This window comes from Mycobacterium sp. UM_WGJ (assembly GCF_000455125.1).
GTDB lineage: Bacteria > Actinomycetota > Actinomycetes > Mycobacteriales > Mycobacteriaceae > Mycobacterium.
Map to the genome: position 1 here is coordinate 1 of NZ_AUWR01000044.1, position 43,171 is coordinate 43,171.

Annotated in this window: 37 protein-coding genes and 2 riboswitches; of the genes, 23 read left to right on the forward strand and 14 right to left on the reverse strand. The window is 67.7% G+C overall.

Annotated elements, in window-relative coordinates; translation table 11 throughout:
• Window positions 1-171 precede the first annotated feature (171 nt).
• A riboswitch (M-box (ykoK) riboswitch) is annotated at window positions 172-357 on the forward strand.
• A gap of 435 nt (window positions 358-792) precedes the next feature.
• From N416_RS0114095 to N416_RS0114125, 7 genes are all read left to right on the forward strand, one after another.
• Window positions 793-1,977, forward strand: a complete 1,185-nt coding sequence (locus N416_RS0114095; RefSeq protein WP_024442750.1) for a PPE family protein — start codon at window positions 793-795, stop codon at window positions 1,975-1,977.
• Window positions 1,978-1,998: 21 nt separating this feature from the next.
• Window positions 1,999-2,709: an MgtC/SapB family protein gene (locus N416_RS0114100; RefSeq protein ID WP_024442751.1), complete on the forward strand. Its 711-nt coding sequence runs from the start codon at window positions 1,999-2,001 to the stop codon at window positions 2,707-2,709.
• Between the two features lie 40 nt (window positions 2,710-2,749).
• The gene (locus tag N416_RS0114105) at window positions 2,750-3,673 is read left to right on the forward strand and encodes a sterol desaturase family protein (protein WP_024442752.1); all 924 of its coding nucleotides are present in this window, start codon (window positions 2,750-2,752) and stop codon (window positions 3,671-3,673) included.
• A gap of 120 nt (window positions 3,674-3,793) precedes the next feature.
• Complete coding sequence (locus tag N416_RS0114110) at window positions 3,794-4,345, forward strand: LysM peptidoglycan-binding domain-containing protein (protein WP_024442753.1); 552 nt, start codon at window positions 3,794-3,796, stop codon at window positions 4,343-4,345.
• A 116-nt stretch (window positions 4,346-4,461) separates the two neighbouring features.
• A complete protein-coding gene (locus N416_RS0114115) occupies window positions 4,462-5,136 on the forward strand; it encodes a hypothetical protein (RefSeq protein ID WP_036458090.1) in 675 nt (224 codons plus the stop codon).
• Complete coding sequence (locus N416_RS0114120) at window positions 5,133-5,633, forward strand: VOC family protein (protein ID WP_024442755.1); 501 nt, start codon at window positions 5,133-5,135, stop codon at window positions 5,631-5,633. Before N416_RS0114115 ends, N416_RS0114120 begins: the two co-directional genes overlap by 4 nt.
• Before the next feature lie 52 nt (window positions 5,634-5,685).
• Window positions 5,686-7,137, forward strand: a complete 1,452-nt coding sequence (locus N416_RS0114125; RefSeq protein WP_024442756.1) for an FAD-binding protein — start codon at window positions 5,686-5,688, stop codon at window positions 7,135-7,137.
• Here the strand turns inward: N416_RS0114125 and N416_RS0114130 are convergent.
• Window positions 7,134-9,068 (reverse strand): ABC transporter ATP-binding protein/permease, encoded by a 1,935-nt coding sequence (locus N416_RS0114130; RefSeq protein WP_024442757.1) that lies wholly within the window; start codon window positions 9,066-9,068, stop codon window positions 7,134-7,136. The genes N416_RS0114125 and N416_RS0114130 overlap by 4 nt on opposite strands.
• 183 nt (window positions 9,069-9,251) lie before the next feature.
• Here N416_RS0114130 and secA2 point away from each other — a divergent pair, with 183 nt between their 5' ends.
• From secA2 to N416_RS0114180, 10 genes are all read left to right on the forward strand, one after another.
• Window positions 9,252-11,612: an accessory Sec system translocase SecA2 gene (gene secA2, locus N416_RS0114135; RefSeq protein WP_024442758.1), complete on the forward strand. Its 2,361-nt coding sequence runs from the start codon at window positions 9,252-9,254 to the stop codon at window positions 11,610-11,612.
• A gap of 9 nt (window positions 11,613-11,621) precedes the next feature.
• Entirely contained in the window at window positions 11,622-12,224 is a 603-nt protein-coding gene (locus N416_RS0114140) for a CDP-alcohol phosphatidyltransferase family protein (RefSeq protein WP_024442759.1), read from the forward strand.
• Window positions 12,217-13,146: a DUF881 domain-containing protein gene (locus tag N416_RS0114145; protein WP_024442760.1), complete on the forward strand. Its 930-nt coding sequence runs from the start codon at window positions 12,217-12,219 to the stop codon at window positions 13,144-13,146. The genes N416_RS0114140 and N416_RS0114145 overlap by 8 nt, the downstream gene beginning before the upstream one ends.
• A gap of 88 nt (window positions 13,147-13,234) precedes the next feature.
• A complete protein-coding gene (locus N416_RS0114150) occupies window positions 13,235-13,567 on the forward strand; it encodes a small basic family protein (protein ID WP_024442761.1) in 333 nt (110 codons plus the stop codon).
• Window positions 13,568-13,572: 5 nt separating this feature from the next.
• Entirely contained in the window at window positions 13,573-14,346 is a 774-nt protein-coding gene (locus N416_RS0114155) for a DUF881 domain-containing protein (protein ID WP_024442762.1), read from the forward strand.
• Window positions 14,347-14,374: 28 nt separating this feature from the next.
• Window positions 14,375-14,788: a glycine cleavage system protein GcvH gene (gene gcvH, locus N416_RS0114160; RefSeq protein ID WP_024442763.1), complete on the forward strand. Its 414-nt coding sequence runs from the start codon at window positions 14,375-14,377 to the stop codon at window positions 14,786-14,788.
• Window positions 14,789-14,963: 175 nt separating this feature from the next.
• Window positions 14,964-15,449, forward strand: coding sequence for a glycogen accumulation regulator GarA (gene garA / locus N416_RS0114165; RefSeq protein ID WP_024442764.1), 486 nt, complete (start codon window positions 14,964-14,966; stop codon window positions 15,447-15,449).
• Complete coding sequence (locus tag N416_RS0114170) at window positions 15,449-16,186, forward strand: MerR family transcriptional regulator (protein ID WP_024442765.1); 738 nt, start codon at window positions 15,449-15,451, stop codon at window positions 16,184-16,186. Before garA ends, N416_RS0114170 begins: the two co-directional genes overlap by 1 nt.
• Window positions 16,187-16,310: 124 nt before the next feature.
• Window positions 16,311-16,805: a bifunctional nuclease family protein gene (locus N416_RS0114175; RefSeq protein ID WP_024442766.1), complete on the forward strand. Its 495-nt coding sequence runs from the start codon at window positions 16,311-16,313 to the stop codon at window positions 16,803-16,805.
• Between the two features lie 233 nt (window positions 16,806-17,038).
• On the forward strand, window positions 17,039-17,674 hold the full coding sequence (locus tag N416_RS0114180; RefSeq protein ID WP_024442767.1) for a MerR family transcriptional regulator: 636 nt from the start codon (window positions 17,039-17,041) through the stop codon (window positions 17,672-17,674).
• 69 nt (window positions 17,675-17,743) lie between these two features.
• Here N416_RS0114180 and N416_RS0114185 read toward each other — a convergent pair whose 3' ends face one another.
• Entirely contained in the window at window positions 17,744-18,367 is a 624-nt protein-coding gene (locus N416_RS0114185; RefSeq protein WP_024442768.1) for a TetR/AcrR family transcriptional regulator, read from the reverse strand.
• Window positions 18,364-19,272 (reverse strand): oxygenase MpaB family protein, encoded by a 909-nt coding sequence (locus N416_RS0114190; RefSeq protein ID WP_036458093.1) that lies wholly within the window; start codon window positions 19,270-19,272, stop codon window positions 18,364-18,366. Before N416_RS0114190 ends, N416_RS0114185 begins: the two co-directional genes overlap by 4 nt.
• Before the next feature lie 116 nt (window positions 19,273-19,388).
• Window positions 19,389-19,486: riboswitch (glycine riboswitch) on the forward strand.
• 163 nt (window positions 19,487-19,649) lie between these two features.
• On the opposite strand from N416_RS0114190, the gene gcvP reads away from it, so the two are divergent.
• Both gcvP and N416_RS0114200 read left to right on the forward strand, forming a co-directional pair.
• Window positions 19,650-22,481 (forward strand): aminomethyl-transferring glycine dehydrogenase, encoded by a 2,832-nt coding sequence (gene gcvP, locus N416_RS0114195; RefSeq protein ID WP_024442770.1) that lies wholly within the window; start codon window positions 19,650-19,652, stop codon window positions 22,479-22,481.
• A gap of 106 nt (window positions 22,482-22,587) precedes the next feature.
• A complete protein-coding gene (locus N416_RS0114200; RefSeq protein WP_024442771.1) occupies window positions 22,588-24,225 on the forward strand; it encodes a hypothetical protein in 1,638 nt (545 codons plus the stop codon).
• A gap of 25 nt (window positions 24,226-24,250) precedes the next feature.
• On the opposite strand, the gene N416_RS0114205 is transcribed toward N416_RS0114200, so the two are convergent.
• From N416_RS0114205 to N416_RS0114230, 6 genes are all read right to left on the reverse strand, one after another.
• Window positions 24,251-26,395: a substrate-binding domain-containing protein gene (locus tag N416_RS0114205; RefSeq protein WP_024442772.1), complete on the reverse strand. Its 2,145-nt coding sequence runs from the start codon at window positions 26,393-26,395 to the stop codon at window positions 24,251-24,253.
• Window positions 26,396-26,461: 66 nt separating this feature from the next.
• Window positions 26,462-28,648, reverse strand: a complete 2,187-nt coding sequence (locus tag N416_RS0114210) for a malate synthase G (protein WP_024442773.1) — start codon at window positions 28,646-28,648, stop codon at window positions 26,462-26,464.
• A gap of 49 nt (window positions 28,649-28,697) precedes the next feature.
• Window positions 28,698-29,579, reverse strand: coding sequence for a hypothetical protein (locus N416_RS0114215; protein WP_024442774.1), 882 nt, complete (start codon window positions 29,577-29,579; stop codon window positions 28,698-28,700).
• Window positions 29,572-30,633, reverse strand: coding sequence for a hemolysin family protein (locus N416_RS0114220; RefSeq protein WP_024442775.1), 1,062 nt, complete (start codon window positions 30,631-30,633; stop codon window positions 29,572-29,574). The genes N416_RS0114215 and N416_RS0114220 overlap by 8 nt, the downstream gene beginning before the upstream one ends.
• On the reverse strand, window positions 30,626-31,972 hold the full coding sequence (locus tag N416_RS0114225) for a hemolysin family protein (RefSeq protein WP_024442776.1): 1,347 nt from the start codon (window positions 31,970-31,972) through the stop codon (window positions 30,626-30,628). The genes N416_RS0114220 and N416_RS0114225 overlap by 8 nt, the downstream gene beginning before the upstream one ends.
• Window positions 31,973-32,027: 55 nt before the next feature.
• The gene (locus N416_RS0114230; protein WP_024442777.1) at window positions 32,028-33,464 is read right to left on the reverse strand and encodes a GuaB1 family IMP dehydrogenase-related protein; all 1,437 of its coding nucleotides are present in this window, start codon (window positions 33,462-33,464) and stop codon (window positions 32,028-32,030) included.
• 738 nt (window positions 33,465-34,202) lie between these two features.
• Here N416_RS0114230 and N416_RS0114235 point away from each other — a divergent pair.
• From N416_RS0114235 to N416_RS0114245, 3 genes are read left to right on the forward strand one after another with little or no spacing between them, the layout of a single operon-like run.
• The gene (locus N416_RS0114235; protein ID WP_231384273.1) at window positions 34,203-35,345 is read left to right on the forward strand and encodes a histidine phosphatase family protein; all 1,143 of its coding nucleotides are present in this window, start codon (window positions 34,203-34,205) and stop codon (window positions 35,343-35,345) included.
• A gap of 12 nt (window positions 35,346-35,357) precedes the next feature.
• Entirely contained in the window at window positions 35,358-36,464 is a 1,107-nt protein-coding gene (locus tag N416_RS0114240) for a histidine phosphatase family protein (RefSeq protein ID WP_024442779.1), read from the forward strand.
• Window positions 36,465-36,477: 13 nt separating this feature from the next.
• Entirely contained in the window at window positions 36,478-37,362 is an 885-nt protein-coding gene (locus N416_RS0114245; protein ID WP_369797604.1) for an alpha/beta fold hydrolase, read from the forward strand.
• Between the two features lie 4 nt (window positions 37,363-37,366).
• Here N416_RS0114245 and gndA read toward each other — a convergent pair whose 3' ends face one another.
• From gndA to N416_RS0114260, 3 genes are read right to left on the reverse strand one after another with little or no spacing between them, the layout of a single operon-like run.
• Entirely contained in the window at window positions 37,367-38,815 is a 1,449-nt protein-coding gene (gndA, locus tag N416_RS0114250) for an NADP-dependent phosphogluconate dehydrogenase (protein WP_024442781.1), read from the reverse strand.
• Between the two features lie 55 nt (window positions 38,816-38,870).
• Window positions 38,871-39,809: a M56 family metallopeptidase gene (locus N416_RS0114255; RefSeq protein WP_024442782.1), complete on the reverse strand. Its 939-nt coding sequence runs from the start codon at window positions 39,807-39,809 to the stop codon at window positions 38,871-38,873.
• A 14-nt stretch (window positions 39,810-39,823) separates the two neighbouring features.
• The gene (locus N416_RS0114260) at window positions 39,824-40,240 is read right to left on the reverse strand and encodes a BlaI/MecI/CopY family transcriptional regulator (RefSeq protein ID WP_024442783.1); all 417 of its coding nucleotides are present in this window, start codon (window positions 40,238-40,240) and stop codon (window positions 39,824-39,826) included.
• 139 nt (window positions 40,241-40,379) lie between these two features.
• Between N416_RS0114260 and N416_RS0114265 the strand changes: the two genes are divergently transcribed.
• Window positions 40,380-40,793 (forward strand): PaaI family thioesterase, encoded by a 414-nt coding sequence (locus N416_RS0114265; protein ID WP_024442784.1) that lies wholly within the window; start codon window positions 40,380-40,382, stop codon window positions 40,791-40,793.
• Between the two features lie 48 nt (window positions 40,794-40,841).
• Here N416_RS0114265 and N416_RS0114270 read toward each other — a convergent pair whose 3' ends face one another.
• Together N416_RS0114270 and N416_RS0114275 are read right to left on the reverse strand one after the other, a co-directional pair.
• Window positions 40,842-42,227, reverse strand: a complete 1,386-nt coding sequence (locus N416_RS0114270) for an NAD(P)/FAD-dependent oxidoreductase (protein ID WP_024442785.1) — start codon at window positions 42,225-42,227, stop codon at window positions 40,842-40,844.
• A 108-nt stretch (window positions 42,228-42,335) separates the two neighbouring features.
• A complete protein-coding gene (locus N416_RS0114275) occupies window positions 42,336-43,007 on the reverse strand; it encodes an SDR family oxidoreductase (protein ID WP_024442786.1) in 672 nt (223 codons plus the stop codon).
• Window positions 43,008-43,171 lie beyond the last annotated feature (164 nt).

Sequence of the window (43,171 nt, forward strand, 5' to 3'; positions counted from 1 at the left end):
GGCAGCACACCCGATCCCTGGGTGTGCTGCCGCGTTTTGCATTCTCGAGAAGGCCTATTTCGGCCGAAGGCAAGCGCTTTCGCCTCCGGTGCGCAATGATCTGGACGATGCCGTCGGCGTCCCGGCGGTTCGGATTGACCCCTGCCACCCCACTGGTGCACTATGGTTAAGCAAGCACCTCGTTAGGTGAGGCGTCTGCACGGATACAGGCCACTGACCCCGAACGTCGAAAGACGCCCCGGGTCAGGACAGCTCCTCCCGGATTAAGGGTTGAGCCCAAGTGGCTTCCGGGTCTGCACATTAGTGCAGGCCAGGACACGCCGTGCAGTGCCGAAGCTCTGACGAGAGGGGTGCGGATCTCGGTTGTCGCCGGGCTACTTCACCTCGTCGTGCATACGTGCAGGCACCCGCGCGTGCCCAGGCCGAGAGGAGGTGAGAGCGACATTGAGTCCGAGTGATAGTTCCTATCCGGGATCGGTGGTCGTCTCCTTCGATCTCGGTACTGCTTTCACCATGTGATTCGCACCGGCGCTGAACTCGTCGACTGGCGTACCTCCCCGTAGCGGAAGGCGCCAGGCTTCGGCATGCCCTGAAATCGATTGGTAACTCGACCTATTCGTCGAGCGGACGATCGGTCTGGCATGAGTTGCTCCGGCATGTCGCCATGACCGCTGTCCCGATTCTCCTGCCGTCCGGATTACGGCTGCAACACATATCGGGCATCGACTCCGCCTGCACATCCCCAAGACCAGCCATTCGTGGCCGAAAAACCACCCAAAAAGGAGCAACGCCATGGACTTCGGAGCATTTCCGCCGGAAATCAACTCAGCACGTATCTACACCGGCCCCGGTTCGGGACCGATGATGGCCGCCGCGGCGGCATGGGACAAGATGGCCGCCGAGCTCAGCTCGGCCGAGGCCGCCTATCAGGCCGTCATCAACGGACTTGTCAGCGAAGGCTGGATGGGGCCGGCTTCGGATGCAATGGCTGCCGCGGCGACCCCCTACGCGGTATGGATGGGCGCCACCGCCGCCCGGGCAGAGCAGGCCGCCATGCAGGCCAAGGCGGCGGCCGCGGCGTTCGACGCCGCATATGCGATGACGGTCGCGCCCCCGTTGATCGTCGCCAACCGGTCTGCGCTCGCAGCGCTCGTGGCGACCAACGTCCTCGGCCAGAACGCTGCCGCGATTGCCGCCACCGAGGCGCAATACGGCCAGATGTGGGCCCAGGACGCCGCCGCGATGTATGGCTACGCGGCGTCATCAGCGGTGGCCACCAAGGTCACGCCGTTCACCGCGCCGCATGAGGTCGTCGACCCGTCGGCGCAGGGTGCCCAGCAAGCCGCGGTCTCCCAGGCCGCCGGCACGGCCGCTACGTCGAACGCGCAATCCGCAGCGTCCCAGGCGCTTACGAATACGCCGCAGGCGCTGCAGGCGCTCGCGACACCGGTGCAGCCGCCGCTGACGGGCGGTGAGGCGATCAGCACCGGCGACCTGGCGAACGGCGTGACCAACCTGATGAGCAGCTCGTTCAGCCCGATGGGCGCGGCGGCGATCTCCAGCTTCGCCGCCGACATGGCAGTGGTGCGTGGCGCTGCCATCGCCGCCGGCGATCCCCTGGGCTTGGGCGCGATCGACCCGTTCACGCCCACCATCGGGGGGCTTGGCGCCGGACTCGGCAACGGAATGCACGGGCTGAGCCCGCTCGGGATAGCCTCGGGTTCCATGGGAAACGCGCCCTCGGTGGGTGCCATGTCTGTCCCGAAGACGTGGGCCGCGTCGGTTCCGGCCACCGGTCCCGTCGGGGGAGCCGCGGCAACCGGGTGGACGGTGTCGGCACCCGCGCCTCAGGCGGGCCCGGCCGGCATGCCCGGGGTGCCGCTGGCGGGCGCCGGGCAGGGCCGAAACTACGGTTTCGCCGCCCCGCGGTACGGCTTCAAGCCCACCGTGATGGCTCGGCCGGTGGTCGCCGGCTAGGCATGTGTCATCGTTGACGTCATGCAGACGCTGAGCGTCGCCGAGTTCACGTTGCGACTGGCTGTCGGGCTGGGCTGCGGTGCACTGATCGGGCTGGAAAGACAGTGGCGTGCCCGAATGGCGGGACTGCGTACCAATGCGCTCGTGGCCGCCGGCGCGACGCTGTTCGTGCTGTATGCCGTCGCCGTGGAACCCAACTCGACCCGCGTCGCGTCGTACGTGGTGTCGGGGGTGGGCTTCCTCGGCGGCGGGGTGATCCTGCGCGAGGGGTTCAACGTCCGCGGTCTCAACACCGCGGCCACCCTGTGGTGTTCGGCCGCAGTGGGCGTGCTGGCGGCAGCCGGCGATCTGGTGTTCGCGCTGATCGGGACCGGCGCGATCGTCGGCACCCATCTGCTGCTGCGGCCGCTGGGGCGGTTCATCGACCGTGATCAGCACGTAGAGGAGGACGAACCGCATTCGCCTTACGAAGTGCAGGTGATCTGCCGGCCGAAGTCCGAGAAGTACCTGCGCGCCCAGATCGTGCAGCACACCGCCAGCAACGACCTGATCCTGCGGGGGATTCACACCGTTCGCGCCGGCGAGGACAACATCGCGCTCACCGCGTCGATGCTGTCGGACAGTCGGGCGCCGGACCGGCTTGAGCGCCTGGTGAGCGAGTTGTCACTGCAGCCGGGCGTCTACGCGGTCCAGTGGCATGCCGAAGATCAGTCGTCGCTGTCACCGGACTGAGCCCGGCGACGTCTAGGCTGTTGTTCCGGAGGTAGCGACGGTGGATGCGTTCGCAGCGGTGTGGTCGGCGTTGCCCGGGCCGATGCGCGACCCGGTTATCTTTGCCGTGCCTTTTTTCCTGCTGCTGCTCTCGCTCGAGTGGTTCGCCGCGCGCAAACTGGAGCAGTCCGAAGCAGAGCTGGTGCCGGTCGGGGCCTATCGCACCCCGGACGCCTGGGCGAGCATCTCGATGGGCCTGGTGTCCATGGCCACCACCGCCGGCTGGAAGTTCGTCGCGCTGCTGGGTTACGCAGCCATCTATACCTACCTCGCGCCGTGGCATCTGTCGCCGCAGCGCTGGTACACCTGGGTGATCGCACTCGTCGGGGTGGATCTGCTCTACTACACCTACCACCGCATCGCGCATCGGATCCGGCTGATCTGGGCGACTCATCAGGCGCACCACTCCAGCCGCTACTTCAACTTCGCCACGGCGCTACGCCAGAAGTGGAACAACAGCGGCGAGATCCTGATGTGGATTCCCCTGCCGCTGTTGGGCATTCCGCCGTGGATGGTGTTCGCCAGCTTTTCGGTGAGCCTGGTCTACCAGTTCTGGGTCCACACCGAGCGGATCGACAAGCTGCCTCGGGCAGTCGAGTTCATCTTCAACACTCCATCGCATCACCGGGTGCACCACGGCATGGACCCGGAGTACCTGGACAAGAACTACGGCGGGATCCTCATCATCTGGGACCGGCTGTTCGGCAGCTTCGCCGCCGAGCGGTTTCGCCCGCATTACGGGCTGACCAAGCCGGTCGACACCTTCAACATCGTGACCCTGCAATTCCACGAGTACGCCTCGATCATCGCCGATGTACGCCGTGCGACGCGGTGGCGCGACCGGCTGGGCTACATCTTCGGACCGCCCGGCTGGCAGCCCGTGGGCCCGGCAGCGGCCGTCTCCCAGCAACCGAGATTGCCGTGACGTAATGCGGGGCACACCGGCGGGTGTTCGCCTAGGCTGACTAACGTCGCATCGCAGCGACAACGCCCGGCGAGTCAGGCCGCGGCGGGCCGATGAAAAGGGGACAACGTGGCACAGAGCTTGGGAGACACGCTCACGGCAGGTAAGAAGCTCGTCAAGGGCGAGTCGCTGACCTCTAACAACGGGGCTTACACCCTGACGCTGCAGGAGGACGGCAACCTGGTGCTGGCGGCGAGGGGCAAAGCGATCTGGGCATCGGGTACCAACGGCAACGACGTGGTCCGTGCCGAGGTGCAGGCGGACGGAAACTTCGTGCTCTACACGGCCGACAAGCCGATTTGGCACACCGACACCAAGGGCAAGAAGGACGTCAAGCTGGTTCTGCAAGACGACCGCAACCTGGTGCTCTACGCTGCCGACGGCGCGGCCTGGTCCACCAAGACCGAGACCGACGCCCCGCCGCCGGAGGAGCCCAAGGCTGAAGAGGCGCCGGCTCCCGTGGAGGAGGCCGCACCCGCGGCACGCACCTACACCGTGGTCGCCGGTGACACCCTGTTCGCCATCGCCGAGCGGTTCTACGGCGACGGCAACAAGTACCCGCAGATCGCGGAGGCCAGCGGCATCGCCAACCCTGACCTGATTCACCCCGGTCAGGAGCTGACGATCCCCTGATCGCCGCACAACGCCGCCGCGGCGGCCCGGATCCCTTGGGGCCGGGCCGCCGCGCTGCGACATGGTGGCTTGATCCGGCCGGACCGAAACCGGCCCTCAACGATAGGAGTCGACGGTTGCGCAGGCGCGTTGCGCGGGTGCTGGCGGTGCTGCTGGGGATCGGTGCGACAGTTGCTGAGCCGACGGTCTTTCCGGCTAGAGCCGATCGGGTGCTGGTGTTCCCCGGGATGGAGATCCGCCAAGACACCCACGTCTGCACTCTCGGCTACGTCGACCCGGTGATGCGGATCGCCTTCACCGCCGGCCATTGCCGGGGAAGCGGAACCGTCACCGACCGCGGCGGGGCGGTCATCGGCAGGTTGGCGACCTTTCGCGACAACACTCCCAATGGTTCGACCGTCAACACCGACCAGGTGATCGCCGACTACGAGTCGATCGTGCTGGCCGACGATGTCGACGTCAACGATGTCCTCCCGGGCGGGCTGCAGCTGCAGGCCGGCCCCGACACCGAGCTGAAACCCGGTGATCCGGTCTGCCACTTCGGCATCGTGACCGGCGAGACCTGCGGCAACATCGAACGGGTCAACAACGGATGGTTCACCATGACGCGCAGCATTCGCAGTCAGCAGGGTGACTCCGGCGGCCCCGTGTATGCGCCGGGCGGCTCCGGCCCGGCCCGGATCGTCGGGCTGTTCAACAGTGTCTGGGGCGAATTCCCCGCCGCGGTGTCATGGTCGGCGATCTCGCAACAGGTCCGTGAAGACGTCGGCGTGCCGTCCCCGCTGTCGTGACCCCGCCGCCTCGACCACCCATCCAGATCGCATGGGTCACAAACGATCTCGACGCCACCGAGTCGACGCTGACCGCGTTGCTCGGCGTGCGCAAATGGATCCGTATGCCCGGGGTGCACTTCGCCCCGGACACCTGCAGCTACCTCGACGAGCCGGCTGATTTCGTCGCCGACATCGCGCTGAGCTACGTTGGCGACATGCAGTTGGAGCTGATCGCGCCGGTGCGCGGACGCAGCCTCTACGACGACTTCCTCCGTGCCCACGGGCCGGGCCTGCACCATGTCTGCATCGAGGCCGAGGATCCCGAAACCTTCGACGTTATGCTGAGCGACACCGCCGAACAGGGCGCCCAGGTGGTAGCCCGGGGCGTGATGCCCGGCGGTATGCAGTTCGCCTACATCTCAGCTCCGGACGCCGGCATCCCTTACCTGGAGATCGCCTACATCCCAGCCGAGATCCGAGCGGTCTTCGACTACATCAAACAGGAGCAGCGGTAACCACCGCATCGGCGCCGATGGCCAGCGCCGGCGACGAAGAGGAGTGGCGGCAATGAGCACCCAGATCCCGGACACCACCAGTGCCGAAACGGTTTCGGAGTGGTCCGACGAGTTCGACGTCGTGGTGATCGGCTTCGGCATCGGTGGCGGCTGCGCGGCCGTCACCGCGGCGGCGGCCGGGGCTCGGGTCCTGGTCCTGGAGCGGGCCGCCGAGGCCGGTGGCACCACCGCCATGGCCGGCGGCCATTTCTACCTCGGCGGTGGCACTGCGGTCCAGGAAGCCACCGGGCATGCCGACACCGCGGACGAGATGTACAAGTACCTCGTCGCGGTGTCGCGCGAACCCGAGCACGACAAGATCCGGGCCTACTGCGACGGCAGCGTCGAGCACTTCAATTGGCTTGAAGACCTCGGAATTGCGTTCGAGCGCAGCTACTACCCGGAGAAGGCGGTGATCCAGCCCAACACCGAGGGGCTGATGTTCACCGGCAACGAGAAGGTGTGGCCGTTTTTGAACGAGGCCGTTCCGGCGCCACGCGGGCACAAGGTTCCGGTGCCCGGTGACACCCAGGGCGCCAAGATGGCAATCGACCTGCTGCTGAAGCGGGCCGACAACCTCGGGGTGACGATCCGCTACGAAACCGGTGCCATCAGGCTGGTCACCGACGCCTCCGGCGCCGTCGTGGGTGTCACGTGGAAGCACTTCACCGAAAGCGGTGTGGTCAAAGCGAAGTCGGTGGTGATTGCCGCCGGTGGCTTCGTGATGAACCCGGAGATGGTCGCCCAGTACACGCCGAAGCTCGCCGAGAAGCCGTTCGTGCTGGGCAACACCTACGACGACGGGCTGGGCATCCGGATGGGGATGTCGGCGGGCGGCGCCACCAAGCACATGGACCAGATCTTCATCACCGCGCCGGTCTACCCGCCGTCGATCCTGCTGACCGGCATCATCGTCAACAAGGAGGGCAAGCGCTTCGTCGCCGAGGACTCCTACCACTCGCGCACCTCGGGATTCGTCATGGACCAGCCCGACAGCGCGGCCTTCCTGATCGTCGACGAGGCCCACATGCGCAAGCCGCAGGTGCCCTTGGTCCCGCTGATCGACGGATGGGAGACCGTTCCGGAAATGGAAGCCGCACTGGGCATTCCGGAAGGAAACCTGGTCGCGACACTGGACCGCTACAACACCTACGCGGCGCAGGGACAGGACCCGGACTTCCACAAGCAGCCGCCGTTCCTGGCTCCGCAGGACAATGGCCCGTGGGGCGCTTTCGACCTATCGCTGGGCAAGGCGATCTACGCCGGCTTCACCATCGGCGGGTTGGCGACGTCGGTGGACGGCGAGGTGCTGCGCAGTGACGGCCGGCCCATTCCGGGGCTCTACGCCGCCGGAGCCTGTGCGGCCAACATCGCCCAGGACGGTAAGGGATACGCCAGCGGGACCCAGTTGGGCGAGGGCTCGTTCTTCGGCCGGCGCGCCGGGGCGCACGCGGCAACTCGTTAGACCGCAGACAGGTCCCAGCGGCCCTGGCCGAGCAGCTCCAGCACGTGCTTGTGGTGCTGGCGCACCGTGTGCCGGTGGCTCACGCTGACCAGGATGGTGTCGGGCAGCTCGGAGCGCAGCAACCGGTACAGCGTCAGTTCCAGGCCTTCGTCGAGCGCCGATGTCGACTCGTCGAGGAAGGCAGCCTTGGGCCGCGTCAACAGGATTCGGGCGAATGCCACCCGCTGCTGCTCACCGGGCGAGAGCACCTTGGCCCAATCCTCGACGTCGTCGAGCCGGTCGACGAGATTCGGCAGCGACACCTTGACCAACGCCTCGGTGATCTCGGCATCGGTGACCTCGCCGGCCGACAGCGGGTAGGACACCACCGCTCGCAGATCACCCAGCGGGATGTAGGGCAGCTGCGAGATGAACATCGTGGCGTTGACCGCATCGGGGCGCCGCAGGGTTCCCGACGCGTACGGCCACAACTGGGCCAGGCTGCGCAGCAGCGTCGTCTTGCCACTGCCCGATGGTCCGGCGATCATCAGCGCATCACCGACGCCCAGCTGCACATCGAGCGCCTCGATCAGCGGGACACCCTCGGGGTTGCGCACCTCGACGCCCTCCAGCGCCACCGTGCCGTCCGGGCTGGGCTTGACCAGCAGCTCGGGAAGATCGCGGGCCTCGCGGTTGGCCTCCACCAGGCCGTGCAGACGAATGATCGACGCCCGGTAACCGGCGAAGTTGTCGTAGGCGTTGCGGAAGAACGACAGGGAGTCAGAGATATTGCCGAACGCCGACGCGGTCTGCGCCACCCCGCCGAACATGATCTGTCCGGAGAACAGTCGCGGCGCCTGGATCACCCAGGGCAGCGGCACGATCGCCTGGCTCACCGACAGGTTCCAGCCGGCGAATCCGATGGTCCGGTTCACGAAGTTCAGATAGTTGGCGATGATCGCCCGGAACCGCGTCCGCAGCTGGACCCGCTCGGCCAGCTCGCCCCGGTAGAACGCCACCGACTCGGCGGCGTCGCGCACCCGCACCAGCGCGTACCGGAAGGCGGCGTTGGTGAGCTCATTGCGGAAGCTCAACCGGATCAGCGGACGGCCGATCCAGAACGCGACAATGGTCGCGATGGCCACATAAGCCAGCACGATCAAAAACATCGCCCGCGGGATGTCGAACCCGAACACGGTCAGCGTGCCCGACAGGTTCCACAGGATGGCGGTGAACGACACCACCGTGACCATGGACTGGACGGCACCGAACAACAGCGTGCTGCCGGTGCCGTTGGACGGTGCGTTGACGTTGGCGCCGTTGCCCGCGGTGAAGATGTCGATGTCCTGCTGAATACGCTGATCCGGGTTGTCGATGGCGCCTTCGATGGCTTCGCCGACGGCCGGGTCAAGCGGTGTCTTGACGAAGTGGGCCCGGTAGTAGGCCCGCCCGTCCAACCAGTCCCCGGTCAGGCGGTCGGTGAGCCAGATGCGCCAGTTCACCATGAAGTGCTGGGTCAGATAGATGTCGAGCATCACCCGCGCCACGTGCAGCACGGCCATCAGGCTGAAGATGCCGATCGACATCCAGAATCCGTGTACGCCGGACTGTTTGATGGCCTCGTCCCCGCCGGCGGCGCCCTGGAAGGCGGTCTGCAGCGACGAGTACATGTCGTTGCCCTGGAAGCTGAACAACACGTTGAGCCGGACCGCGGTGATCACCGACAGCAGCAGCACGCCCAGCATCAGCCAGACACGCAGGCTGTCCCGCCCGGTGAAGTAGGCGCCGCTGATCTCCCAGAACTGGCGTCCCCATCGGGTGCTGACCCGCAGCAGGGCCGCCACTGCCAGCACGCTCACGGCGCTGATGGTCCAGGCCAGTGCGATCCACACCAGCGAATCGGGCAGCGCGTGCCCCCAGTCGATGGACGGATTGAACAGCTTCGAGTCCACTGCCGATGTCTCCTTGCCGTCCGTATCGCCGCAATCGCGTCGCGGCCGGTATCCGAATCGGGAAATCCCGTGCGAAACCTACCGCAGCAGTGCGGCGTCGTGCCGGATAAGCATGGCCCGGCAGCCCGCCGACGCGACGGTGCCCCCGGCTTGCGAGCGACGGCCACCGCGTACCGTTGTGCTGTGGCTAACACCTCCAAGACTGTCTCCGGAACGCGAACCAAGTCGGGTCGGCTCAGCGGGAAATTCTGGAAACTGCTGGGCGCCAGCACCGAGAAGAACCAGAGTCGTTCGATGGCCGAGGTCACCGCGGCCGGCGAGTACGCCAAGAAGGCCGCTGGGCTCGATGACGAGCAGCTGCGCAAAGCCGCGCAACTGCTCAAACTCAAGGAGCTGGCCGACGCCTCCGACATCCCGCAGTTCTTGGCGATCGCCCGGGAAGCCGCCGAGCGCAGTATCGGGCAGCGTCCGTTCGACGTTCAGCTGCAGGGCGCACTGCGGATGCTGGCCGGGGATGTCGTCGAGATGGCCACCGGCGAAGGCAAGACGCTCTCCGGTGCGATCGCTGCCGCCGGATACGCCATCGGTGGCCGGCACGTGCACGTGGTCACCATCAACGACTACCTCGCGCGTCGCGACGCCGAATGGATGGGTCCGCTGCTGGAGGCTCTGGGGGTCACCGTCGGGTGGATCACCGAAGAGTCCACGGCGGCCGAGCGTCGCGCGGCCTACCAGTGCGATGTCACCTACGCATCGATCAATGAGATCGGCTTCGACGTGCTGCGTGACCAGTTGGTCACCGACGTCGACGATCTGGTCTCGCCCAACCCGGATGTGGCGCTGATCGACGAAGCCGACTCGGTGCTGGTCGACGAGGCGCTGGTGCCGCTGGTGCTGGCCGGCACCACCCACCGGGAGACGCCCCGGATGGAGATCGTCGAGCTGGTCGGGCGGCTCAAACCCGGCGTGGACTACGACTCCGACGAGGACCGGCGCAACATCCACCTCACCGAGGTGGGCGCGAACAAAGTCGAGAAGGCGCTCGGTGGCATCGACCTGTACTCCGAGGAGCACGTGGTCTCCACGCTGACCGAGGTCAATGTCGCCCTGCACGCGCATGTGCTGTTGCAGCGCGACGTGCACTACATCGTCCGCGACGGCAAGGTGCAGTTGATCAACGCCTCGCGCGGCCGGATCGCGGCCTTGCAGCGCTGGCCGGACGGCCTGCAGGCCGCGGTGGAGGCCAAAGAAGGCATCGAGACCACCGAGACCGGCGAGGTGCTCGACACCATCACGGTGCAGGCGCTGGTCAATCGGTATCCGACCGTGTGCGGTATGACCGGTACGGCGTTGGCGGCCGGCGAGCAGTTGCGGCAGTTCTATCAGTTGGGGGTCTCGCCGATCCCGCCGAATATGCCCAACATTCGCGAAGACGAGGCGGACCGGGTCTACATCACCGCCGCGGCCAAGAACGACGCCATCGTGGCCCACATCGTCGAGGTGCACGCCACCGGGCAGCCGGTGCTGGTCGGCACCCACGATGTCGCCGAGTCCGAGGAACTGTACGAGCGGCTGCGCAAGCGCGGTGTCCCGGCGGTGGTCCTCAACGCCAAGAACGACGCCGAAGAAGCCACGGTGATCGCCGAGGCCGGCAAGCTCGGGGTGGTCACGGTGTCCACCCAGATGGCCGGCCGCGGCACCGACATCCGCCTGGGCGGCTCCGAAGAGGCTGATCACGACGCGATCGTCGAGCTGGGCGGCCTGCACGTCATCGGCACCGGGCGCCAGCACACGCAACGCCTCGACAACCAGTTGCGGGGCCGGGCCGGTCGTCAGGGCGACCCGGGATCGTCGGTGTTCTTCTCCAGCTGGGAAGACGACGTCGCCGCGACCAACCTGGAAGCCAACAAGCTGCCGACCGAGACCGACGACGACGGTCGGATCCTGAGCCCGAAGGCCTCCGGCCTGCTCGACCACGCGCAGCGCATCGCCGAGGGCAAGCTGCTCGACATCCACGCCAACACCTGGCGGTACAACCAGCTGATCGCCCAGCAGCGCGCGATAATCGTGGAGCGGCGCAACACGCTGCTGTCCACCCCGGCGGCTCGCGAGGAGCTGGCCGAGCTCACCCCGAAGCGCTACGCGGAGTTGAAGGACCAGCTGGGGCAAGACGGGCAGGACGGCGAAGCCAAGCTGGAGAAGATCTGCCGGCTGATCATGCTCTACCACCTGGACCGCGGCTGGGCCGACCACCTCGCCTACCTGGCCGACATCCGCGAGAGCATCCACCTGCGTGCCCTGGGCCGGCAGAACCCGCTCGACGAGTTCCACCGGTTGGCGCTGGATGCGTTCGCCTCACTGGCCGCCGACGCCATCGAGGCGTCCCAGCAGACGCTGGAGACCTCGGACTCGATCGAATCCGAGCCGGGGATCGACCTGTCGAAGCTGGCCCGGCCCACCTCGACGTGGACCTACATGGTTCGCGACAACCCGCTGAGCGACGACAGCATGGATGCGCTGAGCCTGCCCGGGATCTTCCGCTAGGGGGTCGGTATGACTGTCGGCTCCGGCTCCGATCGCGTTGAGGACCGGGTGCTCACCGTGCCCAACGTGATCAGCCTGGCTCGCCTCGGCCTGATCGGCGTTTTTCTTTATCTGCTGCTGATCGCGCGGGCCGACGGACCGGCAGTGGCGACCCTGATGCTCAGCGGTGCCTCCGACTGGGCGGACGGCAAAGTGGCTCGCCTGTTCAACCAGTACTCGACGCTGGGGGCGCTGCTCGACCCGGCGATCGACCGGCTTTACATGCTGGCGATTCCGGTCGCATTCGGCGTGCGGGGTTTGGTGCCCTGGTGGATCATCGGCGTGCTGCTGGCCCGGGATCTGCTGCTTGCCGCCACCCTGCCGGCGCTGCGTAGCCGGGGACTGACCGCGCTGCCGGTGACCTACGTGGGCAAGGCGGGCACCTTCGCGCTGATGTCGGCGTTTCCGCTGATCCTGCTGGGGCAGTGGGATCAGCTGTGGAGCCGCGTGGTGCTCTCGGCCGGCTGGGCCTTCCTGATCTGGGGCCTGGGCATGTACCTGTGGGCGTTCGTGCTGTATCTGGTCCAGGTGAGACTGGTGGTCCGCACCATGCCGAAGGTTGCCGGTGGCTGAGCCGTTTTTCGCGCTGAGTGGCTACGACTCTCAGGGGGCGGGCGCCCACGAGGCCGGCAGGCCCCGGAAATTCGCGGTGCCGTCTTTGCTGCGCTCCCTGTTGTCCGAACATCTCGACCCCGGCTACGCCGCGGCGGCAGCCCGGCGTGCACGCCGCACCGCACCCCCCGCTGCCACCGCCCGGGTCGCGGGGTGGGCATGGGAGGCGGCGGCGGCGTTGCTGGTGGCGGCGGTGTTCGCCGTCGCGGTGGCGCAGGCCCGGTCGGTGGCTCCCGGGGTGCACGACGCCCAACAGGTGCTGGCGACGAATGTCCGCGCGGCCGAAGCCGTCACCGGGAGGCTGGCCGACAAACGGGAGACCTACGCCAACCGAGTCGACGAGTTGCGCCGGCACCGGCTGGCCGACGACGCCCAGGGCCAGCGGGTGTTGGCCGGCCTGGACGCGCTCAGCCTGGAGGCCGCCGGCACGCGGGTGAGCGGCCCCGGGCTCACCGTCACCGTCACCGACCCCGGAGCCGGGCGGAATCTCTCCGATGCCTCCAAACAGAGGGTGTCGGGCAGTCAGCAGATCATCTTGGACCGCGACCTCCAGCTGGTCGTCAACTCGCTGTGGGCCAGCGGGGCCGAGGCGATCGCCGTCGGAGACGTCCGCATCGGGCCCAACGTCACGATCCGGCAGGCCGGCGGAGCCATCCTGGTCGACAACAAACCGATCAGCAGTCCCTATTCGCTGCAAGCCATCGGGCCGCCCCGCGAACTGCGCGACACCTTCGACCGCAGCCCCGGGCTGTACCGGCTAAGGCTGTTGGAGGCGTCCTACGGGGTGGGGGTTCGGGTCGACGGGCGCAGCTCGGCCGACCTCACGCTGCCGGCCGGCTCGGTGCGAGATGTCCGGTTTGCCAAACAGATAGGGGCGTCGTGACGCAAGCTAGCGCTGCGGGTCGTGACTTGGCCGGCTTGGCCGTCGTGGCCCGCACGGATCCGGTTCGGGAGGCTGGAGTGATGTCGCAATGATCGGTATCGCCGCGCTCATCGCCGGCATCGTCTTGGGACTGCTCTTTCACCCCAGCGTGCCGGAGGTGGTTCAGCCCTATCTGCCGATCGCCGTGGTGGCCGCGCTGGACGCCGTGTTCGGCGGCCTGCGTGCCTACCTGGAGCGGATCTTCGATGCGAAGGTGTTCGTCGTGTCGTTCGTCTTCAACGTTCTGGTGGCCGCTCTGCTGGTCTACCTCGGTGACCAGTTGGGGGTCGGCACCCAGCTGTCCACCGCGATCATCGTGGTGCTGGGCATTCGCATCTTCGGCAACGCGGCGGCGCTGCGGCGACGGCTGTTCGGGGCCTGACACACATGAGTAGCGCCGATCCGGCATCGCACGGCCGTCACGAGCTGCCGCAGCCACCTGCTCGGAACGGTGTGCCGCCGCCCCGCGGCCGTTCCGGACCGGTGTTCAGCGTGCTGGGGATGCTGTTGTGTCTGCTGCTGGGCGTGGCGATCGTCACTCAGGTCCGCCAGAACGACTCCGAGGACGCGCTGGAGACGGCCCGCCCCGCTGACCTACTGGTGCTGCTGGATTCGCTGCGCCAACGCGAGGCCACCCTCAACACCGAAGTCGCCGAACTTCAGCAGACGCTCAACGCCCTGCAGGAGTCCGGCAGCAGCGACCAGGCCGCCATCGAAAACGCCCAGGCGCGGTTGGCCGCGCTGGCGATCATGATCGGCACCGTGGGCGCCGCCGGTCCCGGCGTGGTGATCACCGTGGACGATCCGACCCGCGGGGTGGCGCCCGAGACCATGCTCGACGTGATCAACGAACTGCGGGCAGCCGGTGCCGAGGCGATGGAGGTCCGCGACGGCACCAAGGCAGTGCGCATCGGGGTGGATTCGTGGGTTGCGGGCACGCCCGGTGCGCTGGAGTTCGACGGCACGGCTCTGGCGCCCCCGTATTCGGTTCTGGCGATTGGGGATCCCCCCACCCTGGCGGCCGCGATGAACATTCCCGGCGGGGCCGTCGACAGCGTCAAGCGGCTTGGCGGCGCCATGGCGGTGCAGCAGGCCGACCGTGTTCAGGTGACCGTGTTGCGACAACCGAAACCCCGCCAATACGCTCAGCCAGTCAAGTGAGCCCGACAGCGCAAGGAGCACCATCACCGTGAGCTCGGAAAGTTTAGTTCCAGCCGACCTGTACTACACCGCTGAGCACGAGTGGGTTCACCGCACCGGCCCGGACACCGTCCGCGTGGGCATCACCGACTTCGCGCAGGCCGCCCTCGGTGACGTGGTCTTCGTGCAGCTGCCCGCAGCGGGCACCGGGGTCACCGCCGGAGAGGCCTTTGGCGAGGTGGAGTCGACCAAGTCGGTCTCGGACCTCTACGCACCGATCACCGCATCGGTGAGCGCGGTCAACGCCGAACTGGACGCCAACCCGCAGTTGGTGAACTCCGACCCCTACGGCGCCGGCTGGCTGCTGGAACTTCAGGTGGCGAACGCGGATTCGGCGGCGCTGGACCAAAGTCTGGCGGGGCTGCTGACCGCCGACGCCTACCGGGCGACGTTGTCGGAATGACGATTGTTAGCCTGCCTGCCGGGACACGCTGGGCATCCGGCGACACGATCCCGCGGTGCGGGGGACATGACGGACCGCTGCGCGGTACGGTCGACTCAACGATTCAGGGTTGGGCGCAAGACATGTCCGGCGGGCGCGACCAGGTAGCAGAACAGCGGCCAGTGAGGAGTAGCGGGTGACGGAGAAGGACCCGGCAACGGGGCAAGACCAGGCAGGCGATGAGGTCACGGTGGAAACCACATCGGTTTTCCGCGCCGACTTCCTGAACGAACTCGACGCTCCCGCGCAGGCGGGCGGCGAGAGCCTGACCTCGGGTGTTGAAGGACTCCCCGTGGGTTCGGCGCTGCTGGTGGTCAAGCGCGGTCCCAATGCCGGATCGCGGTTCCTGCTCGACCAACCGGTCACCGCGGCCGGTCGGCACCCCGACAGCGACATCTTTCTCGACGACGTCACGGTGAGTCGTCGTCACGCCGAGTTCCGGCTGGAGGGCAACGAGTTTCAGGTTGTCGACGTCGGCAGCCTCAACGGGACCTATGTCAACCGGGAGCCGGTTGATTCGGCGGTCCTGGTCAACGGCGACGAGGTGCAGGTCGGCAAGTTCCGGCTGGTGTTCCTGACCGGCCCGAAGACGGGTGAGACCGAGGCCGGGCCGGGCAGCTGATGACCGCGCCTGACAGCCCTGACCTGGCCGGGATGTCAATCGGAGCGGTGCTGGACCTGCTTCGGCCGGATTTTCCCGACGTCACGGTCTCCAAGATTCGTTTCCTGGAAACCGAGGGGCTGGTCATGCCGCAGCGGGCGGCGTCGGGCTATCGCCGATTCAGTGCGTACGACTGCGCACGGCTGCGCTACGTGCTGACCGCACAACGCGACCAGTACCTGCCGTTGAAGGTGATCAAGGCGCGGCTGGACGCCGAACCCGATGGCGCGCTGCCGTCCCCGGAGTCGCCGTACCCCACCCCACGACTGGTGTCGGCCGGCGGCGAGACCGCCCACGGCGCGACGGCGCTGCCCGCGCCGCCGCGGCAGGTGCGGCTGAGTCGGGAGGATCTGCTGCAGCGTTCCGGCGGCGACGACGCGCTGCTGACGGCATTGGTCAGGGCGGGCGTGATCAGCGCCGGGCCGGGTGGGCTGTTCGACGAGCACGCCGTGGTGATCGTCCAGTGCGCGCGGGGGCTGGCCGACTACGGCGTGGAGCCGCGGCACCTGCGTGCTTTCCGCTCTGCGGCCGACCGGCAGTCCGACCTGATCGCCCAGATTGCGGGCCCGCTGGTCAAGGGGGGCAAGGCGGGGGCACGCGACCGGGCCGACGACCTGGCGCGCGAGGTCGCGGCGCTGGCGATCGCGTTACACACCGCGCTGCTCAAGTCCTCGGTACACGACGTACTGCACGGCTGAGGACTAGACTTCGCCTCGTTGGCTCGTTGCGCGCCATCCGGTTGTCCGACCGGGGGTTTCGCGACGAGTCAGACTGGGACGACAAGGACTTGGGACAGACGCGAACGCGGAGGGCTGACTGGAGATGGGTGAAGTACGCGTGGTCGGCATCCGCGTCGAGCAGCCGCAGAACCAGCCGGTGCTGCTGCTGCGCGAAGCCGATGGTGATCGATATCTCCCGATCTGGATCGGACAGGCCGAAGCCGCCGCCATCGCCCTGGAGCAACAGGGCGTGGAGCCCGCCCGGCCCCTGACGCACGACTTGATCCGTGACCTGATCGGCGCGCTCGGGCATTCGCTCAAGGAGGTCCGGATCGTCGACCTGCAGGAGGGCACGTTCTACGCCGACCTGATCTTCGACCGCGACATCACGGTGTCGGCGCGCCCGTCGGACTCGGTGGCCATCGCGTTGCGGGTGGGTGTTCCGATTTTCGTCGAAGAGGCGGTGCTGGCCGAGGCGGGCCTGCTGATCCCCGATGAGGGCGACGACGAGACCAGCGGCGCGGTGCGCGAAGACGAGGTGGAGAAGTTCAAGGAATTCCTCGATAGCGTGTCGCCCGACGATTTCAAAGCAACCTGACCCGGCGCGGCGGACTCAGCCTCGTCACAGATCCGTTTCATCTCTCTGCCGTCGACGCGACACGCCCGAACGAAAGCAACACGCGCAAAACGCGGCCCCCATACTTGAACCACGGCGGGAACAACTGCACGGCAGCTCGTCGGACGGCGTATGCTCACGACCAACTCGGGCAAGAGCAAACGCGGCCACTGGCCAGTCAGTGGCAACGAGCGCGATCGGCGAGAGGAAGCAGCGTGGGCGACCAACCGGGGCAGGAACAGCTGGACTTCACGGGTCAGTCCGACCAGGGCGACCGTCAGGTCCCGGCGGCCCCTTCCAGCGCCGGCCAACCCGTACAGGGCGGCTTGTTCCCGGACGACTCGGTTCCCGACGAACTCGTCGGTTACCGCGGCCCCAGCGCCTGTCAGATCGCCGGCATCACCTACCGCCAGCTCGACTACTGGGCCCGTACCTCGCTGGTGGTGCCCTCCATCCGGGGCGCGGCCGGCTCCGGTAGCCAGCGGTTGTACTCGTTCAAAGACATTCTGGTGCTCAAGATCGTCAAGCGGCTCCTGGACACCGGCATCTCGCTGCACAACATCCGGATCGCCGTCGACCACCTTCGCGAGCGCGGTGTCCAGGATCTGGCCAACATCACGCTGTTCTCCGACGGCACCACTGTGTACGAATGCACCTCGGCTGAGGAGGTCGTCGACCTGCTGCAGGGCGGTCAGGGCGTGTTCGGCATCGCGGTGTCAGGCGCGATGCGCGAGCTGACCGGCGTGATCTCCGACTTCCCCGGGGAGCGCGCCGACGGCGGCGAGTCGATCGCCGCGCCGGAAGACGAGCTGGCCAGCCGCCGCAAGTTCCGCGACCGCAAAACCGGCTAGAAATCACCGCCGCGACGTCGGCATTGCGGTCGAAACCCGTTGCGGTGCATTGCTTTTATTCGACAGCTTTTATTCGACAGCGCGTTCGGCCATCGGCGTCAGGACCTCTTGAGCGAAGTGTCGCAGCGCCGCATCATCGCGGAAGTCCGGATCGGCGGATGGCAGCGAGATATAGGTCAAGAACAGCCGGGCGAACACGTCGGCGACCCAGCGCACCGGCTGGCCCGGACTGCCGGGCGCGTCGCCGTGCAGGTAGTTGGCGATAAACGCTGATCCCATCGCCAGCAGGTCCCGGGAATCGGCGGCCGGTAGCGGCTCGAACTGCGCGGCGCGGCTCAGCATCGGATGTTCGCGGGCGAAGGTGATGGCGGCGACGAAGGCCTCGGCCACGCCGTGGTGGGGGTCGGGCGTGTTGTCGATGGCGTCGGCCACCGTCGCCAGGAAACGCTGGGTCTCGCGGCGGATCAGGGCCTGGATCAGATCTTCGCGACGGGGAAAGCGGCGGTAGGCGGTCATCCGCGACACGCCCGCACGCCGCACCACCTCTTCGATGGTGACCCGCCGCAGGCCCACCGTCGCCGCTTCGTGAACGGCGGCGTCAAGAATGCGTTGCGCGGTCGGATCGGTGGCATGGTCGGCGGGTGATCCGGCGACCGTTTCGCCGATGACGGTGATGAACTGCCGGTCGATCATGGTGCTCCTGCGGTGGTCACACTGGCGCCGTTGGCGCGTTCTCGCGCCAGCTTGGCGTAGGCGGGAAGGCCGTAGGCCCACCGGAGCCGTCGGGCGTCGAACTGCAGCGCCGGGCCGATCAGTCGCCTGACCAGCATGGGCGGGCGGTCGAATCCGGTGAGTTCTCGGGCCCAGCTCGGTGCGTAACTCATGCCGGCGTACACCGCGAACCGGTGTAGCGCGCGGTCGAGGGGGTCGGGCAGGTCGGGGTAGAAGGGTGCGGTGAGCAGGAAGTCGATGAACTCGCGGGTCTGCGCGTTGACCCCCAGGTGCGGGCGCATCCGGCGCACGTAGTCGTCGAGCTCAGCCATGTTCGACGGCACCCATTCGGCCCCCGCCATCCGGCCGATGGTGGCCTGCTCGGTCAGGTATCGGTCGCGTTCGTGCGGGGTCAACGGCCGATTCGTGCGTTCGAAGGTGCGCATGATCATCCACGGGATGCAGGTGTGCACCCACGCGAGCAGTTCGGGGTCCAGGGCGCGGTACGCCACGCCGTCGGGCCGGTTGCCGGTCACGTGGGAATGGATGGACTTCACCCGGTCGATCAGCTGCGTCGCGGCCTCGGTGTTGCCGAAGGTCGTGGTCAACACGTAACCGAGGGTGGTGCGGGCGCGCCGGAAGGGATCCTGGCGGTAGGTCGAAAGATCCTGCACGCCGGCGATCACCGACGGATGAAGGATCTCCAGCACGATCGCCGGCAATCCGGCCTGCGCGACCGCGGCAACGTCCGCGTTCACCTCCCAGGACACACTGCTCGGACCGATCAAGCCCACGTCGCCCGGCGGGCCACCGTAGACGCCAGGGTCGTCATGGCGGCCGGTGATGTTCTCGAATTCGTTGACGATGCGCTGGCGTAGCCCGTCCATCTCCACCACCCACTGGTATGAATGTTACAAATCTGGTCTTAGGTATACCACGACGGCGGCCCGGTGCCCAGCGGATCCTGCCGGGCCGGGCCCGGCGGGTAGTATTGGCACCGCATCAGCCCCGCGCGGGAGAGTTCCGTGGCAGCCAGCCGCGGACGCCGAAGGAGCAATACCTCTCCGTCAACCTCTCAGGCACCCGGACCGCGCCGGCATTGATGCCTCTGGAAAGCGGTGACGCCCGTTCGGGTTACACCCGCCCATGGGGAAAGGCGCCGCAGGAATCTCGGCGCCGAATCTCTCAGGCGCCCGGGCCGGGCAGACGACAGAGGGGGAGGACACGAATTCGTCTCGCAGTCGTCTAGCGCCCAGGAGTTCCCGTGTCCGAGTACACCGAATCCCGCTTTGTTGACCGGCACATCGGCCCCGACAGCGCCGCGATCGACGCGATGCTCGCCGTCATCGGTGTCGCGTCGCTGGAGGAGCTCGCCGCCAAGGCGGTCCCCGCCGGCATCCTCGACGCGCTGAGCGCCGACGGCATCGCGCCCGGGCTGGACGTCCTGCCGGCCCCGGCCACCGAGGCCCAGGCCCTGGCCGAACTGCGCGAACTGGCCGATGCCAGCACGGTCGCCGTGTCGATGATCGGCCAGGGCTACTACGACACGCTCACCCCCCAGGTGCTGCTGCGCAACATCATGCAGAATCCGGCGTGGTACACCGCCTACACGCCGTACCAGCCGGAGATCAGCCAGGGCCGGCTGGAGGCCCTGCTGAACTTCCAGACCATGGTCGCCGAGCTGACCGGGTGCGAGATCGCCAACGCCTCGATGCTCGACGAGGGCACCGCGGCCGCCGAGGCGATGACGTTGATGCACCGCGCCACCCGAGGCACCTCGCATCGGCTGCTGGTCGACTCCGACGTGTTCACCCAGACCGCGGCCGTGCTGGCGACTCGGGCCGAGCCGCTGCGCATCGAGATCGTCACCGCCGACCTGCGTGCGGGACTGCCCGACGGTGACTTCTTCGGGGTGATCGTGCAGTTGCCGGGTGCCTCGGGCCGGATCACCGATTGGTCGGGGCTGATCGCGGCCGCCCACGAGCGCGGTGCGCTGGTGGCGGTGGGAGCGGACCTGCTGGCCTGCACGCTGCTGACCCCGCCCGGCGAGATCGGCGCGGACGTGGCATTCGGCACCGCCCAGCGGTTCGGGGTGCCGATGGGCTTCGGCGGCCCGCACGCCGGCTACCTCGCCGTGCATTCCGGTCACGCCCGCCAGCTGCCCGGCCGGCTGGTCGGGGTGTCCCTGGACGCCGATGGCTCGGCGGCGTTCCGGCTGGCGCTGCAAACGCGCGAACAGCACATCCGCCGGGACAAGGCCACGTCGAACATCTGTACCGCGCAGGTGCTGCTGGCGGTGATGGCCGCGATGTATGCCAGCTACCACGGCGCCGACGGTCTGACCGCGATCGCCCGGCGAGTGCACGCCCAGGCCGAGAAGATCGGTGCCGCACTCGGTGAGGCGCTGGTGCACGACCGCTATTTCGACACGGTGCTGGCCCGGGTGCCCGGCCGCGCCGACGAGGTGATCGCAGCGGCCAAGGCCGGCGGGATCAACCTGTGGCGCGTCGACGCCGATCACGTCTCGGTGGCCTGCGACGAAACGACCACCGACGCACAGGTGGCCGCGGTACTGGACGCCTTCGGACTGGCCGCGGTCGAGCCGGCCGGCGCGCCCATCGCCACCCGCACGTCGGAGTTCCTGACCCACCCGGCATTCACTCGCTATCGGACCGAAACCGCGATGATGCGTTACCTGCGCTCGCTGTCGGACAAGGACATCGCCTTGGACCGCAGCATGATTCCGCTCGGCTCGTGCACGATGAAGCTCAACGCGGCCGCCGAGATGGAGTCGATCACCTGGCCGGAATTCGCGCGCCAGCATCCGTTCGCTCCGGCCGGCGACGCCGTCGGTCTGCGGACGCTGATCGCGCAGCTGGAAACCTGGCTGGCGGGCATCACCGGATATGACGCGGTTTCACTGCAACCCAATGCCGGCTCGCAGGGGGAGTACGCGGGTCTGCTGGCGATCCACGCCTATCACGCCAGCCGCGGCGAGTCGCATCGCGACATCTGCCTGATCCCGTCCAGCGCCCACGGCACCAACGCCGCGTCGGCGGCGCTGGCCGGAATGCGCGTGGTGGTGGTCGCCTGCCGCGACAACGGCGACGTCGACCTCGACGATCTTCGCGCCAAGGTCGATCAGCACGCTGCGGCGCTGTCGACGCTGATGATCACCTATCCCTCCACGCACGGCGTCTACGAGCACGACATCGCCGAGATCTGCGCCGCCGTGCACGACGCCGGTGGCCAGGTCTACGTGGACGGCGCCAACCTCAATGCGTTGGTCGGGCTGGCTCGGCCCGGACGGTTCGGGGGCGACGTCAGCCACCTGAACCTGCACAAGACCTTCTGCATCCCGCACGGCGGCGGCGGCCCGGGCGTCGGGCCGGTGGCGGTGCGCGCGCACCTGGCCGAGTTCCTGCCCGGCCACCCGCTGGCCGCCGAGTTGCCCGCCGGGCATCCGGTGTCGGCGGCGCCGTACGGGTCCGCGTCGATCCTGCCGATCACCTGGGCCTACATCCGGATGATGGGTGCCGAGGGTCTGCGTGCGGCGTCGTTGACGGCGATCGCGTCGGCCAACTACATCGCCCGACGGTTGGACGAGCACTACCCGGTGCTTTACACCGGCGAGAACGGCATGGTCGCCCACGAGTGCATCCTGGACCTGCGAGCGATCACCAAGAGCACCGGCGTGACCGTCGACGACGTCGCAAAGCGTTTGGCCGACTACGGTTTCCACGCTTCGACCATGAGCTTCCCGGTGGCCGGGACCCTGATGGTGGAGCCCACCGAGAGTGAGAGCCTCGCCGAGGTCGACGCGTTCTGCGAGGCGATGATCGCCATTCGCGGCGAGATCGACCGGGTCGGAACCGGCGAATGGACGGTGGAGGACAACCCGCTGCGCGGGGCGCCGCACACCGCGGAGTGCCTGATGGTCGATAAGTGGGAGCACCCCTACACCCGGGAACAGGCCGCCTACCCGCTGGGCCGCGGGTTCCGGCCGAAGGTGTGGCCCCCGGTGCGCCGGATCGACGGGGCCTTCGGCGACCGTAACCTGGTCTGCTCGTGTCCGCCGGTGGAGGCCTACAGCTGAGGCGCCGGCCTTCGGGAAATAGCCAGCAAAGTCTCAGCGAGAACAAAAAAGAGTCTAGGATCGCCCTTATCCAAATCATGGTTGAGGTTCCGATCTAGGAGGACTCGTGCGGGAGCCACTTTCTCGCTCCTGCGTCAGCACCGGCGTCGCGCTCGTCAGTGCGGGGATCGTCACGGTCGCTCCGGTCGCGGTACCGCCGCCGGCCGCCGCGGTTTCAGCCGGAGTCGCGCTGAACACCTCCTACGGTGACCTGTTCTCCAACACCACGGCCAACATCGATCGGATCAGTACGCACGCGGACTGGTCGGCGATCTCGCAGCTGGTCACCGCGATGTTCGCCAATCCGGTCGGGGTGATCGAAGCGGCCAGCAACTTCACGCTGGCGGTGGACACCGACACCGCATCGCTGCCGGCGACGCTCTCGGTGCAGCTGTCGCCGGGACTGGAATTGCTGATCGCCGGACTGACATCGCACGTGGCGACGCTGGACGCGCTCTTCGGCGTGGTCGACGAGCTGGGTGACCCCAGCACCGCATTCACCGCGCTGTTCAACGCCCCGGCCACGCTGCTCGACGCCTACCTCAACGGCCAGCACAACCTTTCGTTGCTGGACGGCATCGTCAGCATTCCGCTGTTCAGCGGGGTGCTGGCGCCCGAACAGAACTTGGAGATCGGCCTCAACCTGTCCCAGTTGCTGCAGATGCTGGGCCTGGGCACTCCGGATCTGAGCGAGCTGAACCTTGACGGCGTGATCGACCAGATCCGTCTCGGCACCCTGACCTTGGGTGGGCTGCTCAGCGGTCTGGGGTTCAGCGATGAAGGCCTGGGGGATCTGCTGAAGCTGGCCACCGACGTCAGCACCCTGGGCGATCTGCTCGACTTCGTGGGCCTGGGCGACTTGGGGCTGAGCCGCTACAGCCTCACCGCCCTGTTGGGCGAACTGGGCCCCGGCAGTGACTTCTTCCGCGATCTCGACCTGGATCTCGCGCTCGGCAACTTCAGGCTGGTCGACGTGCTAAGCGCATTCGGGATCGACGCCTGGATTCCCCTGGGCCTGGGCCAGGTACTGGTCGGGCTTGGCGACGGCGACCTGGCCGGCGAACACCTCGGCAGCCTACTGTCCGACGTCGGCCTTCTCGCCGAACTCCTGAGCTGGCTCAACGCGACTGCGGCTGACCTCTTCGACCCCATTCCGCTGGTAGGGCCGCTGCTGACCGACTTTTTCAGCGGCCTGTTGGGAGTCGACAGCCTGGAGTCGCTGCTGAACACCTTCACGCTCGGCGACCTGCTGGGAGACCTGCGCATCGACGGCCCCCTCGCTTCGGTGTTGGGGAGTGTGGGCAGCGCATTGCTGTCCGCAGGCAACCTGACCATCGGCGGCATCCTGCAAGATCTCGGCTTCACCGATTCCATCGGCGACCTGACGCTGCGCGACGTGCTCAATGGGCTGGGGGGTGCACTCGGCGGCGTACTGACCGATGGCCCACTCGGGTTGGACCTGACCTGGCTGTTGAACGGCTTTGACGTGGGCGACCTGGTCGGCTTTCTGGGACTCGATGATCTGTCACTCAACGTCGGCGACCTCGTCGGGGACTGGGTGAACCCCTATCTCGCCGACCTACTCGAGGGCTTCGTCCAAGGGCAGGTGAACTTGGCCGGCGCCAGTGTCGGCGCCTTCGGCGGGACGTTCACCGAACTGTTCGTCAGCATGCCGCAGCAGATCCTGGACGCGCTGAGCGGGTAGCGCAGCGGGGCTAGCCGAGGCTGAGTCAGCTCAGCAAGGCGTTGAGCGCGCCGGCCAGCTCGGGGGAGTTGGCGCCGCGCAGATTCTGGTAGGTACCGCCGGACAGTCGGGCCACCGACTGCCAGGTCGCCTGGTCGGCATCCGCGCCGAAGTCGATGACGTTGACGGCTACCGGTCGCTGCGGGTCACTAGTGGTCCGGATGAAGTCTTGGAGCCCGGGGCCATCCAAAGTCCGGTCGGTGTGCGGCCCCGCGGTGATGACGAGCACCGAATTGGCTTGCCCGGGGCGGTAGTTGGCCAAGGCCTGGTTGTATACCAGGCGCAGCGTGGTGAAAGACACCGCGCCCCCTGGCGTCGAGCTCAGTTCGTCGAGCTCCCTGACCAAGGCGTCCGCGCGAGTCCCGCCGTTGAGTGCTTCGTCCAACGGCCCGCCGGTCACCACATCGCGCCCCTCGGTGCCATCGAAGGTCCATAGGCCCACAGACGAATTCGGGGACAGGACTTTGATCCGTTGAACGAGCGCAGCGATCACATGGGCCAGCCGGCTCTTGCCGCCTTCGTCGGTGGTCATCGACTGGTCGAGCATCACCGTGACGGCCGCACTGCCCGGCAAGGTGGTCAGGGCGTTGGCGAGGGCGGCGCGCGTCGCGTCGTCGCCGGCCGACAGGGTGTCCGACACCGCCGGGAAGCCGGTGACCTCACTGCTGGGCGGTTCGACACCCTCGACGCGGAACCCGGCTTTGGCCAGCTCGGCAAGCTGGTCGGGCTTGCGCGCGAAGCGCGCGAATTCGCTGGCGGCACTGACCTGTTCTTGCGACAGCCAGGAGCCGGCGAGCAACACGGTGGGGTAGTCGGCGACCGGCACCGGGCCCGGCGGCCGCCAGGATGCCAGCTCGGTCGCCGGATCCGACAGCGACTGGCCGCGGGTGAACAATTGCTGCTCGGTGGTCACCACCGCATGCACCGGAGCAGCAGCCAGATCTCCCTGGCGCAGAAGCACGTTCATCGCCTCAGCGAGCGAAGCGTCGACGAGCTTGGGTTGTGCGCCCGCGAGCCGGTGCACTCCACCGACCCCATCGATGATGGGTGCGCCGTTGGGAGCGACGCCGGCAGCCACTGCCTCGCCGGCCAGGAAGGCGGCGTCGCCGTTGCCGCCGATCGGCAGCGCCAGCCGCAGCGGCCCCCAGCCGGGCAGCCCGAGCGGACCCAGTCCGTCGGGGTCGGACTGCAGGTCGGGCAGACTCGCCCAGCTCTGCTTCTGGAGCGCGCTTTTGAGTTCGGGGCGGATCGCCAACAACACCGGCGAGGTGACCAGCGAACGACTGTCACTGACCGTCTCGGCCCCGGCGGAGGCCTGCAGCCGGGCGGTGGACACCGAACTGCCCGGAATCCACAGCGCCGGGCGCTGCCCCAGTTGCGCGGGCCAGTCACCGATGAAACCACTGACCAAGGCATCGGAATCGGCCGGCTTGACCCGTACCGACACGCAGCGGTCGCCGATCGGCTTGGCGGTCTTGTTGAACCTGTCGGCGAAGCTCTGTACGTAGTCGGCGATCGACGGGTCCGCGACGACGGCCACCGTCAGATCACCTGCCGGGCAGTTGCCGGCGGCGACGGCGGAACGATGCGACAGCGAGTTGCCGAAGAAGCGCCACCCGATCACCACCCCCACGATGACGATCACCGACACCAGCGCGGCGATCACGCCGACGCTGACGCCGCGCGGCCCCGAGTCGTTGCGATGGCGGCGCCACCGCTCGAGATTGCGGTGACCGCCGCGCGGATCTTCTGGCTCGGGTGCCCCGCCCGGGTGCGACTCGTCGATCACGCCGCCGATGGCGCCGAAAGGACCCGTGCGGTACCGCGATTCCTCATCAGGCTCACCGCCGCGACGCATGTACTGCGCCGGGTCGGCATCGTCGAATCCGGCCTCGGATCGGGCGCGGTCGTAGCCCGCGCCATAGTTCGGCTCGCGGTATCCGGGGTCGCCACCGTCGGAGAACGACTCGCCATAGAACGCGTCGTGGTAGTCGTCGACGTAGTCGTCGTCGTCGGGGTCGCCGAAGCCGAACAGATCGGGGCCGTCGGAGAAGGGGCTGTCGTCGGGCTCGTTGCCGCCCACCGGCTCGTCGTCGGAATCGTCCGGGCCGGGGAAACTGTGCCTACCCACGGTGGGTGCGTCCTCTCCGCCTGGTCAGTCGTCCGGCCACGGTGATGTCCTCGGGTCTGCGCTGGCTCAGATACCGGCCTGGGCTTTGAACTCCCGGCGACGCCGGTGCAGGATCGGCTCCGTGTAGCCGTTGGGCTGGGTGGTCCCCGACAGGATCAGCTCGCGTGCGGCCGCGAACGCGATGCTGGACTCGAAATCGGGCGCCATCGGCCGGTAGCTCGCGTCGCCGGCGTTCTGACGGTCCACCGCCGGGGCCATCCGCTCCAGGCTGGACTGCACGTCGTCGGCGGTGATCACCCCGTGCCGCAACCAGTTCGCCAGCAGCTGTGACGAAATCCGAAGCGTGGCACGGTCTTCCATCAGCGCCACGTCGTGGATGTCGGGGACCTTCGAGCAACCCACGCCCTGGTCGATCCAGCGCACCACGTAGCCCAGGATCGACTGGCAGTTGTTGTCGACCTCTTCGCGGATCTCGTCGGGCGCCCAGGCCAGACCCTCCGACAGCGGGATGGTCAGCAGCTGATCGATTGTGGCGCGCCGCTTTCCGGTCAGTTCCTTCTGCACCTCGAACACGTCCACCTGGTGGTAGTGCATCGCGTGCAGGGTGGCGGCGGTCGGGGACGGCACCCACGCCGTGCTCGCGCCCGAGCGCGGGTGGCCGATCTTCTGGGTGACCATGTCGGCCATCAGGTCGGTCATCGCCCACATGCCCTTGCCGATCTGGGCGTGGCCGGTCAAGCCGGTGGCCAAGCCGGCGTCCACGTTGTTGTCTTCGTAGGCCAGGATCCACGGCTGCGACTTCATGCTCGCCTTGCGGACCATGGGCCCGGCCTCCATCGAGGTGTGGATCTCGTCGCCGGTGCGGTCCAGGAAGCCGGTGTTGATGAACACCACCCGGTCGGCGGCGGCCTTGATGCACGCCCGCAGGTTGACCGTGGTGCGCCGCTCCTCGTCCATGATGCCGATCTTGAGGGTGGTCTGCGGCAGACCCAGGACGTCTTCGACCCGGCTGAACAGCTCGGCGGTGAAGGCGACCTCGTCCGGGCCGTGCATCTTCGGCTTGACGATGTAGATCGACCCGGTGCGGCTGTTGACCAGCGGACCGTTGTCGTCAGAGGCCGTCAGGCCGTGCGATGCGATCAGCCCGGTGAACAGCGCGTCCTGGATGCCCTCGAACACCTCCGCGCCCGCGCTGGTGGTGATGGCGTCGTTGGTCATCAGGTGACCCACGTTGCGGACGAACATCAGGCTACGGCCCGGCAGGGTCAGGGTGCCCCCGTCCGGGGCGGTGAACTCCCGGTCGGCGGCCAGGGTGCGGGTGAAGCTCTTGTCGCCCTTGCTGACCTGCTCAGACAGGTCGCCGCGGTTCAGCCCCAGCCAGTTGCGGTAGCCGAGCACCTTGTCCTCGGCATCCACCGCGGCCACCGAGTCCTCGAAGTCCATGATCGTGGTGACCGCCGATTCGAGCACCACGTCTTTGATGCCGGCGGAGTCGGTGGACCCGATCGGCGATGCCGGGTCGATCAGAATTTCGATGTGCAGCCCGTGGTGGCACAGCAGCACCGACGACGGCGAGGCGGCCTCACCGGTGTAGCCGACGAATTCCGCCGGTGCGGCCACCGCCGTCTCCAGCCCGTCGCCCAGGGTGACCACCAGCGCGCCGTCGTTCACCGCGAAACTCTTGACCTCGGTCCAGGCGCCGTTGGCCAGCGGCACGGAGTCGTCGAGGAACCGGCGGGCATAGGCGATCACCTTGTCGCCGCGCACCGGGTTGTATCCCGTTCCCTTCTCGGCGCCGTCGTCTTCGCTGATCACGTCGGTGCCGTAGAGAGCGTCGTACAGGGAGCCCCAGCGGGCGTTGGCGGCATTGAGCGCGAACCGGGCGTTGAGCACCGGGACCACCAGTTGTGGGCCGGCCTGCACCGCGATCTCGTCGTCGACACCGGCCGTGGTGACGGTGAAGTCCTCGGGTTCGGGAAGCAGGTAGCCGATCTCGGTGAGGAAGGCCCGGTACGCCTCGGTGTCCAGCGGCTCGATGACCCGGTGCCGGTGCCACTTGTCGATCTGCGCCTGCAGCTCGTCGCGACGCGCCAGCAATTCCTGGTTCTTAGGCGTCAGATCGGTGACGACTTTGTCCACGCCGGCCCAGAAGCTGTCCGGGTCGACGCCGGTGCCCGGCAGGGCCTCGTCGGTGATGAAGTCATACAGCACGCGTGCGACCTGCAGGTCGCCCACCGACACCCGGTCCGTCATGATTTCCTCCCTCATAGCCGACCTACCACCTTACCGGCAGGTCGCGAGGCTATTCGCATCCTGCGATTTCTGTCAGTAGGTCGCACCGATCCAACAGTGCGGTCCGCAGCGGTGCGGCGCGGTGTGCGATCTCGCTTTGGCAGCGCACGTATTCGGCACGGCCGGCCGCGTTTTCGATGGTGATCGGCGCATAACCGTAGTGGCTCAGGTCATAGGGGCTGGCGCGCATGTCGATCTCGCGCGCCGACGCAGCCAGCTCCAGGCAGGACAGCAGCAGTTCGGAGTCGATCAGCGGCCCCAGCTTGTAGCACCACTTGTAGATGTCCATGTTGGCGTGCAGGCAACCCGGTTGCTCCCAAGCGATTTGGGTGGCCCGGCTCGGCGTCGCGGCGTTGCGCGGCGCCGCTGCCGGGGTGAAGAAGCGGACCGCGTCGAAGTGCGTGCAGCGCAGCGGAATTGACTCAACCACCTCGTCGGTCTCGGCCGCACTCAGCCGCAGGGGAACATGACCGTGGCGCACCGTGTCGCCGCGATACACCATTGCCCACTCGTGCAGGCCGAAGCAGTTCAGCTGGGCCGGCCGTTCGCCGGTGGCGCGCAACAGTCGTGCGATGAACGCCACGGTGTCGACTCGCTCACGCAGATAATCCGCGTGCACGCCGACCCGGCCGTCGCGCACCGCGTAGCCGCGCCGTGCGCGGTAGTCGCGCACCGCCTGCGGCCCGGCCAGTGCCACACCGAAGCCGGGATTCCAGTTGCGCAACTGCGCCGGCCGCAGGCTGTAGTAGCTGAACAGGAATTTCGGCACCGGGTCGCCTGCCGCGATCCGGCGCAGCAGCGGGGCCAGAAAGTTCTCCAGGCGCTGCCGGTAGTCCTCGGCCCGGGCTTGCCACTGCCGGGCTTGCAGAACTCGTTCCGCCAGGTCAAACACGGTGCGTCCCGTCGCGGACGGTGCCGACGACGTCCTCGACCATGTCTTCGAGGGTCACCATCGCCACCGCCGTCCCGTCGTCGGCGACCGCCAGCGCCAGATGGCTGTTATGGCGACGCAGCCGCGACAACGCATCGGCCAGCGGCAGCGAGGCGGGGATGCGCGGCAGCGGGCGCACAACGGCGACGTCGACGACCGCGTCCCCCGACCCGGTCGAGGTCTCGCCGAGCAACAGCACATCTTTGATGTGCAGGTAGCCGACGAATTCGCCCTGGTCGACGACCGGGAACCGGGAGTAGCCGGTCTGGGCGAAGGCCTTTTCGATCGCCGACACCGTCGGGCCGCGCCCGGTGGCTGCCACCGGTACGGCGCGCATGTCACCGATCGGCAGCGCGACATCGGCGACCACCCGGGTGCGGATCTGCAGGGCGCGGGTCAATCGGGTGTACTCCTCGAGGTCGAGCAGACCCGCCGAGACCGACTCGGCGATCATCTCGCTCAACTCGACGGTGGACACCGTGATCTCCAGCTCATCCTTGGGCTCTACCCGCATGGCGCGCAGGGTGACGTTGGCACACCAGTTGTAGAAGACGATGAACGGCCGGGCCGCGGTCATGTAGACCAGGTAGGGCGGGATCAGCAGCATCGCCGCGGTCTCCGGGCCTGCCAGGGCGATGTTCTTGGGCACCATCTCGCCGAACAGCAGATGCAGCGCCACCACGATCGTCAAGGCAACGACGAACGCCACCGTGTGCAGCAGCGCGTCGGGTATTCCCGCCAGCCGAAACGCGGGCTCGAGCAGGTCGGCGACAGTCGGCTCACCGATGCGGCCGAGCAGGATCGAGCACACCGTGACACCCAACTGTGCCCCGGCCAGCATCCGGGACAGTTGCTCACCGGCCCGGATCACCGTGACCGCGCTTTGCCTGCCCTGTTCTGCCAGCGCCTCGAGCCGGTCGCGTCGCGCCGATATCAGGGCGAACTCGGCGGCGACGAAGAAGGCGTTCGCCGCGATCAGCAGCACGGTGAACGCGACGTTGAACAGATCAGCCATCGCCTGCCCCCAGATGGGTGAGTTCCAGCAGGTCGATGCGCCGACCGTCCATCCGGACCACCCGGGCCAGCCAGCGGGGCGGGTGGGCAGAGAGCTCGTCGGGCTCGAACGCGGTCAACTCGACCGTCTCGCCGGCCTCCGGGATGTGGCCGAGTTCCTGCAATACCAGGCCGCCGATGGTCTCGTAGGAGCCCTCCGGTGCGCGGTAGCCGGTGGCGGCGGCCACCTCGTCGATGCGCAGCAGGCCCGACACCTGCCAACCGCCGGCGGAGGCCACCACGTCGGGGGTGGCGTCGTCGTGTTCGTCGCGGACATCACCGACGATCTCCTCGATGAGGTCCTCGAAGGTGACCATGCCGGCGGTGCCGCCGTATTCGTCGACGACCATGGCCACCTGCTGACCGTTTGCCCGGATCTGATCCATCACGGCGTCGCCGTCGAGGGTCGAGGGCACCACCGCGACCGGTTGGGCCACGGCCGTCACCGGGGTGGCTGCGCGATCGGCGACGGCGACCGCGAAAACCTGCTTGACGTGCACGATGCCGACGGTGGCGTCCAGATCGCCGTCGACCACGGGAAACTTGGAGAAACCGGTGTCGATGGCGACCGCGGCCAGATCGGCGACGGTGTCGCCGGCCTGCAGGCTCACGATCTTGGATCGCGGCGTCATCAGCTCGGCGGCGGTCAGGGCGCCGAATCGCAGTGACGCCTCCACCAAAGCAGCGGTGGTGGGGTCGAGGGCACCGCTGCGCGCCGAATTGCGCACCAGCGACGCCAGCTCGCGCGCTGAGCGGGCAGAGGCCGGCCGGTCGGCCGGCTCGATCCCGACTCGGCGCAGGATGCGGTTCGCCGTCCCGTTGGTCAGCCGGATCGCGATCGCGAACAGCCGGGAGAACAGCAGCTGCGGCCCCGCCACGGCGCGGGCGGTCGGCAGCGGTCGCGCCACCGCCAGGTTCTTGGGCACCAACTCGCCGAACACCATGGACAACGACGTGGCGATCACCAGCGCGAGGACCAGCGCAACCCCGCCGGTCGCCCGCTCGGACAGGCCCACGGCCGCCAGCGGCAGCCGTAGCCAGCGGGCCAGCACCGGTTCGGCCAGATAGCCGGTGGCCAGGGTGGTTATCGAGATGCCCAGCTGGGCGCCGGAAAGCTGAAATGACAGCGTGCGGTGGGCGTCTTTGATGTAGGCGTCCCGACGGCCGCCGCGATGGGCGTTGGCCTCCACGACGCTGCGTTCCAGGGTGGTCAGGGAGAACTCGGCGGCCACGAACACCGCGGTGCCCAGGGTCAGGATCGCGAACGCCAGCAGACTGGCCACCGTGACCGCGACGGTCATGGCGACATCCGGCGAGTTGTCCCGGAGCCGTTACGCCAGCTCGCGCCCATGGGTGTCACCAGCCGAACGGTAGCGGATGACCCTCGGCGAATCCCGCAGCTGACTGCACTCCCAGCACCACCCGGTCATGTAACTCGGCCAGGTCGGCCGCCCCGACGTAGGTGCAGGTGCTGCGCAGGCCCGAGGTGATGTGGTCCAGCAGATCTTCGACGCCGCCGCGTTCGGGGTCCACCGCCATCCGCGACGTCGAGATGCCTTCCTCGAACAATGCCTTGCGGGCGCGGTCGAACGCACTGTCAGCGGCGGTGCGCGCGGCCACCGCGCGTTTGGACGCCATTCCGTAGCTTTCCTTGTACGGCCTGCCGTCGCGGTCGAACATCAGATCCCCGGGAGACTCATACGTCCCGGCGAACCAGGAGCCGATCATCACGTTCGACGCTCCGGCGGCCACCGCCAGCGCGACGTCGCGGGGATGGCGCACCCCGCCGTCGGCCCACACGTGTGCGCCGAGCTCGCGGGCCGCGGCCGCACATTCGACGACTGCGGAGAACTGGGGGCGGCCCACGCCGGTCATCATCCGGGTCGTGCACATGGCGCCGGGCCCGACACCGACTTTGACGATGTCGGCGCCCGCGGCGATCAGGTCCCGGGTGCCCTCGGCCGACACCACGTTGCCGGCCACCAGGGGCACGCCCGGCTTCAGTGCCGCGACCGCGCGGATGGCCTGCACGGCCTTCTCCTGATGCCCGTGGGCGGTGTCGATGACCAGCAGGTCCACGCCGGCCGACAGCAGGGCTGCCGCCCGAGACGTGACGTCGCCGGTGATGCCGACGGCGGCTGCGACTCGTAAGCGCCCGGATCCGTCGGTCGCCGGGGTGTAGATCCCCGCCCGAATCGCGCCGGTGCGGGTCAACACGCCGGCCAGGGTGCCGTCGGGATTGGTCAGCACCGCGACGTCGACGGGCGCGTGCTCCAAAAGTTCGAACACGCCGCGCGCATCGGTGCCCACCGGCGCGCTGATCAGCTCGGCAAGCGCGACATCACGGACCCGGGTGAAGCGATCCACGCCCTCGCAGCACGCCCTGGTGACCAAGCCGGTGGGCCGGCCGTCGACCGCCACCACCGCGACCCCGTGCGCACGTTTGGTGATCAAGGCCATCGCGTCGGAGACCGAGTCGTCGGGGGAGAGCACGACCGGGGTGTCGGCGACCAGGTCGCGACTCTTCACGAAGGCCACGGTGTGGCTCGCGGCGTCGATCGGCAGATCCTGGGGCAGCACCACGATCCCGCCGCGGCGCGCCACCGTCTCGGCCATCCGTCGGCCGGCCACCGCGGTCATGTTGGCAACCACCACGGGGATGGTGGTGCCCGACCCGTCCCGGGTGGACAGGTCGACGTCCAGCCGTGAGTCGACGGCCGAGCGGTTGGGGACGATGAAGACGTCGTTGTAGGTCAGGTCGTGGGTGGGGTCATATCCGCTGACGAATCTCATCGGGCGGCCACCACCGGTCTGTCGGGTTCCGAAGAGCCCATCTATTCGCCTCCACACGTCGTGAGCCGGACTCCGGCATCCGCCGGACAACGCCATTTCGGCCCGGTCAGCCACGGTACCGCCCGCGCGACGGGGGATACCACTTGCCGGGGTCGTTGAGTTACCGAACGAAAAATTGATCTTCCTCACAGCAGGATCGTCGGTTAACATCATGACAACGTTCAGGGGGCCTTGATGATAGTTAGCTGCTCTCGGTGGGAGCCGGCAATAACGGCCCCCGGTGCAGCTTCTTGTGTCCTCTCGATCGTCCCCCGAGTTTGTCCTCCGCAGGCGTTCGATGCCGCCGCGGAAAGACGGGAATGTCGCGTCGAGGGCTATCTGCAACGCAAGCTGCACCGGCAGTGGCGCAACCGGGGATCATAGCCGTCTGTTCGGGCTCGAGATCGTCTACAGGGATTCACGCCCCTGCGTCTTATTTGGGTTACAGCACAAGGAATATCGGGCAAACCTGGCTTCTGCTGACGAGCAGATCCGGCCAGCATCGGCGCTCCGGTGCGCCTTGCCGATTCCGGTGCCACAGCGTCCCCATCCCACGGCGGGAACGGTGAGCGAGATGCACGATCTCGCGCAGCTCTGAACGTGGTCGTGGTCGGCTGAGCTAACGCAATCCAGCGGTGCGGATCGCGTGATCATCGGAGTCCTATTTAGCAGTAGCTCGCGTACCGCTAAATAGCGGTCATGTTCCTGAAATCCAGCCTAGGAATCGTAAATGCCAACCGCCAATATCGCCTAAAAGAGGTGCCCATAATGCAGGCAAGCCACGTTGTGTCCCTCACCGCCGGCGCCGCCCTGCTCGGCGGCATCGCCGTCGCTCCGGTTCCCGCGCCGCCGGCCCCGTCGACCGCGGCCGCATTCGCCATCCAGCTCACAAGCGGTGACGCCCAAGACATCGTCATCGACTTCGTGCGGCACGCAGAAATGATCTCGCCGTACGAAAACATGCTCACCCCCTCCCCGGATCATCCCGGGGCGCCGCTCAGCGAACTCGGACAGCAACAGGCGTCCGACGTCGGGCACCAGCTCTTCAACGAGCTTGGCCAGGTCGCCGGCCTCTTCGCCGGGCAGGGTCTCCGGGTGACGGAAACCGCCGCGCCGTTCGCTGATCTGGTGGGCATGACCCCGCAGTTATTGCCCCAACTCGACGAGGTTGACAGCGGAACCTACGCGCTCGATCCCATTGAAAGCCTCGGCGGCCGCCTGGCCTTTCTGACCGTGGCCGGCTGGACGTTGGGAGCGCCGCTGGGGTTGGCACTACTGCCAGGCCCGGGCTCGCACGACGCGAACGGGATCGTCATGGGTGAAAGATTCGACGACGGTGTTCAAACAATGTATGACCACGCCCTGGCCAACAGCGACGTCATCAGCGACAACGGTCAGGTCACTGATGTCGCGTTCACCAGCACAGCGTCGATCTTCACGTGGGTGATGCAGAACGTCGACAACCCCGACCTGCCGTTCTTCCTGGACCTCATCAAAGAGGCAAACAGTGTCCCGAACGGCCAGACGACCATTTTCCTGCCCAACACCGCCATCGTCGAAGTCGAGGGCAACCCCACCGACGGCTGGACGCTGGTCAGCTGGGACGGGCACGCCATCGCGGAGAATCCGGATCTGCTGAGCGCGCTGTTCGTCGACGTGCGCGACGTGATGCTGCCGGCGCAAGCGGCGCTCTGGCACATCTGGGAAGCCGTCCTCGGCGGTGATCCGGCCACGATCATGACCGCGGTGCAGACCGGCTTCGACGACGTCGGCTCGGCACTGGTCCAGTTCCCGGGTTCGGTATTCACCGACATCATCGATGCCATCGGAAATCTCGGTTAGGAGGTGGCCGCCATGCAGATATCTTCGATCTGTCCGGTTGCCGCCGGCGTCGCCCTCCTCGGAGCCGGTGTCATCGCCGTCGTCCCGCCGGCGCAACCCGGCGGCGCGGTTTCCGGCATTGCGCTGGCCGCCGGCGAGACTCAAGACATCGTGATCGACATCGTTCGGCACGGACAACGGATGCCGCCGTTCAACGATGTCATCACTCCTTCGCCGGACCACCCGGGTCCGCCGCTCAGCGATCTCGGCGTGCAGCAGGCGCAGGACGTGGCCGACAAGCTCTACGACCAGCTCGGCGACCAGGTCGCGGGGATCTTCTCCGGACAGGCCATCAGAGACATGGACACCGCAGCGCCGTTCGCCGCCCTTGAACACAGGACGACACAGATTCTGCCCGGGCTCAACGAGATCGACAGCGGCATCTACGCCGGCCAGCCGATCGCCAGCCTGGCCGGGTTCCTGTACCAGTTCACGCCCATGCTGTGGACGTTGTTCGGACTGGTGCTGGCGCCCATCCCGGGATCGGTCGAGGACCCCAACGGGGTGGTCATGAATCAGAACTTCACGGGCGCCGTCAACGCGATGTACAGCGCTGCGATGGCCAACCCGGTCGTCAGCGACAACGGCGATATCACCGCGGTGGCCTTCAACAACGAAGCCGACATCGCCGCCTGGGTGGCGCTCAACGTCAAGAACCCCGATATCTCGCTGTTGTTGCCGCTGACGTTGCAGACGATGTTCGCCACCGACGATGGATCGCCGCTGTTGCCCAACACCGGCATTGTGCAGATCGAGGGCAACCCCACCGACGGCTGGACGCTGGTCAGCTGGAACGGGATTGCAGTCCCTGAAGACCCGGGACTGCTGACGAAGCTGATCATGGACGTGCGTGACCTGATCACCACACCGCAGGTTGCTGCGTGGAACTTGTATCAGGCGCTGCTGGGCGGCGACGCGACCACCATCGGTGACGTGCTGCAGACCGGACTGCACGACATCAGCACGACGTTCCTCGGATTCCCCGAGGCGGTGCTCAACGACATCTCCGACGCATTGTCGAATCTCGGGTCGGCCGACGCGGCAGGCTCGGCGTTTGCCGATCTGCTGGCGCTGATCTGAGGTGCAGCGCACAATGACCGCGATGACGAATGCGGCGTGGCGAAGCAGTGTGAGCGACTGGCAAGACGGTGGCCGGTGGGTGTCGACCGACGCGGGCCGGCTGTTTGTGCGATCAAGTGCGGGGGACGGGCCGACTGTCTTACTGCTGCACGGCTTTCCGTCCTGCTCCTACGATTTCCGATCGGTCGTGGACCGCTTGGCCGGCCGGTCCTGGCTGACGATGGACTTCCTCGGGTTCGGATTGTCGGACAAGCCGCGCTCACATCGCTACAGCCTGTTCGAACAGGCCGACCTGGTGGAGCAGGTGGTGGCATCGAGCGCATCGGGTCCGGTGGTGTTGGCCGCCCACGACATGGGCACCTCGGTGGCCACTGAACTGTTGGCCCGCGATCTCGAAGGCGCTCTGACCTTCGACCTGCAACGTGCGGTGCTGACCAATGGCAGCGTGATCTTGGAGCGGGCCAGTCTGCGGCCGATCCAGAAGGTGCTGCGTGGCCCGTTCGGCGCTGTCGCCGCCCGGCTGACGAATCGGCGCAGCTTTGTTCGCGGCTTCGGTCGACTGTTCAGCCCCCAGCACCCGCTGACCTCCGATGAGGCCGCCGCGCAGTGGGCCCTGCTGACCCACAACGGCGGAAACCGGATCGCGCACCTGCTCTCGGCCTATCTCGACGAACGGGTGCGGTATGCGCACCGTTGGCACGGTGCAGTGCGCGACTGGCCCAAGCCGCTGGGCTTCGTGTGGGGCCTGGGTGATCCGGTCGCCACCACCAATGTGCTCGAGGGCCTGCGGCAGTTGCGCCCGGCCGCCGATGTCGTGGAACTGCCCGGGCTGGGCCACTATCCGCAGATCGAGGACCCGCAGGCGTTCACCGACGGCGTGCTGGGGCTGTTGGTTTAGGCCGCTAGACCGGAACTTCGCTGCGGTCGGCGCTCCACAGCGTGTGGAACTTGCCGTCCGAGTCCGTCCGCCCGTAGCTGTGCGCGCCGAAATAGTCGCGCTGGGCCTGGGTCAGCGCAGCCGGCAGCCGCTCGGTCCGCAGGCCGTCGTAGTAGGCCAGGGCCGAGGAGAAACCAGGGGCCGGGATACCCAGGCTCACGGCCGTGGTCACCACCCGGCGCCAGGAGTCGATGGCAGCTTCGACCGCGCTGCGGAAATACGGTGCGGCCAGCAGGCTCACCAGGTCGGCGTCGGTGTCGAAGGCCTCTTTGATGCGGTTGAGGAACTTCGCGCGAATGATGCAGCCGCCCCGCCAGATGGTCGCCAGGTCACCCGGGGTGACATTCCAGCCGTACTCGGCGCTGCCGGCCTGAATCTGGTTGAAGCCCTGCGCATACGCGACGATCTTGGAGGCATACAGCGCCTGGCGAACGTCCTCGGTGAACTGTGCCGTGTCCGCGGGGCGTTCGCCGAGGTTTCCGGCGGCCAGGCCTACCGCGGCGCGACGCTGCGGGACCGAGCCCGACAGCGCCCGGGCGAAGACCGCCTCGGCGATGCCGGTAACCGGAACCCCCAGGTCCAGAGCGGACTTGACGGTCCAGCGGCCGGTGCCCTTCTGCTCGGCTTCGTCGACGATGACGTCGACCAGCGGCTGGCCGGTCTTGGCATCGACCTGTCGCAGCACCTCAGCGGTGATCTCGACCAGGTAGCTGTCCAGCTCGCCGGCGTTCCACTCGGTGAACACTTCGGCGATCTGCGGTGCGGTCAGGCCCAGCCCGTCGCGCAGCAGCTGGTAGGCCTCACCGATCAGCTGCATGTCGGAGTACTCGATGCCGTTGTGCACCATCTTCACGAAGTGCCCCGCGCCGTCCGGACCGATGTGGGTGCAGCACGGCACCCCGTCGACGTGGGCGGAGATCTCCTCGAGTAGTGGCCCCAGCGACTCGTAGGACTTCTTGGGGCCGCCCGGCATGATCGAGGGCCCGTTGAGGGCGCCTTCCTCGCCGCCGGAGATCCCGGCCCCGACGAAGTGCAGGCCACGGGCGGCCATCGCCTTCTCCCGGCGGATGGTGTCGGTGTAGAGCGCGTTGCCGCCGTCGATGATGATGTCACCGGGTTCCATCGCGTCGGCGAGTTCGTTGATGACGGCGTCGGTCGGGTCACCGGCCTTGACCATGATCAGCACTCGGCGCGGCTTCTCAAGGGCGGCAAGGAATTCGGGAATCGTCTCGCTGCGCACGAAGTTGCCTTCGGAGCCGTAGGCGTCGAGCAGTGCGTCGGTTTTGGCGACCGACCGGTTGTGCAGCGCCACGGTGTAGCCATGGCTGGCGAAGTTGCGCGCGATGTTGGATCCCATGACTGCCAGTCCGGTCACGCCGATCTGGGCGGTGCCAACAACGTCCGACGCGCTCATGTATTCGCCTCTCGGTGGTAGGTGATTCGATGCCCGGCACGCCGGACGGCGCAGGTTACCCCGCGATCAGTCGGTGCAACTCGGTGAGCCACGGTACCGCCAGCGCCACCGTGGGCACCGTCAGCACCCCTGCTGCGGCCGAATAGGCGGCAGCGGCCAGCGCCGGGCTGTTGCCCTGTCCCGACAACCGTTGCACGCGCAGCACCGTGTTGGTGCCGCCGGCTGCCAGCGCACCGGCGGGCACTTTGGTTGAGGCACAGGTGACCAGGGCGCGGGCCAGGGGTGGAGCACCGGCCACTCGCACGGCCGCGTCGTCGGCGAGCAGTTCGATCAACAGCCGCACGGCGTCCAGGGCGCTGGCGCTCCGCACGAACCAGGGGAACGCGGTGTGCACGGCCGAGAACGCTTCGAGTACCAGGTCGTGCCGCGCACGCAGATGGGCCCGCTCATGACACAGCAGCGCGGCCAACTCGGTGTCACCGAGCGCGTCCAGCGTGCCGGAACTGACCACCACCCGGCTCCGCACCCCCGGCAAGCAGTAGGCCAGCGGCTGCATCACCTGCAGAATGCGCAGCCCACTGGTGCGCACGGCGGGCGGGCGGTCGGTGACACTGACCAGGTCGACGAGCATGCGGTGGTGGGCCCGGCGCTGCCGGGTGCGGATCGCGACCCGCAATACCGTCCACGTGAGGCGCATCCCGACCATGAGGGTCAACACGAAGACCGCGACGTAGAAGGTCCACAGCGGCCAACCCAAGCGGTCCAGCGAGCCGACGATCGTCGAGGTGGGCCGCCCGTCCGGGCCGGGCATCAGCAGGCGGCTCGCGGTGGCGAGCCCGGCGCTGAACGCGGACAGCACCGCGGCAATGGCGATGGCCTGCCAGAGCACCAGCGCGGCCCGCGGAGCGCGAAGCGGCCAGTCAGCGCGCGCGAGCAGGGCGGGTACCGGCCCTACGAGCAGCAGCGCGACGATGGAAAAGGCCAGCGCGGACACGCTGTAAGTCTCCCTCAGGACGCAGGTCGGCCGCTACCTGGGAGGCGAATGCGGTGTTTGGCCTCCAGTTCGTCCAGTGCACGCCGCAGCGCGTCGGCCTCGTCGACTCCGACGCGTTCGACGAAGTGCACCAGCGCAGCGCGGCGGTCGCCCGAGTCGGCGGCCTGGTCGAGTGCCTCCACCATCAGCCCGGCGACCAATTCGTCGCGGCCCCGGACCGGTGTGTAGCGGTGTGCACGGTCATCGCGAATCTGCGACACCAGGTTTTTCTTGGCCAGTCGCTGCAGGACCGTCATCACGGTCGTGTATGCCAGGTCGCGCTGCGCTGACAGCGCCTCGTGGACCTCGCGCACCGTCTGAGATTCTGGCGATGACCACAGGTGGTCCATCACCGCGCGTTCCAAGTCCCCTAAATGGGTCTGCTTCGCCATGTTTGTTATCAACTCCCCGGGCAACGGAGCAAGCCTACCCTTAATTACTACCGGGCGTCGTATCAGAAGCTGAGCGTCTGCTGCGACCCCGGTGTGACGGGAGCGGATCGTCCGCGCGGGCATCGTGTAGAACCATCACATGGCAGCCACCGGGTTTCCGTCCGACTTCTCCTCGCCCTTCGACTCCGAGATCGGCCTGGTCTATACCGACGTCGGCCCGGACGGAGCGCACGCCACGCTGGAGCTTCAGCCCAAACTCTGCCAGCCGGCGGGAATCGTGCACGGCGGCGTGTACTGCTCGATCATCGAAAGCGTGGCCAGCGTGTCGGCGCACACCTGGCTCAACCGCGACGGCGGCGACGCGGTCGGCACGGTCGTCGGGGTCAACAACAACACCGACTTCCTGCGGGCGGTCTCGTCCGGAACCGTCTATGCCGCGTCCACCCCGATTCATCGCGGCCGGCGCCAGCAGTTGTGGTTGGTGACGATCACCGATGCCGACGAGCGGGTGCTCGCCCGCGGCCAGGTGCGGTTGCAGAACCTGTCGGAGTAGACGGTCAATACGGGGCAGGCGCCGCTGGGTCAACGGCGCCCGGCGACGCTAGCTGACCGCGCGCTCGGCCCCGCGTTGCGCCTCGGCCGCCAGCACTTCGAGCTGCTCCAGGCGTGTTCTGGCGAAAGCCTGCTGCTCGGTGATGGTGAGCTGGCCGCGCCGGGTGCTCAGGAAGGTCACGTTCCACGACAGCAGCGTGCTGATCTTGTTCTTGAACCCGACCAGGTAGATCAGGTGCAGCCCCAGCCAGGCCAGCCAGGCCAGGAAACCGCTGAACTCCAGCGGCCCGATCTTGGTGACCGCGGAGAACCGGGACACGGTGGCCATCGAGCCCTTGTCCAGGTACTGGAAGGGCTCCCGGTCGGCCGGGTCGGCGCCGCCCAGCTCAGCCTTGATGGTGCTGGCGGCGTGCTTGGCGCCCTGAATGGCGCCCTGCGCCATCCCTGGGACACCGTCGACGGCCGCCATGTCGCCGACGACGAAGACGTTCGGGTGCCCCGGCACGGACAGGTCCGGCAACACCTTGACCCGCCCGGCGCGGTCGAGCTCGACGTCAGACTGCTCGGCGAGATCGCGGCCCAGCGGGCTGGCCGACACACCGGCGGACCACACCTTGCACTGGGATTCGATCCGCCGGAGCTTGCCGTCGGCATCCTTGACGGTCAGTCCGTTGCGGTCGACGTCGGTGACCATGGCGCCGAGCTGGATCTCCACACCCATCTTCTGCAGCCGCTCGGCGGCCCGGCGGCCCAGCTTCTCGCCCATCGGCGGCAGCACGGCCGGAGCGGCGTCGAGCAGGATCACCCGCGCCTTGGTCGAGTCGATGTTGCGGAACGCGCCCTTGAGTGTGTAGTTGGCCAATTCGGCGATCTGCCCGGCCATTTCGACGCCGGTGGGGCCCGCGCCGACCACCGTGAAGGTCAGCAACTTCTCCCGTCGGGCTTCGTCTCGGGACCGCTCGGCCTGTTCGAAGGCGCTCAGGATGCGGCCCCGCAACTCCAGCGCGTCGTCGATGGTCTTCATGCCCGGCGCGAACTCGGCGAACTGGTCGTTGCCGAAGTAGGACTGCCCCGCGCCGGCCGCGATGATCAGGCTGTCGAACGGGGTGTCGTAGGTGTGGCCGAGCACCTCGGAGGTGACGAACTTGCCGGCCAGGTCGATGCGGGTGACATCGCCGAGCAGCACCTGCGCATTGCGCTGCTTGCGCAGGACAACGCGGGTGGACGGCGCGATCTCACCCTCGGACAGGATGCCCGTCGCAACCTGGTACAGCAGGGGCTGGAACAGGTGGTGAGTGGTGCGGGCGATCAACTTGACGTCGACGTCGGCGCGCTTGAGCTTCTTCGCCGCGGTCAAACCACCGAATCCCGAGCCGATGATGACGACCTGGTGGCGTCGGCTCTGCTGCGCAGTGACTTCAGGCTGGGCGCTCATGGGAATCCGGTTGCTCCTCGACGGTGACTGCGTTCACCCAATACGCTAGTCGACCTAAAAGGCGGTCACCGCATCCAGTGGTTGTGGGATTAGCCACTCCCGTCACAGTCAGGCAAAGCAGGCCAGCGCCCCGTGGCCGACGTGCAGCGTCTGGCCGGTGATGTGCCGGGCAGCCGGCGAGGTCAAAAATACCGCGAGACGGGCGATTTCAGCGGCCCCGGTGGGCGGCACACGGGTCAGTCCGTCGTAGCCCGGCCGGGCGCCTTCGCCGGCGGCCACCACGTTGACGGTGATTCCGCGGGTGCCGAACGCGGTGGCCTGGCCGGCGGTCCAGTTCGACAGTGCGGCCTTGACCGCGGCGTCGGCACCGCCGTCGCGGGGGTTTTCCGGCAGCACCGAGATGATCGAGCCGCCCGAGCGCAGGTGGTCGCCGATGGTGCCGACGGTCAGCACCGCCGAGAGCACCGTGGCGTCGAGCGCGCTGCGCCAGGCGCTGGCCTGGTCGGCCAGCGAATAGCCGCGCGGGTCGCCGCCCTGCCAGCGTGGTGCCGGGACGTTGACGATGGTGTCGAGGTGGTGCGGAAACAACCCGCGGGCAGCCAGCATGCTTGCCGGGTCGGTGTTGTCGCAGACGACCGCATTGGCGTCGAGTTCTTTGGCGGCGACCTCGAGCTCGGGGCCGCGCAAACCGGCGAGCGTCACCTTGTGGCCAGCCTCGCTGAAACCCTCGGCAACGGTGCGACCCAATTCGGTGTCACCACCGGTGACCAGCACATCCATCGGTAGGTCCTCCTTGTGTTCCGAGCTATGTTACTGGACGGTAGCCGGTTTGCGGGGATGGGGCGGAACTCGGCACAGACACGATCCGGCCACAGTCCGGGGTGCACCGGGATTCGACCCGCCGCGCGCCGCTTCGCGCCGCTTGCGATCGCCGCTGTGTTGAC

Coding starts and splice junctions, on each gene's coding strand:
- N416_RS0114235 (WP_231384273.1), top strand. CDS start 34,203: ATGTTCCTGAAATCCAGCCTAGGAATCGTAAATGCCAACCGCCAATAT.
- N416_RS0114270 (WP_024442785.1), bottom strand. CDS start 42,227: ATGAGCGCCCAGCCTGAAGTCACTGCGCAGCAGAGCCGACGCCACCAG.
- N416_RS0114095 (WP_024442750.1), top strand. CDS start 793: ATGGACTTCGGAGCATTTCCGCCGGAAATCAACTCAGCACGTATCTAC.
- N416_RS0114210 (WP_024442773.1), bottom strand. CDS start 28,648: ATGACGGACCGGGTGTCGGTGGGCGACCTGCAGGTCGCACGCGTGCTG.
- N416_RS0114100 (WP_024442751.1), top strand. CDS start 1,999: ATGCAGACGCTGAGCGTCGCCGAGTTCACGTTGCGACTGGCTGTCGGG.
- gndA (WP_024442781.1), bottom strand. CDS start 38,815: ATGAGCGCGTCGGACGTTGTTGGCACCGCCCAGATCGGCGTGACCGGA.
- N416_RS0114175 (WP_024442766.1), top strand. CDS start 16,311: ATGGGTGAAGTACGCGTGGTCGGCATCCGCGTCGAGCAGCCGCAGAAC.
- N416_RS0114245 (WP_369797604.1), top strand. CDS start 36,478: ATGACCGCGATGACGAATGCGGCGTGGCGAAGCAGTGTGAGCGACTGG.
- N416_RS0114240 (WP_024442779.1), top strand. CDS start 35,358: ATGCAGATATCTTCGATCTGTCCGGTTGCCGCCGGCGTCGCCCTCCTC.
- N416_RS0114185 (WP_024442768.1), bottom strand. CDS start 18,367: ATGATCGACCGGCAGTTCATCACCGTCATCGGCGAAACGGTCGCCGGA.
- N416_RS0114220 (WP_024442775.1), bottom strand. CDS start 30,633: ATGGCTGATCTGTTCAACGTCGCGTTCACCGTGCTGCTGATCGCGGCG.
- N416_RS0114170 (WP_024442765.1), top strand. CDS start 15,449: ATGACCGCGCCTGACAGCCCTGACCTGGCCGGGATGTCAATCGGAGCG.
- N416_RS0114275 (WP_024442786.1), bottom strand. CDS start 43,007: ATGGATGTGCTGGTCACCGGTGGTGACACCGAATTGGGTCGCACCGTT.
- N416_RS0114155 (WP_024442762.1), top strand. CDS start 13,573: ATGAGTAGCGCCGATCCGGCATCGCACGGCCGTCACGAGCTGCCGCAG.
- N416_RS0114140 (WP_024442759.1), top strand. CDS start 11,622: ATGACTGTCGGCTCCGGCTCCGATCGCGTTGAGGACCGGGTGCTCACC.
- N416_RS0114265 (WP_024442784.1), top strand. CDS start 40,380: ATGGCAGCCACCGGGTTTCCGTCCGACTTCTCCTCGCCCTTCGACTCC.
- N416_RS0114125 (WP_024442756.1), top strand. CDS start 5,686: ATGAGCACCCAGATCCCGGACACCACCAGTGCCGAAACGGTTTCGGAG.
- N416_RS0114260 (WP_024442783.1), bottom strand. CDS start 40,240: ATGGCGAAGCAGACCCATTTAGGGGACTTGGAACGCGCGGTGATGGAC.
- N416_RS0114230 (WP_024442777.1), bottom strand. CDS start 33,464: ATGAGATTCGTCAGCGGATATGACCCCACCCACGACCTGACCTACAAC.
- N416_RS0114190 (WP_036458093.1), bottom strand. CDS start 19,272: ATGGACGGGCTACGCCAGCGCATCGTCAACGAATTCGAGAACATCACC.
- N416_RS0114150 (WP_024442761.1), top strand. CDS start 13,235: ATGATCGGTATCGCCGCGCTCATCGCCGGCATCGTCTTGGGACTGCTC.
- N416_RS0114225 (WP_024442776.1), bottom strand. CDS start 31,972: ATGACCGTCGCGGTCACGGTGGCCAGTCTGCTGGCGTTCGCGATCCTG.